This window comes from Streptomyces sp. JLYT201, assembly GCF_059448825.1.
Map to the genome: position 1 here is coordinate 5,356,482 of NZ_CM182551.1, position 54,416 is coordinate 5,410,897.

53 protein-coding genes, 1 tRNA gene and 1 riboswitch (2 of these 55 cut by a window edge) are annotated in these 54,416 nt (G+C 73.5%); of the genes, 27 read left to right on the top strand and 27 right to left on the bottom strand.

Annotated elements, in window-relative coordinates; all coding sequences use genetic code 11:
• From cysS to AC5WAM_RS22425, 3 genes are all read left to right on the top strand, one after another.
• Positions 1-1,069, top strand: partial view of a cysteine--tRNA ligase gene (gene cysS / locus AC5WAM_RS22415; protein WP_495518589.1) — the 3' portion only. Its footprint begins 338 nt before the window's first position; only the last 1,069 of its 1,407 coding nucleotides appear in the window; its start codon lies beyond the left edge, outside the window; the stop codon is at positions 1,067-1,069.
• Between the two features lie 88 nt (positions 1,070-1,157).
• On the top strand, positions 1,158-2,096 hold the full coding sequence (gene rlmB, locus AC5WAM_RS22420) for a 23S rRNA (guanosine(2251)-2'-O)-methyltransferase RlmB (RefSeq protein WP_138960428.1): 939 nt from the start codon (positions 1,158-1,160) through the stop codon (positions 2,094-2,096).
• Positions 2,097-2,226: 130 nt separating this feature from the next.
• Positions 2,227-3,945, top strand: coding sequence for a DoxX family protein (locus AC5WAM_RS22425; protein ID WP_366791223.1), 1,719 nt, complete (start codon positions 2,227-2,229; stop codon positions 3,943-3,945).
• A gap of 82 nt (positions 3,946-4,027) precedes the next feature.
• Here the strand turns inward: AC5WAM_RS22425 and AC5WAM_RS22430 are convergent, their stop codons facing one another.
• The 3 genes from AC5WAM_RS22430 to AC5WAM_RS22440 all read right to left on the bottom strand — a co-directional run bounded on the left by AC5WAM_RS22430 (position 4,028) and on the right by AC5WAM_RS22440 (position 6,689).
• Positions 4,028-4,741: a nucleotidyltransferase family protein gene (locus AC5WAM_RS22430; protein ID WP_495523631.1), complete on the bottom strand. Its 714-nt coding sequence runs from the start codon at positions 4,739-4,741 to the stop codon at positions 4,028-4,030.
• A 109-nt stretch (positions 4,742-4,850) separates the two neighbouring features.
• On the bottom strand, positions 4,851-5,309 hold the full coding sequence (locus AC5WAM_RS22435; protein WP_366791224.1) for a hypothetical protein: 459 nt from the start codon (positions 5,307-5,309) through the stop codon (positions 4,851-4,853).
• Positions 5,310-5,552: 243 nt separating this feature from the next.
• Positions 5,553-6,689 carry an ABC transporter ATP-binding protein gene (locus AC5WAM_RS22440; RefSeq protein WP_366791225.1) on the bottom strand — a complete coding sequence of 379 codons (1,137 nt, stop codon included), beginning with the start codon at positions 6,687-6,689 and terminating at the stop codon, positions 5,553-5,555.
• 210 nt (positions 6,690-6,899) lie between these two features.
• Here AC5WAM_RS22440 and AC5WAM_RS22445 point away from each other — a divergent pair.
• Positions 6,900-6,976, top strand: a tRNA-Thr gene (locus tag AC5WAM_RS22445).
• Positions 6,977-7,029: 53 nt separating this feature from the next.
• On the opposite strand, the gene AC5WAM_RS22450 is transcribed toward AC5WAM_RS22445, so the two are convergent.
• Complete coding sequence (locus AC5WAM_RS22450; protein WP_366791227.1) at positions 7,030-8,451, bottom strand: NAD(P)/FAD-dependent oxidoreductase; 1,422 nt, start codon at positions 8,449-8,451, stop codon at positions 7,030-7,032.
• A gap of 113 nt (positions 8,452-8,564) precedes the next feature.
• On the opposite strand from AC5WAM_RS22450, the gene AC5WAM_RS22455 reads away from it, so the two are divergent.
• Both AC5WAM_RS22455 and AC5WAM_RS22460 read left to right on the top strand, forming a co-directional pair.
• The gene (locus AC5WAM_RS22455; RefSeq protein WP_495518590.1) at positions 8,565-9,353 is read left to right on the top strand and encodes a DsbA family protein; all 789 of its coding nucleotides are present in this window, start codon (positions 8,565-8,567) and stop codon (positions 9,351-9,353) included.
• A gap of 64 nt (positions 9,354-9,417) precedes the next feature.
• The gene (locus AC5WAM_RS22460; protein ID WP_366791229.1) at positions 9,418-10,326 is read left to right on the top strand and encodes an aminoglycoside phosphotransferase family protein; all 909 of its coding nucleotides are present in this window, start codon (positions 9,418-9,420) and stop codon (positions 10,324-10,326) included.
• Between the two features lie 15 nt (positions 10,327-10,341).
• Here the strand turns inward: AC5WAM_RS22460 and AC5WAM_RS22465 are convergent, their stop codons facing one another.
• The gene (locus AC5WAM_RS22465) at positions 10,342-11,925 is read right to left on the bottom strand and encodes a hypothetical protein (protein ID WP_495518591.1); all 1,584 of its coding nucleotides are present in this window, start codon (positions 11,923-11,925) and stop codon (positions 10,342-10,344) included.
• On the opposite strand from AC5WAM_RS22465, the gene AC5WAM_RS22470 reads away from it, so the two are divergent.
• Positions 11,924-12,397 (top strand): GNAT family N-acetyltransferase, encoded by a 474-nt coding sequence (locus tag AC5WAM_RS22470; RefSeq protein WP_366791231.1) that lies wholly within the window; start codon positions 11,924-11,926, stop codon positions 12,395-12,397. The two genes, AC5WAM_RS22465 and AC5WAM_RS22470, sit on opposite strands and share 2 nt — an antisense overlap.
• Before the next feature lie 45 nt (positions 12,398-12,442).
• Here the strand turns inward: AC5WAM_RS22470 and AC5WAM_RS22475 are convergent, their stop codons facing one another.
• From AC5WAM_RS22475 to AC5WAM_RS22485, 3 genes are all read right to left on the bottom strand, one after another.
• A complete protein-coding gene (locus AC5WAM_RS22475) occupies positions 12,443-13,708 on the bottom strand; it encodes a GNAT family N-acetyltransferase (RefSeq protein ID WP_495518592.1) in 1,266 nt (421 codons plus the stop codon).
• A gap of 138 nt (positions 13,709-13,846) precedes the next feature.
• Positions 13,847-14,854 (bottom strand): zinc-binding dehydrogenase, encoded by a 1,008-nt coding sequence (locus AC5WAM_RS22480; RefSeq protein WP_495518593.1) that lies wholly within the window; start codon positions 14,852-14,854, stop codon positions 13,847-13,849.
• A gap of 66 nt (positions 14,855-14,920) precedes the next feature.
• Entirely contained in the window at positions 14,921-16,135 is a 1,215-nt protein-coding gene (locus tag AC5WAM_RS22485) for an NAD(P)-binding protein (protein WP_495518594.1), read from the bottom strand.
• Between the two features lie 947 nt (positions 16,136-17,082).
• Here AC5WAM_RS22485 and AC5WAM_RS22490 point away from each other — a divergent pair.
• Complete coding sequence (locus tag AC5WAM_RS22490) at positions 17,083-17,583, top strand: hypothetical protein (protein WP_399615587.1); 501 nt, start codon at positions 17,083-17,085, stop codon at positions 17,581-17,583.
• Between the two features lie 58 nt (positions 17,584-17,641).
• Here AC5WAM_RS22490 and AC5WAM_RS22495 read toward each other — a convergent pair whose 3' ends face one another.
• Both AC5WAM_RS22495 and AC5WAM_RS22500 read right to left on the bottom strand, forming a co-directional pair.
• The gene (locus tag AC5WAM_RS22495) at positions 17,642-18,409 is read right to left on the bottom strand and encodes a response regulator (RefSeq protein ID WP_495518595.1); all 768 of its coding nucleotides are present in this window, start codon (positions 18,407-18,409) and stop codon (positions 17,642-17,644) included.
• A complete protein-coding gene (locus AC5WAM_RS22500; protein ID WP_495518596.1) occupies positions 18,396-19,676 on the bottom strand; it encodes a sensor histidine kinase in 1,281 nt (426 codons plus the stop codon). The genes AC5WAM_RS22495 and AC5WAM_RS22500 overlap by 14 nt, the downstream gene beginning before the upstream one ends.
• Positions 19,677-19,904: 228 nt before the next feature.
• Between AC5WAM_RS22500 and AC5WAM_RS22505 the strand changes: the two genes are divergently transcribed.
• Both AC5WAM_RS22505 and AC5WAM_RS22510 read left to right on the top strand, forming a co-directional pair.
• Positions 19,905-20,462 (top strand): GlcG/HbpS family heme-binding protein, encoded by a 558-nt coding sequence (locus AC5WAM_RS22505; RefSeq protein WP_366791237.1) that lies wholly within the window; start codon positions 19,905-19,907, stop codon positions 20,460-20,462.
• 102 nt (positions 20,463-20,564) lie between these two features.
• Positions 20,565-22,034, top strand: coding sequence for a M1 family metallopeptidase (locus AC5WAM_RS22510; RefSeq protein WP_495518597.1), 1,470 nt, complete (start codon positions 20,565-20,567; stop codon positions 22,032-22,034).
• 22 nt (positions 22,035-22,056) lie between these two features.
• Here the strand turns inward: AC5WAM_RS22510 and AC5WAM_RS22515 are convergent, their stop codons facing one another.
• Together AC5WAM_RS22515 and AC5WAM_RS22520 are read right to left on the bottom strand one after the other, a co-directional pair.
• Positions 22,057-22,617, bottom strand: a complete 561-nt coding sequence (locus tag AC5WAM_RS22515; RefSeq protein WP_495518598.1) for a tellurite resistance TerB family protein — start codon at positions 22,615-22,617, stop codon at positions 22,057-22,059.
• A 182-nt stretch (positions 22,618-22,799) separates the two neighbouring features.
• Positions 22,800-23,375, bottom strand: coding sequence for a TerD family protein (locus tag AC5WAM_RS22520; protein WP_366791240.1), 576 nt, complete (start codon positions 23,373-23,375; stop codon positions 22,800-22,802).
• 207 nt (positions 23,376-23,582) lie between these two features.
• Between AC5WAM_RS22520 and arfB the strand changes: the two genes are divergently transcribed.
• The gene (gene arfB / locus AC5WAM_RS22525; RefSeq protein WP_242719450.1) at positions 23,583-24,014 is read left to right on the top strand and encodes an alternative ribosome rescue aminoacyl-tRNA hydrolase ArfB; all 432 of its coding nucleotides are present in this window, start codon (positions 23,583-23,585) and stop codon (positions 24,012-24,014) included.
• A 62-nt stretch (positions 24,015-24,076) separates the two neighbouring features.
• Here the strand turns inward: arfB and AC5WAM_RS22530 are convergent, their stop codons facing one another.
• Positions 24,077-24,595, bottom strand: coding sequence for a flavin reductase family protein (locus AC5WAM_RS22530; RefSeq protein ID WP_495518599.1), 519 nt, complete (start codon positions 24,593-24,595; stop codon positions 24,077-24,079).
• 564 nt (positions 24,596-25,159) lie between these two features.
• Here AC5WAM_RS22530 and cdgB point away from each other — a divergent pair.
• A complete protein-coding gene (cdgB, locus tag AC5WAM_RS22535) occupies positions 25,160-26,839 on the top strand; it encodes a diguanylate cyclase CdgB (protein WP_366791241.1) in 1,680 nt (559 codons plus the stop codon).
• A 99-nt stretch (positions 26,840-26,938) separates the two neighbouring features.
• Positions 26,939-27,916, top strand: a complete 978-nt coding sequence (locus AC5WAM_RS22540) for a carbohydrate-binding protein (protein WP_366791242.1) — start codon at positions 26,939-26,941, stop codon at positions 27,914-27,916.
• A gap of 58 nt (positions 27,917-27,974) precedes the next feature.
• Here the strand turns inward: AC5WAM_RS22540 and AC5WAM_RS22545 are convergent, their stop codons facing one another.
• The 5 genes from AC5WAM_RS22545 to AC5WAM_RS22565 all read right to left on the bottom strand — a co-directional run bounded on the left by AC5WAM_RS22545 (position 27,975) and on the right by AC5WAM_RS22565 (position 33,083).
• Positions 27,975-28,823 carry a class II fructose-bisphosphate aldolase gene (locus AC5WAM_RS22545; RefSeq protein WP_495518600.1) on the bottom strand — a complete coding sequence of 283 codons (849 nt, stop codon included), beginning with the start codon at positions 28,821-28,823 and terminating at the stop codon, positions 27,975-27,977.
• A gap of 46 nt (positions 28,824-28,869) precedes the next feature.
• Entirely contained in the window at positions 28,870-29,802 is a 933-nt protein-coding gene (locus tag AC5WAM_RS22550) for a 1-phosphofructokinase family hexose kinase (RefSeq protein WP_495518601.1), read from the bottom strand.
• 190 nt (positions 29,803-29,992) lie between these two features.
• Positions 29,993-31,132, bottom strand: a complete 1,140-nt coding sequence (gene nagA / locus AC5WAM_RS22555) for an N-acetylglucosamine-6-phosphate deacetylase (RefSeq protein WP_366791247.1) — start codon at positions 31,130-31,132, stop codon at positions 29,993-29,995.
• Positions 31,132-32,118, bottom strand: coding sequence for an ROK family protein (locus AC5WAM_RS22560; RefSeq protein ID WP_366791248.1), 987 nt, complete (start codon positions 32,116-32,118; stop codon positions 31,132-31,134). Before AC5WAM_RS22560 ends, nagA begins: the two co-directional genes overlap by 1 nt.
• A gap of 71 nt (positions 32,119-32,189) precedes the next feature.
• On the bottom strand, positions 32,190-33,083 hold the full coding sequence (locus AC5WAM_RS22565; protein WP_495518602.1) for an SIS domain-containing protein: 894 nt from the start codon (positions 33,081-33,083) through the stop codon (positions 32,190-32,192).
• A 200-nt stretch (positions 33,084-33,283) separates the two neighbouring features.
• On the opposite strand from AC5WAM_RS22565, the gene AC5WAM_RS22570 reads away from it, so the two are divergent.
• From AC5WAM_RS22570 to otsB, 3 genes are read left to right on the top strand one after another with little or no spacing between them, the layout of a single operon-like run.
• Positions 33,284-34,552, top strand: a complete 1,269-nt coding sequence (locus tag AC5WAM_RS22570) for an extracellular solute-binding protein (RefSeq protein ID WP_495518603.1) — start codon at positions 33,284-33,286, stop codon at positions 34,550-34,552.
• Between the two features lie 10 nt (positions 34,553-34,562).
• Positions 34,563-34,841 carry a DUF3263 domain-containing protein gene (locus AC5WAM_RS22575; protein WP_366791321.1) on the top strand — a complete coding sequence of 93 codons (279 nt, stop codon included), beginning with the start codon at positions 34,563-34,565 and terminating at the stop codon, positions 34,839-34,841.
• Positions 34,842-34,857: 16 nt separating this feature from the next.
• Entirely contained in the window at positions 34,858-35,709 is an 852-nt protein-coding gene (gene otsB / locus AC5WAM_RS22580) for a trehalose-phosphatase (RefSeq protein ID WP_366791250.1), read from the top strand.
• A gap of 9 nt (positions 35,710-35,718) precedes the next feature.
• Here the strand turns inward: otsB and AC5WAM_RS22585 are convergent, their stop codons facing one another.
• A complete protein-coding gene (locus AC5WAM_RS22585) occupies positions 35,719-37,107 on the bottom strand; it encodes an alpha,alpha-trehalose-phosphate synthase (UDP-forming) (protein ID WP_495518604.1) in 1,389 nt (462 codons plus the stop codon).
• 195 nt (positions 37,108-37,302) lie between these two features.
• Entirely contained in the window at positions 37,303-38,298 is a 996-nt protein-coding gene (locus AC5WAM_RS22590) for a glucosyl-3-phosphoglycerate synthase (protein WP_495518605.1), read from the bottom strand.
• A 170-nt stretch (positions 38,299-38,468) separates the two neighbouring features.
• A riboswitch (SAM riboswitch) is annotated at positions 38,469-38,621 on the top strand.
• On the opposite strand from AC5WAM_RS22590, the gene thrC reads away from it, so the two are divergent.
• From thrC to groL, 4 genes are all read left to right on the top strand, one after another.
• Positions 38,615-39,946 carry a threonine synthase gene (thrC, locus tag AC5WAM_RS22595; RefSeq protein ID WP_495518606.1) on the top strand — a complete coding sequence of 444 codons (1,332 nt, stop codon included), beginning with the start codon at positions 38,615-38,617 and terminating at the stop codon, positions 39,944-39,946. It overlaps the preceding riboswitch by 7 nt.
• A 147-nt stretch (positions 39,947-40,093) precedes the next feature.
• A complete protein-coding gene (locus tag AC5WAM_RS22600) occupies positions 40,094-40,369 on the top strand; it encodes a MoaD/ThiS family protein (protein ID WP_366791254.1) in 276 nt (91 codons plus the stop codon).
• A gap of 481 nt (positions 40,370-40,850) precedes the next feature.
• On the top strand, positions 40,851-41,054 hold the full coding sequence (locus AC5WAM_RS22605; protein ID WP_005315736.1) for a cold-shock protein: 204 nt from the start codon (positions 40,851-40,853) through the stop codon (positions 41,052-41,054).
• A gap of 1,219 nt (positions 41,055-42,273) precedes the next feature.
• A complete protein-coding gene (groL, locus tag AC5WAM_RS22610) occupies positions 42,274-43,896 on the top strand; it encodes a chaperonin GroEL (protein WP_030682188.1) in 1,623 nt (540 codons plus the stop codon).
• A gap of 87 nt (positions 43,897-43,983) precedes the next feature.
• Here the strand turns inward: groL and AC5WAM_RS22615 are convergent, their stop codons facing one another.
• Both AC5WAM_RS22615 and AC5WAM_RS22620 read right to left on the bottom strand, forming a co-directional pair.
• The gene (locus AC5WAM_RS22615) at positions 43,984-44,244 is read right to left on the bottom strand and encodes a DUF397 domain-containing protein (protein WP_495518607.1); all 261 of its coding nucleotides are present in this window, start codon (positions 44,242-44,244) and stop codon (positions 43,984-43,986) included.
• Positions 44,228-45,067 (bottom strand): helix-turn-helix domain-containing protein, encoded by an 840-nt coding sequence (locus tag AC5WAM_RS22620; RefSeq protein WP_138960399.1) that lies wholly within the window; start codon positions 45,065-45,067, stop codon positions 44,228-44,230. The genes AC5WAM_RS22615 and AC5WAM_RS22620 overlap by 17 nt, the downstream gene beginning before the upstream one ends.
• A gap of 115 nt (positions 45,068-45,182) precedes the next feature.
• On the opposite strand from AC5WAM_RS22620, the gene AC5WAM_RS22625 reads away from it, so the two are divergent.
• Genes AC5WAM_RS22625 through AC5WAM_RS22635 form a run of 3 tightly spaced genes read left to right on the top strand, consistent with a single transcriptional unit; the run spans position 45,183 to position 46,210 of the window.
• Entirely contained in the window at positions 45,183-45,398 is a 216-nt protein-coding gene (locus AC5WAM_RS22625) for a hypothetical protein (RefSeq protein WP_172388107.1), read from the top strand.
• The gene (locus AC5WAM_RS22630) at positions 45,395-45,598 is read left to right on the top strand and encodes a hypothetical protein (RefSeq protein WP_172388100.1); all 204 of its coding nucleotides are present in this window, start codon (positions 45,395-45,397) and stop codon (positions 45,596-45,598) included. The genes AC5WAM_RS22625 and AC5WAM_RS22630 overlap by 4 nt, the downstream gene beginning before the upstream one ends.
• A 36-nt stretch (positions 45,599-45,634) precedes the next feature.
• Complete coding sequence (locus tag AC5WAM_RS22635) at positions 45,635-46,210, top strand: hypothetical protein (RefSeq protein WP_495518608.1); 576 nt, start codon at positions 45,635-45,637, stop codon at positions 46,208-46,210.
• On the opposite strand, the gene murQ is transcribed toward AC5WAM_RS22635, so the two are convergent.
• Together murQ and AC5WAM_RS22645 are read right to left on the bottom strand one after the other, a co-directional pair.
• Positions 46,207-47,148 carry an N-acetylmuramic acid 6-phosphate etherase gene (gene murQ, locus AC5WAM_RS22640; RefSeq protein WP_495518609.1) on the bottom strand — a complete coding sequence of 314 codons (942 nt, stop codon included), beginning with the start codon at positions 47,146-47,148 and terminating at the stop codon, positions 46,207-46,209. The genes AC5WAM_RS22635 and murQ overlap by 4 nt on opposite strands.
• Before the next feature lie 98 nt (positions 47,149-47,246).
• Complete coding sequence (locus tag AC5WAM_RS22645; RefSeq protein WP_366791259.1) at positions 47,247-48,158, bottom strand: MurR/RpiR family transcriptional regulator; 912 nt, start codon at positions 48,156-48,158, stop codon at positions 47,247-47,249.
• Between the two features lie 83 nt (positions 48,159-48,241).
• On the opposite strand from AC5WAM_RS22645, the gene AC5WAM_RS22650 reads away from it, so the two are divergent.
• Together AC5WAM_RS22650 and AC5WAM_RS22655 are read left to right on the top strand one after the other, a co-directional pair.
• The gene (locus tag AC5WAM_RS22650) at positions 48,242-48,598 is read left to right on the top strand and encodes a DUF8819 family protein (RefSeq protein ID WP_138960394.1); all 357 of its coding nucleotides are present in this window, start codon (positions 48,242-48,244) and stop codon (positions 48,596-48,598) included.
• Positions 48,595-48,849 carry a DUF4031 domain-containing protein gene (locus AC5WAM_RS22655; protein WP_366791260.1) on the top strand — a complete coding sequence of 85 codons (255 nt, stop codon included), beginning with the start codon at positions 48,595-48,597 and terminating at the stop codon, positions 48,847-48,849. The genes AC5WAM_RS22650 and AC5WAM_RS22655 overlap by 4 nt, the downstream gene beginning before the upstream one ends.
• Positions 48,850-48,940: 91 nt before the next feature.
• Here the strand turns inward: AC5WAM_RS22655 and AC5WAM_RS22660 are convergent, their stop codons facing one another.
• Positions 48,941-50,053: a GNAT family N-acetyltransferase gene (locus AC5WAM_RS22660; RefSeq protein ID WP_495518610.1), complete on the bottom strand. Its 1,113-nt coding sequence runs from the start codon at positions 50,051-50,053 to the stop codon at positions 48,941-48,943.
• Between the two features lie 9 nt (positions 50,054-50,062).
• The gene (locus AC5WAM_RS22665) at positions 50,063-50,707 is read right to left on the bottom strand and encodes an HD domain-containing protein (protein ID WP_495518611.1); all 645 of its coding nucleotides are present in this window, start codon (positions 50,705-50,707) and stop codon (positions 50,063-50,065) included.
• A gap of 680 nt (positions 50,708-51,387) precedes the next feature.
• Here AC5WAM_RS22665 and AC5WAM_RS22670 point away from each other — a divergent pair.
• The gene (locus AC5WAM_RS22670) at positions 51,388-52,065 is read left to right on the top strand and encodes a maleylpyruvate isomerase family mycothiol-dependent enzyme (protein ID WP_366791263.1); all 678 of its coding nucleotides are present in this window, start codon (positions 51,388-51,390) and stop codon (positions 52,063-52,065) included.
• 31 nt (positions 52,066-52,096) lie between these two features.
• On the opposite strand, the gene AC5WAM_RS22675 is transcribed toward AC5WAM_RS22670, so the two are convergent.
• A complete protein-coding gene (locus AC5WAM_RS22675) occupies positions 52,097-53,035 on the bottom strand; it encodes a DUF8832 domain-containing protein (protein ID WP_495518612.1) in 939 nt (312 codons plus the stop codon).
• 175 nt (positions 53,036-53,210) lie between these two features.
• On the opposite strand from AC5WAM_RS22675, the gene AC5WAM_RS22680 reads away from it, so the two are divergent.
• A protein-coding gene (locus AC5WAM_RS22680; protein ID WP_495518613.1) for a heavy metal translocating P-type ATPase crosses the window boundary here: on the top strand, positions 53,211-54,416 show its 5' portion. The gene runs 1,047 nt beyond the window's last position; 1,206 of the gene's 2,253 nt are visible here — the first part of the coding sequence; its start codon is at positions 53,211-53,213; its stop codon lies beyond the right edge, outside the window.

Here is a 54,416-nt window from a genome sequence, read left to right on the forward strand (position 1 = left end):
GCGCGCCACCGGCCACGTCACCGAGATGGTCGAGATGATGCGCGGCCTCATCGAGCGCGGCCACGCCTACGAGGCCGACGGCAGCGTCTACTTCGACGTGCGCTCCTGGCCGCAGTACCTGGAGCTGTCGCGCCAGGACCTGGACAAGATGCAGCAGCCCAGCGAGGAAGGCATCACCGGCAAGCGCGACCCGCGCGACTTCGCCATGTGGAAGGCCGTCAAGCCGGGCGAGCCCGCCTGGGACACGCCCTTCGGCCCCGGCCGCCCCGGCTGGCACCTGGAGTGCTCGGCCATGGCCCACAAGTACCTGGGCAGCGCCTTCGACATCCACGGCGGCGGCATCGACCTGATCTTCCCGCACCACGAGAACGAGATCGCCCAGGCCAAGGCCTTCGGCGACGACTTCGCGACGTACTGGGTGCACAACGCCTGGGTCACCATGAGCGGCGAGAAGATGTCCAAGTCGCTCGGCAACTCGGTGCTCGTCTCCGAGATGGTCAAGCGCTGGCGCCCCATCGTCCTGCGCTACTACCTGGGCACCCCGCACTACCGCTCGATGATCGAGTACAGCGAGGAGGCCCTGCGCGAGGCCGAGGCGGCGTTCGCCCGCATCGAGGGCTTCACGCAGCGCGTCGTGGAGCTGGCCGGGGGCGTCGTGGAGCCCGCGGCCGAGGTGCCGCCCGCGTTCGCCGACGCGATGGACGACGACCTGGGTGTCCCGCAGGCCCTCGCGATCGTCCACACCACGGTCCGCCAGGGCAACTCCGCGCTTGCCGCGGACGACAAGGAGGCCGCCGTCGCACGGCTCGCCGAGGTGCGGGCCATGCTGGGCGTCCTCGGCCTCGACCCGCTCGACCCGCACTGGGCGGCGGCCGACGGCGAGGGCTCGGGCGAGGAGCTGAACGGCGTGGTCGACGCCCTGGTCCGGCTCGTGCTCGACCAGCGCGAGGCCGCGCGCGGCCGCAAGGACTGGGCCACCGCCGACGCCATCCGCGACCAGCTCGCCCAGGCGGGCCTCGCCATCGAGGACAGCCCGTCGGGGCCGCGCTGGACGCTCGGCTCCCGCTAGCGGGACCCCGCGAATGTGCCGCCCGGCGCGCCGGGCGGCACACTGCATTGCAGAGACATACGTACGTAACCCGAGGAACAGGTAGGTCATGGCCGCTAACAACCGCCGCATGTCCGGCAAGAAGGGCGCGCAGGTCGGCAGCGGCGGCAAGCGGCGCCGGGCCCTCGAAGGCAAGGGGCCGACGCCGCCCGCCGAGATGCGCAAGGGGCACGCCAAGCAGCGCATCGCGCAGGCCCAGGCGCGGCGCGCGCAGGGCCGCCCGCAGCGCCGCACCGGCGGCAAGTCCGCGGCCGAGATGGTCGTCGGCCGCAACCCGGTCGCCGAGGCGCTGCGCGAGGGCGTGCCCGCCACGACGCTCTACGTCCAGCAGTTCATCGACAACGACGAGCGCGTCCGCGAGGCCATCCAGCTCGCCGGCGAGCGCGGCGGCATCCACCTGATGGAGGCCCCGCGGCCCGAGCTGGACCGCATGACCAACGGCCTCAACCACCAGGGCCTCGTGCTCCAGGTGCCGCCGTACGAGTACGCGCACCCGGAGGACCTCGCCGCGGCGGCGTACGACCAGGGCGAGGACCCGCTGATCGTCGCGCTCGACGGCGTGACGGACCCGCGGAACCTGGGCGCCGTCGTGCGGTCCGTGTCCGCCTTCGGCGGTCACGGCGTGGTCGTGCCCGAGCGCCGGGCGGCCGGAATGACGGCGGGCGCGTGGAAGACGTCCGCCGGTACGGCCGCGCGCACGCCGGTGGCGCGGGCCACCAACCTCACGCGGGCGCTCGAGGCGTACAAGAAGGCGGGCATCGCGGTCGTCGGCCTGGCCGCCGACGGGGAGCACGAGATCGGCGAGCTGGACGCCCTGGAGGGCCCGGTCGTCATCGTCGTCGGCAGCGAGGGCAAGGGCCTCTCGCGTCTGGTCGGCGAGACCTGCGACTTCCGCGTGCGGATCCCCATGCCGGGCGGGGCCGAGTCCCTGAACGCGGGCGTGGCCGCGGGCGTGGTGCTCTACGAGGCGGCCCGCCGCCGGGCCTGAGCCCTGCGCGCCGACCCCGCACACCGGCCGGGCCGTGGGCCCGCCGGTGGCGGGGAATGGTGGGGTTTGACGGGGTCCGGACAGATCCGGGTGGTCAAGGCAGTGTCCAAACCTCGCGTCACTCGGTTAGATGAGTGTGGACACCAGAACACCCCGCACACCCACGGGGGGACGCTCGTCAGGGTTCGACGACACTCCCGCGCTGAGCATGGTGAAGGTGCCCTGCGACCCCGCGCAGGTCATCGTCAATCACGCGAGCTTCCGCGTCCAGCTGCCCCCGGCAGGGCGGACCCGATCACCGCGCGTCGCCCGCCATGTGAGCGCCGCCGAGGAGACCATGCGCATGCCCGCGGTGGGCGCGGCGGGCGGCGGCGCGCGCCGGCGCGCGCCGGTCGTCTGGAGCGGCAAGTCCGAGCCGGGTGACCCCGGCGCGGGCGGGCTGCTGCAGGCCGTGCGCAGCAGCGGGGTGCGCCGTGCGGCGGACGTCACGGCCGGCGGCGATCCGCAGGCCGCCCGCGTCGGCTACGACGACGGCGGTGCCACCCAGGTCATCCCGCGCGTCGACGTCGACGATCCGTACGGCGACACCGTGCAGACCCCCGCCGTGGGCGCGCGCGGCGGCGACCACGGCCCCACCCGGCTCCTGCCGCAGATGCGCATGCCGGGCAGCGTCGACGACGAGGCGCGCGCCGTCGATCCGTACGACGACGGCTACGGGGACGAGGCCGCCGACTTCGCCGAGGACGCGGCCGAGCGCCGCGCCGGGAAGCCGCCCAACGGCGTGCGCCACGCGTACTACCCGGGGCGCCGCCTCAACCTCGGCGTGGTGCTGCTCCCGCTGCGCGTCTTCCTCGGCTTCATCTCCATCTACGCGGGCATGGGCAAGCTCTGCGACCCCGTCTACTTCGACGGCGGCGAGCGCGGCTCCATGGTCAAGTGGCTGAACTCGCTGCACCCGTGGGCGCTCGCCGAGCCGCTGCGGGACTGGGCGCTCCAGCACCCCGTGGGCGCGGGCCTGGTCATCGCCTTCCTCCAGGTGATCGTCGGCGTCCTGACCGTGCTCGGGCTCTGGCAGCGGGTCGCCGCCGGGGTGGGGATGCTCCTGTCGATCGCGCTGCTCGTGACGGTGAGCTGGAAGACCGTCCCGGCGTACGACGCGCCCGACATCATCTATCTCGCCGCCTGGTCGCCGCTGATCATCGCGGGGGCCCCGGTGTACTCCGTCGACGCCCGGCTCGCCGGGGAGGCCTGGCGCACGCTCGGGCCGCGCGCCGCGCTGTGGGAGCTGCGCCGCCGGGTGCTGCGCAGGGGCGGGCTCGTCGGCACGGTCGTGGTCGGCCTGACGCTGCTCGTCGGCTCGCTGCTCGGCGGGGCGGTGCGGGACGCGGACCGCGTGACCGTGCCGGGGCCCGGCGAGGCGCCGCGCAACGAGCTGCCGGGCTCCCCGCTGCCGGGCGACCCGGAGGGCAAGCGCGAGCGCCGCGGCGACACGCGCAGTCCCTCGGCCTCCGCCGGGACGCCGACGCAGGGCACCACGGCGAGCCCCTCGCAGGAGGGCGCCACCGGCACGCCGGACGCGGCCCGCGAGACGGGCAGCGTCAGCGGTACGGGCAGCCGGCCGAGCGCGACGCAGGGCACCGGCGAGCAGGCTCCGGCCCAGCAGCAGCCCGCGCCGACCCAGGAGCGCCCGCCCGCCGCCACCAGCGGTCCGACCTCCAGCGGTGGCACGACCGGCGGCGCGGGGCCCGGCGGCGGCACCACGGGCGGTTCGGACACCACCGGCGGCGGCAGCGGCTCCGGCGGCAGTAGCGGCGGCCGCCCGGGCCTGCTCGGCGGCGTGCTGGGCTGAGGCCGTTCGTTGGCTGCAGGCCGTCTGTGGCTGGTCGCGCAGTTCCCCGCGCCCCTTCGGGGCGCTGCCGCACTGCTCAGTGCTACTGCGCGGCCAGTTCCTTCGCGGCCTCGGTGAGGTCCTTCGCGGTGTCGATGGCGCGCCAGTAGGCGCCCTGCGGCAGCGGGAAGCCCGCCAGGCGCTTCTCCCGGGCCAGGCGCGGGAACGTGGTGCGCTCGTGGTCGCCGAGGTCCGGGAGCAGGGCGGTGAAGGCCGCAGAGAAGACGTACACGCCCGCGTTGATGAGGTACGGGGACGGCGGGGCCTCGATGAAGTCCGTGATGTGGCCGAACGCGTCGGTCTCGACGGCGCCCCAGGGGATGCGGGGGCGGGCGAGGGCGAGCGTGGCGGTGGCGTCGCGCTCGGCGTGGAAGGCCGCCATGTCGCGCAGCGAGAAGCGGGTCCAGATGTCGCCGTTCGTGGCGTACCACGGCTGGTCGGTCTTGGGCAGGTGGGCGGCCGCGTACTTCAGGCCGCCGCCGCGGCCCAGGGGCTCCGTCTCGACGACGGTGGTGACCTTCAGCGGCAGGTCGGCGCTCTCCAGCCAGTCCTGGAGGACTTCGGCGAGGTGGCCGCAGGAGACGACCGCGTCCGTCACGCCCTCGGCCGCGAGCCAGGCCAGCTGGTGGCCGATGATCGGGGTGCCCGTGCCGGGGATCTCGACCATGGGCTTGGGGCGATCATCGGTGTACGGGCGCAGCCGGGAACCCTGGCCGCCGGCCAGGACCACGGCCTGCGTGGGCTTTGCTGTGTGGATGTCACCGGTGGTCATGTCGGAACCCTACGCGTTGGGGCGCGCAGGGTTCCGACGTGGCCGGCGCTGACAGGGGGCGCTAGGGGTGGGGCCGGGGTCGGCCCGGTGCTCCTCAGCTGTTGTGGTGGGCGGCGACGCCCGCGGCGAAGGACGTGTCGCAGACCGGGCGGGCGTACGACTGGGCGCGGCTCGGGCCGTAGGCGCGGACGGCGGCGCGGCCGAGGGCGCGGGCGATGGACACGCAGTGCTTGGCGAGCGAGGGGTGCCGGTCGACCTCCTGCTGGAGGTGGGTGAGGGCGACGCCCGGGTTCTTCTCCTGGAGTTCCAGGAGGAGGCGGTCGCGCACGATCTCGTGGGGGCCGCGGGACCTGGCCGGCGCGGAGAGGTCGCCCGCGGACGCGGTGAGGACCGAATCCGATGAGCTGCCGGACCAGTTGACCCGGGTGACCGCGAGCGTGCCGGACAGCACCAGGACGACGGGCAGGACGAGGGCGAGCGTGCGCCCGATGCGGCGGCCGGGGCCGCGGTGGCCTCGGCGCGACTTCTGGGTGTAGTTGGCGGAGTGCGTCACGCGAGTGAGGGTAGCGCTAGGTGATGATTTGGCGACATTTAGTCACCCGGTTGGGTGAGGGGGAATGTGGTTTGGCGAAGTGGATGTTGACGAACACCGGGCGAAATGACCGATGTGCCGGGGTATTTGTCGACAACGCGCTGAGATGTCCCGGAGCGCGCGAAGGGCCCCGCGCCTGAGCACGGGGCCCTCCGGACCGGTTGACGTCAGGGAAGCCCGGCGCCGGCCGCGCCCCGGGGGACGTCAGTCGCTGAGGCGCTCGCCGGTGGAGGTGGAGAAGACGTGGGTCTCGCCCGGGCGCGGCACGACGTGGAGCAGGGCGCCCTTCTCGGGGACCTGGCGGCCGTTGACGCGGACCACGAGGTCCTTCTGCTCGCCGCCGACCTCGGCGGTGCCGTACACGTAGCCGTCGGCGCCGAGCTCCTCGACGACGTTCACGGACACGGCGAGGCCGGCCGGGGCGTCCTCGGACTCCTTGGAGAGGGTCTTCGCGGCGCCGCCGTTCTGCTCGACCACGTCGAAGTGCTCCGGGCGGACGCCGACGGTGACGGTGCGGTCGCCCTTGTCGGCGGCAGCGGCCAGGGCCTCGCGGTTGACCGGGACCACCGAGTTGCCGAACTTCACGCCGCCGTCGGTGATCGGGACCTCGACGAGGTTCATGGCGGGCGAGCCGATGAAGCCCGCGACGAAGAGGTTCGCCGGGCGGTCGTACATGTTGCGCGGCGAGTCGACCTGCTGGAGCAGGCCGTCCTTGAGGACGGCGACGCGGTCGCCCATCGTCATGGCCTCGACCTGGTCGTGGGTGACGTACACGGTGGTGATGCCCAGGCGGCGCTGGAGCGAGGCGATCTGCGTACGCGTGGAGACGCGGAGCTTGGCGTCGAGGTTCGACAGCGGCTCGTCCATGAGGAAGACCTGGGGCTCGCGGACGATGGCGCGGCCCATCGCGACGCGCTGGCGCTGACCGCCGGAGAGGGCCTTGGGCTTGCGGTCCAGGTACTCGGTGAGGTCGAGGATCTTCGCGGCCTCTTCGACCTTCTGCCGGATCGTGGCCTTGTCGACGCCCGCGATCTTCAGGGCGAAGCCCATGTTCGCGGCGACCGTCATGTGCGGGTACAGCGCGTAGTTCTGGAACACCATGGCGATGTCCCGGTCCTTGGGCGGCAGGTGCGTGACGTCGCGGTCGCCGATGCGGATCGCGCCGCCGTTCACGTCCTCCAGGCCCGCGAGCATGCGCAGGGAGGTGGACTTGCCGCAGCCGGACGGACCGACCAGGACGAGGAACTCGCCGTCCTCGATCTCGATGTCGAGCCCGTCGACGGCGGGCTTGGTGGAACCCGGGTAGATCCGGGTCGCCTTGTCGAACGTCACAGTGGCCATGGTGAGGGCCCCCTTCACCGGCAGGAACGTGCCGGACGATCCGAGTAAAGGATGGGTCTAGTCCAGTTGTCCGGACTGCCCGTGACGCTACCCCGCTGGTCACCGCTCTGTCAGTAGTCCGGAGGGGATGACCTTCGACGAGATTTTCGACTGCGGCGGGGGTCCCGTTGGTTACACTGCACGGGCACGGCCGCACCGGGGCCCGTGCAGGCCTCCTTAGCTCAGCTGGTCAGAGCGCCGCTCTTGTAAAGCGAAGGTCGTCGGTTCGAATCCGACAGGGGGCTCCACACACCGTCCTCGCGAACCGTTTCCGCTGGGGCCGCCGCGAGGCCGTCCCGGCTCAGCCGCGGCCGGTGAGGCGGTCCGCGAGCCGGGCCAGGCGCGTGGTGCGCGCCGCCGGCCGAGTCAGCTCCTTGCGGTCGGCCGCGCGGTACGCCGCGTACAGGCCGTGCACCCCCAGCCAGCGCAGCGGCTCCGGCTCCCACTTGCGCACCCGGTGGTCCACCCAGGCGAGCCCGGTCAGGTCCGTCGCGCCCGCCTGGCCCGCGTCCCGCCGCACCAGGTCCCGCAGCGTGCGCCCGGCGAGGTTGGCGGTGGCCACGCCGGAGCCGACGTAGCCGCCCGCCCAGCCGAGGCCCGTCGCCCGGTCCAGGGTGACCGTGGCGCACCAGTCGCGCGGCACGCCGAGGACGCCCGACCAGGCGTGGTCGATGCCGACGCCGGTGAGCTGCGGGAAGAAGCGGACCAGGAGCTCGCGCAGGGCCTCGACGGTGGCGGCCCGGGTGCGGCCCGGGTTGGCCGCGGTGTCGGTCTGCGAGCCGTAGCGGTAGGGCACGCCCCGGCCGCCGATGGCGATGCGCCCGTCGGCGGTGCGCTGGGCGTACATGTACGCGTGCGCCATGTCGCCGAGGGTCTCGCGCCCCGCCCAGCCGAGGGCGTCCCACACCTCGTCGGACAGCGGCTCGGTCACGATCATCGAGGAGTTCATCGGCAGCCAGGTGCGGCGCTGGCCCTTGAGGGAGGCCGTGAAGCCCTCCGTGCAGCGCAGCACGTACGGGGCGCGGACCGTGCCGTAGGGCGTGACGGCGTGCCGGGGGCGGATCTCCGTGACCGGCGTCGACTCGTGGATGCGCACGCCGAGCGCCTCGACGGCCGCCGCGAGGCCCTTGACCAGCTTCACCGGGTGCAGCCGTGCGCCGTGCGGCGTCCAGGAGGAGCCGACCGCCCCGGTGACGCGCACCCGCTCGGCGGTCTCGCGGGCGCCGCGCAGCACCCGGTCGCTCTCGCCGTACGCCAGCTCCGCCGCGTGGAAGGCCTTGAGGCGGGCCAGCTGGGCTGGTGTGCACGCGACTTCGAGGACGCCGCCGTGGTGGATGTCGGCGTCGATGCGCTCCTCGGCGGCGACCCGGATGACCTCGCCGACCGTGTCGTTCATGGCCCGCTGGAGGCGGACGGCGGCCTCGTGGCCGTGCAGGGCCGCGTACCGGTCGCGGCCCGCGATGCCGTTGTAGAGCCAGCCGCCGTTGCGCCCCGAGGCGCCGTAGCCGCAGAACCGCTGCTCCAGGACCGTGACGCGCAGGGACGGGGCCGCCTTCTTCAGGTAGTACGCGGTCCACAGGCCGGTGTAGCCGCCGCCCACCACGCAGACGTCGGCGCTCGCGTCGCCGCCGAGGGGCTCGCGGGGCGCGGGCAGACCGTCGTCCGCGTACCAGAAGGAGATGCCGCCGTTCACGGTGTCCGTGCTGCTCAAGGGGCTGCTCATGGGGCGGGAGGTTACTGCGCGCGAGGAGCTCTGGGCAGAGGTCGGATAGATTTCCGGTACTTCGGGTGCCCTCAGCGGTACGTGGCGATTTCAGGAGTTCTGGAGGGCTTTTCATGGCCGTACGCAAGGCCGGGCGCGTGGCCGCCTCGGTGGCCGCCGTGGCGCTGCTCGGTGCCGTGGTCACCGGGTGCGACTCCGACGACGACGGCGACGGCGACTGGATGGGCGGGGGCAAGAAGTCCCCGTCGGCCTCCGCCGGGCCGTCCGACCCGGCAGGGAAGTCGCCGTCCCGGGACACCGGTCCGGTGGCGAAGGTCCCGCCCGCCTCGGTCAATGACCTCGCGAAGGTTCCCACCGCGGTCAAGGGCGGCGTGATCACGGTCGGCGAGCCGTCCGCGAAGCACACGGTGAAGGTGTACGAGGACCCGCGCTGCCCCTTCTGCAAGAAGTTCGAGGAGAACGGCGCGCAGGCGCTCGTCGCGCCGCTGGCCGCGGGCGACGTGAAGGTCGAGTACACGATCGCCTCCTTCCTCGACAACAACTTCGGCGGCGACGGCTCCAAGAACGCCGCCAACGCGCTGCGGGCCGCCGTGGACACGGGGAAGTTCCCACAGTTCCACTCCGCGCTCTTCACCAACCAGCCCGAGGAGAGCGACGACGGCTTCACGCCCGCGTTCCTGCTGAAGGTGGGCGCGGCCGCGGGCATCAAGGACGCCGCGTTCGACAAGGCGGTGACCGGCAACGCGCACAAGGCGTGGGTGGCCACCGCGATGAAGGCCTTCACCGCCGACGGCGTCTCCGGGACGCCCACGGTCGAGATCGACGGCAAGAAGGCACCCGCCGACTCCCTGTACGACGAGGCCGACTTCGGGAAGGCCCTCAAGGACGCCGGGGTCTCCTGAACGAGCCGGGTGGCCGGTTTTAATCGGGCGCGGCCCTCGCGGCGCCCTGCGTAGGGTCGCGCCTGTGATCGAGATCCACGTACCGGACGCCCTGGTCGAATCCCAGCACAAGTACGCGGGGGAGGCCGGCCGCGCCTTCGTCGCGGGGCTGCCGGAGCTGGCCGCGCGGACCCTGGAGCGCTGGGAACTGACGCCCGTGGGCGCCTCCATGCACGGCGTGGCGGCGCTGGTGCTGCCCGTGGAGCGCGCCGACGGCTCACCGGCCGTGGTGAAGTTCCAGGTCCTGGACGAGGAGACCGAGGGCGAGCCGGTCGCGCTGCGCGTGTGGGGCGGCGACGGCGCGGTGCGGCTGCTCGACCACGACGCCACCACCGGCACGATGCTGCTCGAACGGGCCGGTGACGGCCGGGAGCTGACCCGGTTCGCCGAGGCGGGCAAGGACGAGACCCGGGGAGCCGTCCTCCTCGTCGCGGAGCTGCTCGCGCGGCTCACCGCCGGGCCCGCGCCCGCGGGCATGCGCACGCTCGGCGCCATCGCCGGGCAGATGCTCGACGACACCCCGGCCGCGCTCAAGGAGATCGCCGACCCGGCGGACCGGGCGCTCGTCGCGCGGTGCGCGGACGCCGTGCGCGAGGTCGTGGGCGAGCCCGGGGACCGCCTGCTCCACTGGGACCTGCACTTCGGCAACGTCCTCGCGGCCGAGCGCGAGCCGTGGCTCGCCATCGACCCCAAGCCCCTCGCGGGCGACCCCGGCTTCGATCTCTGGCCCGCCCTGAACGACCGCTTCGACCCGGACGACGCGCGCTGGCGCTTCGACGCGATGACGGAGGTCCTGGGCCTGGACCGGGAGCGGGCGCTCGCGTGGACGCTCGGGCGGGTGCTCCAGAACGTGCTGTGGGAGGTGGAGGACGGGCGTCCGGTGCCGGAGGAGGACCTGGAGCTGGCCCGGCGGCTGCTCGGGAGTCCGCTCTAGGCCTCGGGCGGGCCGTCAGCGGGCCTCGCGTACCGCGGCTCGCAGGCCCGCGTCGCCCGGCATCTCCTGGGCGAAGTACCACCAGAAGGTGCCGCCGACGCTCGACGGATAGCCGAGGGCGGCCGCGTAGTAGCGGCGGGCGACCCGCCGCCGGGCCGCGGCCGGGTCGTCCTCGTCGAAGGCCCAGTAGAACCGGGACGTGTCCGCGTTCCAGTAGCCGAGTTCGCCCAGGCCGACGCGCTGGTCGGGGAAGTCGGCCGCGAGCCGCGTCATCACCTGGTCGAAGGCGAGGCCGAGCGGGGCGTCCTCGATCCAGCTGGACAGGAGCACGACGTCGATGTCCTCGCGGACCGTGCGCGGCAGGTTCGCGCGCGGCCAGGTGAACGCCGACCAGCGGGCCGCGTCCGTGCCGAGCTGCCAGTACAGGGTGAGGACGACGTCGGCCCCGGGCCGCTTCTTCCGTACGTACGCCGCCGCGTCCGCGATCTTGTGCCGCATGCGGTCGCGCGGCGGCAGGAGCCGGTCCGTGCAGTCGCCGTCGGCGGTGGTGCGGGAGTCCGTCCAGCAGCCGTTGACCTCGTTGCCGACCTCCCAGGCCTCGATCTCCGGGAACGCGTCGACGTACCGCTTGATCCGGGCCAGATAGCCCGCGCGGGTGCCCAGCTCGGGGTGCTCGGAGCCGTTCGCGTACGCGGAGTCGACCGGCTGGCCGAGGACCTTCAGGCCGGCGGCGTGGGCGGCGGCCACGGCCTCGCGGTAGCGCCGGGGGACGGGCGCGCGGGGGTCGTCGTCCGCGTCGAAGACGATCCGGGCCCAGCCGTGCGGGCGGGTCAGGCGCCCGGCGAGCGGCGCCCACCGCTTCGGGTCCGCGCCGTCGGCGACGGTCACGCCCGTCCACGGCGCGTGCGCGCGCCGGGCGCGCGGCCCGTACTCCTCCAGGAGCAGCCCGTATGCCGCGTCGACCGCGTTCAGGGCGCGCTGGCCGTGCTTGCCGCGGCCCGCGTCGGAGTCCGCGGCGTCGGCGCGGGCCAGCTCGCGCGCGGCCGTGCGGTGGGCGGCGGTGAAGCGGGCCGAGCGGCGGTAGGCGGGGCGCAGGGCGAGGGCCTCGTCCAGGCGGCGCGCGGCGTCCTTGGCGGCGGCGTGGTTGAAGACGACGGTGGTGCCGCGGGTGAAGCCCTTGCCGCCGTTGTCGAGGACGACGGTGGAGAAGCCCTGGTCGGTGGGCCAGTTGAGGGCGAGTGCCGCGGGCCCGCCGCGGCCGGGCAGGTCGAAGCGGAGCCGCCGCCCGTCCTCGTACAGCGGGAAGTCGTCGAGGACGCGCAGGGTGCGCGGGTCGACGAGGGCGTCGCTGTCGGAGCCGCCGCTGCCGTGCGTGACGGCGCGGGCCCGGCCGGGGGAGAGGAGCGTGCCGTGGCCCTGGGGGTCGTAGAACTTCAGCGCCACGGTCCCGCCGGTGCCGCCGGTGTCCGTGCGGGTGGCGGTGGGCGAGCCGGAGCCGGAGTCGCCCGGGGTGCAGCCCGTGGCGAGGCCCAGGGCGAGGAGCGCGGCGAGGGCTTTCCGGTTGACCCGCGGCCGTCGCCCGTGGCTTGCTGCGCTCATGATTCGTACCGCCGCACCGGCCGACGTCCCTCTCATCCACACCCTGATCCGTGAACTCGCAGCGTACGAGAAGGAGCCGCAGGAGGCCCGCGCCACCGAGGAGCAGCTGCACGAGGCGCTGTTCGGCGCCCGGCCCGCCGCGTACGCGCACATCGCCGAGGACGACGCGACGGGCGAGCCGGTCGGCTTCTGCCTGTGGTTCCTCAACTTCTCCACCTGGCGCGGCGTGCACGGGATCTACCTGGAGGACCTGTACGTACGCCCCGGGGCCCGCGGCGGCGGCCACGGCAAGGCGCTCCTCACGGAACTGGCCCGGATCTGCGTCGAGCGCGGCTACGAGCGCCTGGAGTGGTCCGTCCTGAACTGGAACGCCCCGGCGATCGGCTTCTACGAGTCCCTCGGTGCGAAGCCGCAGGACGAGTGGACGGTGTACCGGCTGACCGACGGGGCGCTGGCGGCGCTCGGGTCCTAGGGCGCGGGCCGCGGGCGGCTGGAACGCGTCGACTGGAACGCTCGGCTAGAACGCGTCGACCGTGTGCGGCAGCAGCGCGGTCGTGAGCGCCGCGTCCAGGGCGGCGGCCGCGCCCGGCGTGTGCTCGGTGACGATGCCCGCCCGTACGAAGGACACGAGCGGCGCGCCGCCGAGGTAGGCCGAGCCGAGGTCCCGCACGTCGAGGGTGAGGTCGGCGGGGGCGTCGGTCGGCTCGTACGCCGCCGGGCCGTCCGCGTGGGTGACCGTCAGGCGGAAGCGGCCCTCGTTGGCGGGGAGGTGGGGGTCGCGGACCTCCAGGACCAGGTCGGCGGGGGCCGCCCAGGAGCGGGCGAGCAGCGCGGCGCGCACGTCGACGAGCCGGACCCGGAGGCCCGGGTACTGACCCGTCACGCGGACCTGGTCGCGGTCCCCGGCGAACAGGAGCAGCGGGTCGTCGAGCGGGCGGCCCCACGCCTGGATCAGGCCGGTCAGGTCGATCGACGCCAGATAGCGCCACAGCGCGGCCTCGGCCTCCGGCGTGTCCGCCTCCAGCTCGTCCAGGCGGACCAGGCCGGGGGCGTCGTCGCGGCCCTTGGTGCGGTAGATGGCGTACCCGGTGACGCGGTCGGGGTCGGCCGCGTCACCGAGGACCACGACGCGCGGCGGCGACAGGTCGTCGTCGTCCTCGTCCTCGGTGGCCATCCACTCCTCGCGCCACCAGGCCTCGGTGCGGTCGATGCGGCCCGCGCGGGCGGCGCGCGTACGGTCGTAGTACTCGGCGAGCAGTGCGGGGGCGGCCGCCGGGTCCACCAGGCGCAGGGGGCCTTCGGCCGGGGCGATCCGCAGGGCCAGGGGGCGCTCGGACTTCACCTCGACGGTGTTGTTGTACGTGGCGGGGCCGAAGCCGAAGCGGCCGTAGATCGCGTCTTCCGAGGCCCACAGCGCCGCCAGCGGACGGCCGTCGGCGCCGCATCTCTCGAAGAGCGCCGCGACCATGCCGGAGAGCACGCCGCGGCGGCGGTGCGTGGGCGCGACGGAGACGAACGTGACGCTGGGGCACGGCAGTTCGCCGCCCGGCACGGACATGGTGAAGCGGAAGGCGGCGAGGAGGCCGACCAGGGTCTCCCCGTCGTACGCCCCGACGCGGTCGCAGCCGCGCAGCAGGTCGTGGTGGTGCTTGCGCTTCTCGTCCTCCGGGGTCTCGTGGAAGGCGAGGTAGACCAGGTCGAGGGCGCGGTCCAGATCGGTGTCCGGCAGGTCGCGGAACGTGATGGCGGTGGACGGGGCCGGGCTGGGGGGTGCGGAGTCCATAATCCGGACGGTAGTTCGCGAAAGCCGCACGGGCATCCGATTTTTGCCGGAGTGTGACCGCGCGTTCCGGGCGGGCCCGGCTCGGGGGCTCGGCGGATCGGGCGGGCGGGGGCGGGCGGGGCACGGACAGGTGGGGGCTCAGGGGATCAGGACCACCTTGCCCGTGGTGGCGCGGGTCTCCAGGGCGCGGTGTGCCGCGGCCGCCTCGGCCAGCGGGAAGGTCTGCACGGCGGGGGTGAAGTAGCCGCCCTCCCAGGCGCGCAGGGCGGCCAGCTCCAGGGTGCGGACGGGGTTGTCGCCGCCCGCCCTCTCCAGCATGGCCCCGCCGAGCGGGTTGATCCGCGTGATGCCGCGGGCGGCCAGCTCCTCGTCGGTCAGGTCCACCGGGCCCTTCTTCTCCGACCAGCCGAAGGTGAGGTGGGTGCCGCCGGGCCCGAGCAGGTCCACGGCGGCCCGGCCCGCGTCGCCGCCCACCCCGTCGAGGACCACGGTCGCGGCGCGGCCGCCGTCGCCCAGGCCCTTCAGGAACGCGCGGACCTCGTCGGGCCAGGCCGGGTCGGTGTAGTCGACGGCCAGGTCGGCGCCGTTCGCGGTGACGCGGGCCGTCTTGGCGGGCCCGCCCGCGAGCCCGATCACCGTGGCCCCCGCGTGCTTGGCGTAGCTCACGAGCAGGGTGCCGATGCCGCCCGCGGCGGCGGGGACGATGACGACGGAGTCGGCGTCGAGCTCCGTGAACTGAAGGATGCCCATCGTCGTGCGCCCCGTGCCGATGAGCCCGACGGCCTCGGGGAAGCCGAGCCCTTCGGGGAGCTCGTGCAGCCGGGCGGCCTCGGTCACGGTCAGCTCGGCGTAGCCGCCGGGGGCGAAGCCGATGTGCGCGACGACGCGCCGGCCGGCCCAGGCGGTGTCCACGCCCGCGCCGACGGACTCGACGGTGCCCGCGACCTCGCGGCCCGGGACCGTCGGCAGCTCGGGCAGCCGGGGCAGCGGGCCCTGCTCGCCCTCCCGGACCGAGGTGTCGAGCAGGTGCACCCCGGCCGCCGCGACGGCGATCCGCACCTGGCCCGGGCCGGGCGTCGGGTCCTCGACCGTCTCGTACGTGAGGTTCTCGGCGGGGCCGAAGGCGTGCAGACGTACGGCGTGCATGGCGAACTCCTCAGGGGTGCGGGCTTGCTGGACCGGCGGGGGCCGACCACCACCCACCCTTCAACCTCAAGCGGACTTGAGGTCAACCCAGGGTGTGGTGGCGGTCAGCCGGCCCGTGCCCGTCAGAGCGAGCGACACCGCCTCGACGGCGCTGTTGAAGGAGACCTCACTGAGCAGCCCCGGCGCCGCCACCTGGTCGCCCACCAGGAACACGCCGTCGCCCCGGTCCACCGCGGGCCGGTCGCGCCAGGTCGTGCCCGGCCGGTCGACGGCGCCCGTGCGGCCGTTCGCCACCGAGGCCCGGCGCCAGGTCACGCGCTCGCGCCAGTCGTGGAAACCGAGGTCGAGCAGCTCCTCCGCGCGCCTGACGCCGTCCGCCTTCGACTCGTGCGGCGCGAGCGGGATCTGCCCCTGGATGAGCTGCCGCCCCTCCGGGGCGAGCGTACGGTCCTGGGCGGTAAAACGCTCTATCCAGCCCGTGCCGTCCAGGTCCGACACCGCGAACAGATCGCCCCGGCGCGGGCGCAGCGCCACATCCACGAGGGTGGTGCGCCCGCTCTCCCAGGTCAGCCCGTCGTCCCGCAGGAGCCGCCGCGCGGCGTCGAGCGAGGTGGCGACGATGACCGGGCCGCGCCGCGCGGGCTCCGCGACGTCGTCGACGCGGGCCAGCGTCTCCACCCGGACGCCCAGGTTCCAGGCGCGCGCGGCCATCCGGTCGATGACCGTGCCCCAGCCGCCCACCGGGTAGTGCGCCTCCGGCGGCAGCTTCGCGGCCCGGCGGAACCGGGTGTGCACGAAGCGGGCGGACAGCGCGCCCGGGTCGTGGTGGAACAGCGCCACGGCGGTGTAGTGGGCCGCCGCACGAGCGCCCTCCGGGCCCACCTCGCGCGTGGCCCAGGTCAGGAAGTCCTCGTCGACGGGGGCCTGTTCGGGCGCCCGGCGCAGCAGCCGCAGCATCGCCAGGGGCGGGGTGCGGCGCAGCGCGCCCCGGTGGCGCAGCCGCAGCCGCGCGGCCTCCAGGGGCGGCAGCGGGGCCAGTTCGCCGATCAGGTCCCGCTGCTTGAGCCAGGTCCAGTGCGGGCCGCCGTTGTACAGCGCGTGCGGTCCGTCGTTCGTCCGGTACGTGCCCTCCGAGGTGCGGGCGCGGCCGCCCAGCGTGTGGTGCGCCTCGTGCACGGTGACCCGGGCTCCGCCCTCGGCGGCGGCGATGGCCGCGGTGAGGCCGGCGAAACCGCCGCCGATCACCGTGACGGTGGGGGTGGTGGAAGGGGTGCGGGGCATGGGTGGGGTCCGTTTCTGTCGTGGTCCTGTACGGGTACGACGGGTCTGCCCCTGAGCGGTGTGACATCGCCAGGCCAGGGCCTGTCGAGAGCCCTCGCCACAGCGCCCCTCACGCCGGCCCTGCCGCGGCCCTCGCGCCGGTCCTGCCGCGGCCTTGCCCGGGCCTGCCACCGCCGTGCCACCGCCTCGCCCGGGCCTGACGCGGCCTTGCTCCCGGGCCTTTCCGTTGCGCTGCCGAGGTCTTGCCTCGGTCATGCCGCCGCCTTGCCCTTGGCCCTGCCCTGGTGGGCCTTCTCCGCTGTCCCGGCGCGGCCCTGCCTCTGCGGGCCTTTCCCGGGGCCTGCGGCTCGGCCCCGGCGGTCGTTCCTGTCGGCCCGGTGCCGCCTGGCCCTGGCGGGCCTTCCCGCCCGCCCACCCGTACCGCCCCGGCTTTCGCCCGCGCGGGGCCGACGCGGGGCGCTGCGGCTGGTCGGGCGCCTCCGCCGCTACCGCGGCGGGCTTTCCCACCCACCCACCCGTTGCTCCTGGCTTCGCCGGGTGGGGCCTTGGCCGGGGTTCCCTGCTGCCGCAGGTGGGGGCGGGTGGGTGGGGCTGCCCCGAGCGCGCGCAGCGCGTGGGCTGGTTGTTGGTGGTAGCGGCTGCCGTGGCTGGTCGGGTGGCGCGGCTGCTGCCGCTGGTGAGGGCGGGTGGGCGGGACCAGCTCGGACATGCGCGGCGTGGGCTCGGCGGTGGTGGGGCCGGTGCCGAGGCGGAGGGGGGCTTCCCGGGGCGGCTGGGGGCCGGCGTGGGGCGGAGGGCGACAGCTAGGGCCCGCGCGCGGCGGAGGGAGGCTTCCCTGGAGGGAGGGCCCGCGTGAGGCGGAGGGTGGCTGGGCGTGGCGGTCGGGTGGGAGGTGGCGGCGTAGCGGGGCGTGCGGGGCCGGGGGGCGCGCATGGCACCATCGAGGCGTGCTCGACATCGGCTACGCCCTCTCCCGCCGCTTCCCAGACCCGCCCCAGCTGGACTACCGCACCGCGGACGTCCACGCCCTGCGGCACGACCTGTTCTGCGGGGACGTGTACCTGGCCGACACCAAGGCCGACCGGGAGCTGTCCACAGCCTGGGGATGGGTGCCGGTGCTCGACTTCGCGTGGGCGCTGTGCGACATCGTGGAGCGGCTCGACCAGGACCCGATGGGCAGCAGGGCCGCGCGGCCCCAGCACGCCGAGCTGGACTTCACCGAGTCCACGGACCGGATGCTCTTCGAGCGCCGCTTCGGTTGGGTCGACATCGACGCGGACTGGCTGGACCCGGGCGAGCCGCCGCTCACCTTCTCGCACGCCGAACTGCGCCGCGAGGCACGCGACTTCCTGCACGACGTGGTGGCCGACCTGACCGACCTGCACGAGGGCCTCGGCGAGAACCCGGCCCTGTGGACCCTCCTGGCCCGCTTCCCGCGCGTGTCCTAGGCCCCTGGACCAGGGGAGCCGCTGCTCGTCGGCCTTGGCCCCGGCCCCCGCGTCCCGGCTAGAGAAGCCGCTGTTCCTTGGCCACGGCCACCGCGCCCGCCCGTGTCTCCACGCCGAGCTTGTCGTAGATGCGGCCCAGGTGCGTCTTCACCGTGGCCTCGCTGATGAACAGCGCGCGGGCGATCTCGCGGTTGCCGAGGCCCCGCGCCAGCTGGCCCAGGATGTCGCGTTCGCGCGGGGTGAGGCCGGGCCGGGGCTGCCGCATGCGGGCCATCACGCGGGACGCGACGGGCGGCGAGAGCGCGGTGCGGCCGCACGCGGCTGCGCGGATCGCCGAGAACAGCTCTTCGGGCCGCTCGGCCTTGAGCAGATAGCCGGTGGCGCCCGCCTCGATCGCACGGGTGATGTCGGCGTCGGTGTCGTACGTGGTGAGGACAAGGACGTGCGGCCTTCCGCCCCCGGCCGCCGCCGTGATGCGGCGCGTGGCCTCCACGCCGTCCGTACCTGGGCCCAGCTGGAGGTCCATGAGGACGACGTCCGGCCGCAGCTTCGCGGCCAGCGCCACCGCCTCCTCGCCGGAACCGGCCTCCCCGACCACCTCGACCCCGGGCGCGCTGCCGAGCAGGGCGAGCAGGCCCGCCCGCACGACGGCGTGGTCGTCGCAGACGAGAAGACGCACCGGCACCCCGTCCGGGCTGCCGTCCCCAACGCCGCCCGGGCTGCCGTCCGCAACGCGGCCCGGGCTGCCGTCCGCGGCGCCGCCCAGGCCGCCCCCCGGGCCGCCCCCCGGCCCGCCGCCCAGGTCCGGATCCTCAGCCGCGTTCATCGTTCCTCCCGTGTCGGCCCTCTCGGCCCTCGTCGTCGAGCCCCGCGCACGAACCGTCCCCCAGCGGAATCGCCACCGAGAGCACCGTCCCCTCGCCCGGCGCCGACTCCACCGTCAGCGTCCCGCCCAGCTGCGCCGCCCGCGCGCGGATCGCGGGCAGGCCGTGCCCCCGCGCGCCCCGCGCCCCGCCGGGCGCCCGCGGTGCGAACCCCCGCCCGTCGTCCGCCACGTCGAGGACCACCTGGTCGTCGAGGTACGTCAGGGTCAGCGCGGCCGTGCCCGCGCCCGCGTGTTCGCGTACGTTCGCCAGCGCGCCCTGCGCGATCCGCAGGAGCGCCGAGCGGGCCCGGCCCGCGAGCGGGACCGGTGCGCCCTCGGCGTGGAAGCGGACCGTCAGGCCCGCGCCCGACTCCCGCCCCGCCAGGGTCCGCAGCGCCGCGGGGAGCGCGTACGCCGGGTCGGGGCCCGCCTCGGCCAGGTCGACCGGGGCCAGGTCGTGGACGAGGCGGCGGGCCTCGGCGAGGCCGCGGTCGGCGATGGACCCGGCGGTACGGACGTGGGCGCGGGCCGCCGCCGCGTCCGCGTCCCACACCCGGTCCGCCGCCTGGAGCAGCATCCGCTGGCTGGACAGGCCCTGGGCCAGCGTGTCGTGGATCTCCATGGACAGGCGCTGCCGCTCGGCGAGCGTGCCCTCGCGCCGTTCGGTGGCGGCGAGTTCGCGCCGGGTGCGCAGCAGGTCGTCGATGAGGGCGCGCTGCCGCGCCGTCTGCCGCTGCATGTGGACGAACACCGCCGTCGCCACGGCCGCCACGGCGGGCGGCGCGAACGCCAGGTTCGGGTCGAAGCCGTCCGCGAGCCGCAGCTGGGCCGCGACCACGAGGGCCGTGAGGACGGCGACGAGGGCGAGGGCCGCGCGCGTGGGCAGCGTCCGCAGGCCGGTGTAGAAGAGCGGCACCGCGCACCACGCGTAGCTCGGCGCGAGGACCACGAGGACCACCCAGACGCCGACGACCGCGCCGAGCCACAGCAGACGGCGGGGGTTGGGCGTGGCGCCGAGGGCCGGGCCGAGCACGTACAGGAGGGCGAGTACGGCCGAGAGCGCGACGATCCAGGGCGTACGGGGTTCGCCGGGGTGGCGCAGCAGGAAGCGGGAGAGCGAGGCGGCGAGCAGCAGGAAGAACGCGGTGTGCATGACGGCCGCGAGCCACCGGCCCTCCGGGCCGACGACTCCGGGACGGTCCGCTCCCGCGCCGTCACCTCCGTGCATCCCCGACCTCCTGTCACGCGCCTGAACTGGGCAAACACCCTCATTGTGGCCCGCTGGGCGCAGGCCCGGGTCAACCGATCGGCTGACCCGGACGTCGTCCGGACCGCGCGCGACCCGCAGCCGGTGTGCCGACGGGGCGGACCGGCACCCGCCCGGAGGATCGAAGCACAGGGCCCGCCTCCGGACCCGTACCGCCGCACAGACCGTGCCGCCCCAAGGAGTCACACCATGAAGCAGCTCTCGCCGCGTGCCCGCGTCCTCACCGCCGCCGCCGTCCTCGGCGTCGTCGGCGCCGGGACGGTCGGTGCCGTGTCCGCCAGCGCCGACGCCCCGGCGGCGGCCGCCGAGGCCGCCGTCAGCGCCGACGCGGGCAGCCGCAGCCTGACGCAGAGCACGCACCTCACCGTGGCCGCCGCGACGAAGGCCGCGCAGGCGACGCTGGACGCGGCGAAGAAGGAGAACCAGCGCGTCACGGTCGCCGTGGTCGACCGCAACGGCAACACGATCGTCACCCTGCGGGGCGACGGCGCGGGCCCGCAGTCGTACGAGTCCGCCGAGCGCAAGGCCTACACCGCCGTCTCCTGGAACGCGCCCACCTCCGAGCTGGCCAAGCGCCTGGCGCAGACGCCGAACCTCAAGGACATCCCGGGCACGCTGTTCCTCGCGGGCGGCGCCCCGGTCACCGCGAAGGGCGCCCCCGTGGCGGGCATCGGCGTCGCGGGCGCGCCCAGCGGCGACCTGGACGAGAAGTTCGCGAAGGCGGGCGTGGCCGCGCTGGGCCGCTGACCCGCGCACGCGGGGGCTCCGTGCACGCGGGCCCCGGCATGCGAGGCCCCGGCACGCGGGGGCCCCGGCACGGCAGGGAGCGGTGGCCATAGGATCACCGGGGTGATCTACCGAGCCACCGCCCCCCTGACCAAGGGGCCCCGCCGCACCCCCCTCGCCCTGCTCTGCGCCACCGCCCTCGCGACCGCGCTCACCGCGTGCACGAGCAGTGGCGTCGGCGGCACCCCGGGGGCCGCGGGCGTCCGCGACCCGTACTTCCCGAAGCTCGGCAACGGCGGCTACGACGTGGCTCATTACGGACTGAAGATCGGCTACGACCCCGAGTCCCGGCAGCTGACCGGCACCGCCGACATCACGGCCCGCGCCACCAAGACGCTCAGCGCCTTCAACCTCGACCTCAAGGGCCTGGACGTGCGGTCCGTGACCGTCGAGGGCAAGGAGGCCCGGTTCCAGCGCGCGGGCAGCGAGCTGACCGTCCGCCCCCGCGACGACCTCGACCGGGGCGAGACCTTCCGCACCACCGTCCGCTACTCCGGCACCCCGCAGACCATCACGGACGTGGACGGCGCCAAGGAGGGCTGGCTCAAGGGGGAGGACAGCGCGCTCGCGACGGGCCAGCCCGCGGGGTCGATGGCGTGGTTCCCCGGCAACCACCACCCGATCGACAAGGCCTCGTACGACATAGAGGTCACCGTCCCCAAGGGCCTGAAGGCCATCTCCAACGGCGAGTTGACGAAGGAGACCACCGCCAACGGCCGGACCACCTTCGGCTGGCACAACGCCGAGCCGATGGCCAGCTATCTGGCGACGGTCGTCGTCGGCAAGTACGACATCAAGACGTCGATGACCGAGAGCGGCATTCCCGTCCTCACCGCGATCGACCCGACGATCCCCAAGGCCAAGGGGAAGAAGGCCGAGAAGGTCCTCGCCGAGATCCCTGACATCGTGGACTGGGCGGAGTACAACTTCGGCGACTACCCGTTCTCGTCCACCGGCGCCGTCGTCGACGGCCGCGCGGGCCTCGGCTACGCCCTGGAGACCCAGACCAAGCCGCTGTTCCCCGTCGAGGACGCCGACACCACGACCCTCGTCCACGAGCTGGCCCACCAGTGGTTCGGCGACTCGGTGACGCCGAAGAGCTGGCAGGACATGTGGCTCAACGAGGGCTTCGCGACGTTCGCCGAGTGGCTGTACGAGGAGGACAACGACGGCGACACGGTCGAGGAGACCGTCGACGCGCTCTACGAGGACGAGTACTGGGACACCAAGGAGGACCACGAGTCCCTCTGGGAGTTCCCGCCCGCCAAGCAGCCGGACGCCGCGAGCATCTCCGGCGATCCCGTCTACTACCGGGGCGCCATGGTCATCCAGAAGATCCGCGAGACCGTCGGCGACGACACCTTCTACGACATCGTCCAGGGCTGGGCGAAGAAGTACCGCCACGCCAACGCGGACACCGAGGACTTCACCACGTACGTCGAGAAACACGCGGGCGACGACGAGGCCCGCGGCGAGCTGAAGAGGGTGTGGTCGGACTGGCTGTACGGGGACGGCAAGCCGGACGAGCGCTAGCGTCACCGCCCCCGCCGGGGTCTCAGAGGCCGAACTCCTGGGGGGACAGGCCGAGGGTCGCGCAGGCCTCGCGCAGGACCTGCTCCTCCGCCGGGGCCACATAGCCGTCCGCCCCGGCGATGACGAAGCCGGTCTGGACGACCGCCCGGGCCTCCGCGGGCTTCTTCGCGGCCTTGGCGATCTCCTGCAGCACCGCGGCCTTGCCCTGTTGGAAGTTGAAGGACAGCTGGTCCGCGTGCTTGTTGAAGCGCTGGCGGAGCTGGTCCGGGGGGAAGTTCTGCAACACGTCGTTCTGCAGGATCAGGGATTCGACGTGTTGGCGCTCGGCCGGGTCGACGGTGCCGTCGGCGGCGGCCACCAGGGCGCACATGGCCATGCTCGCGTCGCGGTAGGCGCCGCTCTTCAGCTCCGACTTCAGCGAGGTCAGCTGGGTCTTGAGCAGGCCGATCAGCTGGGCCTTGGACCCCTTGGAGCCGCTGCCGTGCGGGCCGTGCCCCGGGACGCCGTGCCCGGCGGAGGCGCGCCCGCCCTGCGTCTGCTGCAGGTTCTTGGCCTGGTCTTTGATCCGGTCCCACATAGCCATTCCGCGCCACCTCGGCTTCTGCCCGTGTCGTACCCGTCGGCCGCGCGCGCTGTGCGCACGTCGTCCTGGCAACGCCGCCCCGCACCGCGAAGTTCCCCGCGCGGCCCGCGTCTTGGGGCGGACACGGGACGGGCCCCGGCCGGAAGCGCTCCGGCCGGGGCCCGTGGTCAGTCGGTGTGGACTCAGACGTTGACGCCGAAGTCCTGGGCGATGCCGACCAGGCCCGAGGCGTAGCCCTGGCCGACGGCGCGGAACTTCCACTCGGCGCCGTTGCGGTAGAGCTCGCCGAAGACCATGGCGGTCTCGGTGGCGGCGTCCTCCGACAGGTCGTAGCGGGCGATCTCGGCGCCGCCGGCCTGGTTCACGATGCGGATGAACGCGTTGCGGACCTGGCCGAAGTTCTGCGAGCGGTTCTCGGCGTCGTAGATCGAGACCGGGAAGACGATCTTCTCGATGTCGGCGGGCAGGCCCGCGAGGTTGACGTTGATCTGCTCGTCGTCGCCCTCGCCCTGGCCCGTGACGTTGTCACCGGTGTGGACGATCGTCTGGTCCGGCGTCGACTTGTTGTTGAAGAAGACGAAGTGGGCGTCCGAATAGACCTTGCCCTGGGTGTTCACCGCGATCGCGGAGGCGTCCAGGTCGAAGTCGGTGCCCGTGGTGGTGCGGACGTCCCAGCCGAGGCCGACCGTGACGGCGGTCAGGCCCGGTGCCTCCTTGGTGAGCGAGACGTTGCCGCCCTTGGACAGGCTTACAGCCATTGTTGGGAGTCCCTTCCCTAGTCGCCTATGTGCGGGCTTCACTCTGAGGGCGAAGCTACCGGCACCCTTATGAACGCCGAGGGGGGTATCCAAGGTTCCATATGCGGACGCGCTTCTTTACTTTCTTTACCGAAGGTGCCCCGCGAGGCGGCCGCGGCGGCGGAAAACAGGTGTCGTACGGCCGTCCGGCGCGGGATCATAGGAGACATGTCTGGTCGCGAACACGTCATCCGTGGCTCGGTCGTCCTGCCGGAGGCCGAGCTCCTGTGGCGTTTCTCGCGCTCCTCGGGGCCCGGCGGCCAGCACGTCAACACCAGTGACTCGCAGGTCGAGCTCCGCTTCGACCTGGCGCGCACCGAGGCGCTGCCCGAGGTCTGGAAGCGGCGGGCCCTGGAGCGGCTCGCACCCCGGCTCGTCGACGGCGTCGTGAGCGTGCGGTCGAGCGAGCACCGCTCCCAGTGGCGCAACCGGGAGGCGGCGGCCGTCCGGCTCGCCGCGCTGCTCGCGGAGGCCACCGCGCCGCCGCCCAAGCCCCGGCGCCCCACCCGCGTCCCGCGCGGGATCAACGAACGGCGGCTGCGGGAGAAGAAGCAGCGCGCGCAGACCAAGCAGGGCCGCTCGGGCAAGGGCTGGCAGTAGCCCCCGGCCCCGCCCCGGCTGCCGCTGGCGACCCTGCCCCGGCTCCCGGTGGCCGCCCCGCCTCAGCCCAGCTGCCGGTAGCGGCCCCGGAAGTACAGCAGCGGGCCGCCGTCCGCGCCGGGCAGCTCCGCCGTGAGGACGCGGCCGATCACCAGGGTGTGGTCGCCCGCCGCCACCGTCTGCTCGGTGCGGCACTCCAGGGCGGCCAGCGCGCCGCCGATCAGGGGCGCGCCGCTCTCCCGGCCGCGCGACCAGGGGATGTCCTCGAACAGCAGCCGGTCGCTGATGCGGCCCTTCATGGCGAAGCGGCCCGCGATGTGCCGCTGGCTCTCGGTGAGGACCGACACGGCCCACAGGGGCTGCTCGGCGAGCAGGTCGTCCATGCGGGAGCCCGTGCGCAGGCTGACCATGACCAGGGGCGGTTCCAGGGAGACCGAGAGGAAGGCGGTGGCCGTCATGCCCGCGTCCTCGCCGGCCGGCGCCATCGGGTCGTCCGGGTCCAGCGGGGGCTCCTGCGCGGTCACCAGGACCACGCCCGCGGCCAGGCGGGACATGGCGGCGCGGAACTCGTCGTTGCTCACCCCCACAGGATGAGGGGTGGACGGGACGGGAGGGGGCTGTGTGTTCAAGGTCAGATCGGCAACCACACGACTGACGCTAGTGCCGGACCGGGCCGCGGCGCATCGGCCCCGGGGCCGAGACCGGTCCTAGGCCGAGACCTAGGACTCAGCCGACTCAGCCGACTCTGCGGACTCAGCCGACTCTGCGGATTCCGCGGACTCTGCGGACCCCGCGGAGTCCGCGGGCTCCGTTTGTGTCCCGGTCCGTCACCCACCCCTTCCTCCTGCGTCCCACCAGCGCAACGGAGCCTCATGTTCCGGTCTTAACCATGCGCCCTCACCTGTGACTTGAGTCACAGGGCCCATATTTTGTTGACCCTGTGTACCGGGTGGGCAGCTCGCTGTGATTCAGTGACCGTGGCAATCAGACAGACGCTGAGGGCACGGAAGCACAGCACCGTACGTAGAAGTACGAAGGCGTACAGCACCGTACGAAGCCAGAAGAGTCACGAAGAGTCAGAGATTACGGACACTGAGGACGCTGCGGATCCTGGAGTTGCTGTCGAGGTCTCGGGGAGAGCGAGCATGGAGACCGAGTCGGAGCCGTACGTCCGTCTTGCGACCCTGCGGCAGCTGCACCAAGTGGTGGCGGACCTCAACACGGCCCGCAGCCTCGCGGACACGCTGCAGACCGTCGCCGACGGCGTGGTGAACGGCCTGGGCTATGAGCTGGCGTGCGTCAACCTCGTGCGCCCGGACGGCGACCTCGTCGTCGCCGCCTTCGCGGGCAACCCCGCCGCCGAGGCGCTCATCACCGGCCGGGTCGGCTCCCGCGAGTCCTGGGACCGCCGCCTCGCCATGGGCGAGCCCTGGGGCGCCCTGCGCTTCATCCCGCACACCGAGGGCTGGGTCCTCGACGAGGACGACGTACCGCAGTGGTACACCGAGGGCCCCGAGCCCCGCTTCGAGGACGAGTGGCACCCCTCCGACCGGCTCTTCGCCCCCATGTACGCGACCGGCGGCTCCGGCGGCGAACTGCTCGGCGTGATCTCCGTCGACCGCCCGCGCAACGGCCGCAGGCCCGGCGCCTGGGGCCGCGAAGCCCTCCAGATGTACGCCTTCCAGGCCGCGATCGCCATCAGCAACGCCCGGCTGCGGGCCAACATGCAGCGCGCCCTCGTCCGCCTGGAGCGCGAGCAGCAGGCGCTGCGGGCCAGCGAGGAGTCCTTCCGGCAGGCCTTCGAGTACGCGCCGAGCGGCATGGCCATCGCCGAGATGGGCGGCGACCAGCACGGCCGCATCCTGCGCACCAACGACGCGCTGTGCCGGCTGCTCGGCCGCCCCGCCTCCGCGATGCGGCGCTACTCGTTCTCCGACCTGGTCCACCCCGAGGACATCGGCACGCTCCTGCGCACCTCCGCCGAGGGCGGCCGCGCCGAGCTGCGCTTCGGGCGCCGCGACGGCACCTACGTCTGGGTGTCGCTGCGCAACTCCGTCGTCGCGGACGCCGCGGACGGGCCCCGGTTTCTGCTCACGCACGTCGAGGACATCGAGGAGCGCAAGCGGCGCGAGCTCCAGCTCGCGCACCGCGCCTCGCACGACTCGCTCACCGGCCTGCCGAACTCCGCCGAGCTGCGCGCCCGGCTGAGCGCCCGTCTCTGTCGCCGGCCGCACGCGGGCCGGCCGAGCACGGTGGACTCGCTCGATGCGGCGTACGACAACAGCGGCCTGTACGGCGGCGCCGCCGGTCACCCGGCCGGGCACGGGCACGCCGCCCCGCCCGGCGCGCACCACGGCGCCCAGGGCGACTTCGACCACCACGTGCACACCGTCGCCCCGCCCGACGAGACCGAGGCGGACGACGGCACGAAGGGGCTCGCCGTCCTCTTCTGCGACCTCGACGGCTTCAAGTCGATCAACGACCGCTTCGGGCACCACACGGGCGACGCCGTCCTCATCGAGGTCGCACGGCGTCTGACCAGCGGCGTTCGCGACGGTGACACGGTGGCGCGGCTCGGCGGCGACGAGTTCGTGGTCCTCGCCGACGGGCTCGGCCGGGCCGACGCGCAGGACCTCGCGGTGCGGCTGCGGAACGCCATCATCCCGCCGATCAGGGTCGAGGGCCGGGCCGTGCGCGTGGGCGCCAGCTTCGGCATCGGCTGGGCCCACTGCGGGATGTCGGCTGATGAGGTGTTGCACTCCGCCGACCAGCGGATGTACGTCGAGAAACGTTCCCGTGCCAAGCAGCACCGGCGGGCCGGATAGGTCCCGTACGGGGAACTTGTTGATGTCGACGGCACCTTGGGCGGTCACCTGGAGCGGGTAGGCTCGCCCGCATCCGCGATGCGAGGGAGTGACCTGCGAATGACGCCCGGCAACAACGGCGAGCAGACGCCGAACGCGCCACAGGGCGACGACGACCCGTTCGGCTATCTGTACGCCGACGGCCAGGCGGCCGGTGCCACCCCGCCCCCTGGAGGCGGCGGCTACGGCTACCCCGGGCCCCGGTCCTCGTACCACCAGGTGCGCCCGGTGGGCGAGCGGCAGTACGGGCAGCAGCCGCAGCAGCCCCCGGCCCAGGGCGGCTACGGCTACCCCCCGCAGCAGCACTACGGCCAGCCCAGCGCGCACTACACGGCCCCCGAGGCCCAGCCCGGCGCCACCGCCCCCGTCCGGCAGGTGCCGCCCCCGGCCCCCGCGGGGCGCGGCCGCGGGCCCAACACCAAGGGACTGCTGATCGGCGCGATCGCCGTCGTCGCCGTGGTGTCGCTCGGCATCGGCGCGGCCATGCTCACCGGCGGCGACGACAAGGGCGACGACAACAAGGCCGGGCCCTCGCAGCGGCAGAGCGAGTCCGCCGACCCCAGCCCCAGCGCGTCCAAGGGCAAGGACAAGCCGGACAAGAAGACCGAACTGCCCGAAACGGATGCCAAGGCCCTCAAGCTGGAGGGCGGCACCACCACCGCGTCCGACATCGACGGCGCCAAGTCCGCCGACGGCGTGTACGTGGCCGGGCTCAACAAGGTCGGCGCGCAGGTCACCTGGACCGTCAACGGCATCCCCAAGGACGGCGCGTACACGGTCTTCGTCGGCTACGGCGTGCCCGGCAAGGCGGCCGAGACGACCCTCGTGATCAACGGCACGCCGTCCCCGCGCAAGCTCAACATGGACAACTTCGCGCACGCGGAGGACGGGGCCTGGGACAAGGGCTGGACGAAGACGTTCGCCTTCGTGGAGCTGAACAAGGGCACGAACACGATCTCCGTGTCCTGTCAGCAGGGCGACAAGTGCGACGTGAACCTGGACCAGATGTGGCTGAAGGCGGGCCACGTCAAGGGCTGACCCTTTGCGGCGCTTCGCGCCTCGTCCTCAAACGCCGGACCGGCTGAGTGGCTTGCTGTCAGCCGGTCAGGTGGAGGAAGTGGCTGACTACCTCCACCATCGCTTCCCGCGCGGGGGTGAGGTACTTGCGGGGGTCCACCGTCCCTGTGTCTTCGGCCAGGAAGTGGCGTACCGCGCCGGTGAAGCCGGTGTTCAGGGCCGTGCCCACGTTCACCTTCACCACACCGGCGGCGATCGCCGCGCGGATCTCCGCGTCGGGGACGCCGCTCGACCCGTGCAGGACCAGCGGCACGGGAACCCGCGCGCGCAGGGCGCGGATCAACTCGTGGTCCAGGGACGCCGAGCGCTCCGTCATGGCGTGGCTGGAGCCCACCGCGACGGCGAGCGCGTCGACCCCGGTCTCGGCGACGTAGGCGACGGCCTCGTCGGGATCCGTGCGCACGCCGGGCGCGTGCGCGTCGAGGGGTGCCTCGCCCTCCTTGCCGCCCACGCGGCCCAGCTCCGCCTCGATCCAGATGTCCCGCTCGTGGCCCCAACGCACCGCGTCCGCCGTGGCCTTCACGTTCTGTGCGTACGACAGCTTCGAGGCGTCGAACATCACGGAGCTGAAGCCCGCGGGGTGCGCGGCCCGCAGCAGGTCCACGTCCGTGACGTGGTCCAGGTGCAGCGACAGGGGGGCCGAGGAGGCGCGGGCGACGGCCGCGGCGGCCTGCGCGAGCGGGGTGAGGTCACCGCCGTGGAACCGCACCGCGTTCTCGGATATCTGGAGCACGGCCGCGCGGCCCGCGCGCTCCGCGCCGAGCGCGATGGCCTCCGCGTGCTCCAGGGTGATGACGTTGAAGGCGGCGAGGCCGCGCCCCTCGGCACGGGCCCGGCCGACGAGCTCGCCGGTGCTGATCAGTGGCATGGTGCCCTCATTCCCGGGCACGCGCGGCCCGTGTCGCCCAACCCCGTTACGCGGCCGACGCCTTGCCGCTCACCGTCACCTTCGACAGGACGTCCTCGTACACCGTCCGGTCGAACTCGCCCGCGGCGGGCGTCGCGACGGTCGCCGACGCCAGGGCCGCCGCCCGGGCGAGCCGCTCCGGCCAGGCCAGGCCCTCCACGAGCCCGGAGAGCAGGCCCGCGACCGCCGAGTCGCCCGCGCCCGTCGGATTGCCCCGCACGGCGGCGGGCGGCGTCGCCCGCCAGGTGCCCTCGGGGGTGACGGCCAGGAGGCCGTCGGCGCCGAGGGAGGCGACGACGGCGTGCGCGCCCCTGCGGCGGGCGTCGCGGGTGGCCCGCGACGGCTCGTGGGCGCCGGTGAGTTCGGCGAGCTCCTCGGCGTTCGGCTTGACGAGGTCGGGGCGGGCGGCGACACCGCGGCGCAGCGGTTCGCCGCTGGTGTCGAGCAGCACGGGGACGCGCGCGGCGCGTGCCGCGCGCACGAGGAGGGCGTACGCGCCGACCGGGACGCCCGGCGGCAGGCTGCCGCACAGGGCCACCGCGGTGACGCCGCCGCGCACCAACTCCTCGTAGGCGGTGAGGAATCCGGACCACTCGGCGGGCGACACGGCCGGGCCCGGCTCGTTGAGCTGGGTGGTGTCGCCGGTGCGGGCGTCCACGACGGCCAGGGTGCGGCGGGTCGGGCCCTGGACGGGGCGCAGCGCGTCCACGAGGCCGGGGGTGCGCGTGAGGTGCTCGCGCAGGGTGCGCCCGGTGGGGCCGCCCGCGAAGCCGGTGACCGTCACCGTGTGGCCGAGCGCGGCGAGCACCCGTGCCACGTTCACGCCCTTGCCGCCCGCGCGTTCGGTCACCTCGGTGACGCGGTGGGTGGTGTGGGGCGTGAGGGCGGGGACGCGATAGGTGAGGTCGAGGGCGGCGTTGAGCGTGACCGTGACGATCACTGCTTCACCCCCCGAAACCCCTGACCCAGGACGCCGGATGGCCCAGGACGTCCCATGCGCCCGCCGCGTACGGCTGCGCGCTCACTGCTTGCGGTGTTCGGGGCCTGATCATGCCAAAAAGAAGGCGGTTGGCCCAGACCTCGGGGCCAACCGCCTCACTGCGACCGGTTCGCGCGGCACCGCGCGCGCCTCACCGCGGGTCGACGACCCACTCGCCCTTGCGCAGCACGCCCTTGAGCGCGAAGTCCGCGTCCAGGACGACGAGGTCGGCGTCCTTGCCGGGCTCCAGGGAGCCGACCCGGTCGTAGATGCCGAGCACCTTCGCCGGGGTCGCGGAGATCGCGGTGACGACGTCCTCGACGGGCAGCCCGTCGATGGTCACGGCGCGCTGGAACGCGCGGTCCTGGGTGAGGGTGGAACCCGCGATGGCGCCGCCCTCGGCGAGCCGCGCGACGCCGTCGGACACCACGACCTCCAGCGGGCCGAGGTGGTACGTGCCGTCGCCGAAGCCCGCCGCGTCCATCGCGTCCGTGATGAGCGCGACGCGGTCGGCGCCCGCGCGGTGGAAGGCCAGCTGGAAGGCGGCCGGGTGCAGATGCGTGCCGTCGTCGATCAGCTCGACGGTGACCCGCTCGTCCTCCAGGAGGGCGGCGATGGGCCCCGGCGCGCGGTGGCCGAGCCCCGGCATCGCGTTGTACAGGTGCGTGGCCACGGTGGCGCCCGCGTCGACGGCCGCCGCCGTCTGCTCGTACGTGGCGTCGGTGTGGCCGATCGCGGCGACCACGCCGTGCTCGGCGAGCAGGCGCACGGAGTCGATGCCGCCGGGCAGTTCGGTGGCGAGGGTGACCATCTTGGCCTGGCCGCGGGCCGCGTCGATCAGCTTGCGGACCTCGGCCGGGTCCGGGTGGCGCAGCAGGGACTCGCTGTGCGCGCCCTTGCGGCACGGCGAGATGAACGGGCCCTCGAAGTGGACGCCCGCGATCTCGCCCTGCTCGGCCAGCTCGCTGAGCAGGCCCGCGCGCTGCGCCAGGGCGTCCATCTCGCCGGTGACCGTGGAGGCGACGAGGGTGGTCGTGCCGTGCAGGCGGTGCGTGTGGACGCCGTGCAGGATGTCCTCGACCGTGCCGTTGGTGAAGGACGCGCCGCCGCCGCCGTGGTTGTGCATGTCCACGAAGCCGGGGACCAGCCAGTGGCCGGTCAGGTCGAGCGTCTCGGCATCCGCGGGAGCGCTCCCCACGATGCGTGTGCCGTCCACGATGACGCGGCCGCCGGACACGGTCCCGGTGGGCAGGACCACCCGGGCACCGGCGAGAACCTTGCTAGTGGCCATCAGGTGGATACCTCCGGGGATGCGTCGGTGGGGGTGGTGGTGGATGTATCGGTACGGGAGCCCTCCGGCGTGAGCAGGTCCCAGGCGAGCAGGCCCGCGCCCAGGCAGCCGGCGGCGTCGCCGAGCGCCGCGGGGACGATCCCGGGCAGCGTCTGGAACTGCACCACGCGGTCCGCCACCGCCTGGCGCAGCGGCGTGAACAGCGTGTCCCCGGCCTCCGCGAGGCCGCCGCCGACGATCAGCGTGTCGGGGTCCAGGAGGGTGAGGGCCGTCAACAGGCCGTCGGCGAGGGCGTCCACGGCGTGCTGCCAGACCTCGGCCGCGCGCGGGTCGCCGGAGCGCACCGCCTTGGCGCAGTCCGCGGCGTCCGCCGCCGGGTCGCCGCTCGCCTCGGCCCACGCCTTGCTCACGGCGGACGCCGAGGCGAGCCGCTCCAGGCAGCCGCGCTGGCCGCAGCCGCAGGGCGGGCCGCCGGGCCGGACGACGATGTGGCCGATCTCGCCCGCCGAGCCGTGCGCGCCGGGCTCGATGACGCCGTCGATGCCGATGGCGCCCGCGATGCCGGTGCCGAGCGGCACGAACAGGAAGCGCGCCGTGCCCCGGCCCGCGCCGAGGCGGCCCTCGGCGAGGCCGCCGGTGCGCACGTCGTGGCCGAGCGCCACGGGGACGCCGCCGAGGCGGGCGCTGATCAGATCGCGCAGCGGTACGTCGGTCCAGCCGAGGTTCGCCGCGTACACGGCGAGGCCGCGCTCGGCGTCGACGATGCCGGGGACCGCGACGCCCACCGCGGCGGCGGGCTCGCCGAGGTGGGCCACGCCGTGGGCGCGCAGCTCCCCGGCGAAGTCCAGGATCGACTCGACCACGGCGTTCGCGCCGCGCTCACGGCCGGTGGGGCGGCGCGCCTCGTGCAGCAGCGTGCCGTCCGCCCCGACCAGGGCGGCCTTCATTCCGGTGCCGCCCACGTCCAGGGCGATGACATGTCTCACGGGGACAGTGTCGCGTGTGACCCCACAAGAGGTCTAGTCCAGTGTGCGCACCGTCCCCGTCCCGGGTCCGGCTAGCCGAGGACGACGCTCCGGGTCAGGTTGCGCGGCCGGTCGGGGTCCTGGCCCCGGTCCTCGGCGAGCCGCACGGCCAGGCGCTGGGCGCGGACCAGCTCCGCCAGGGGGTCGACGTCGGTGCGCGCCACCAGCTCGCCGCCGACGCGCGCGACGTCCTCCGCGAGCCCCTCGGGCAGCGCCCCGAACATCCACGCCACGCGGCCCGGCGCGGTGATGGAGATCGGCCCGTGCCGGTACTCCATGGCCGGGTACGCCTCCGTCCACGCGCCCGCGGCCTCCCGCATCTTCAGGGCCGCCTCCAGGGCCAGCCCGTACGTCCAGCCGCGGCCGAGGAACGTCCACTGCTCCGCCGCGACCACCGCGTCCGGCAGCGGCTCGGCGACGGTGCGCTCGGCGTCCGCCGCGGCCTCGGCGACCGGCTTGACGCCCGGGACCGCGCCGAGCCCGGCCCGCAGGAAGGCCAGGGCCGTGGTCGCGAACCGGGTCTGCACGACGGACTCCTCGTCCGCCCAGTCCAGGACGGCCACCGCGTCGGCGGCGGCCATGACCGGCGTCTTCGGGTCGGCGGTCAGGGCCAGCGTCGGCACGGTGCCCCGCACTCGCCCGAGCAGGTCGAGCACCTCCGTCGTCGTACCGGAGCGGGTGATCGCCACGACCCGGTCGTAGCGCCGCCCGGTGGGGAACTCCGACGCCGCGAACGCGTCCGTCTCGCCCTGCCCGGCGGCCTCCCGCAGGGCCGCGTACGCGAGGGCCATGAACCACGAGGTGCCGCAGCCCGTCACGGCGATCCGCTCGCCCGGCTCCGGCAGCCCGGCGAAGGCCGCGGCGCTCTCGGCGGCCCGCCGCCAGCAGTCGGGCTGGGTGGCTATCTCATTTGCGGTACGCGACATGTGCCAAGGCTCCTTGCCGGTGCGGGAGTTGTGCCGGGCGCCGCGGGGGCGGCGCCCGGAGCAGTGCTTAGCAGCAGGACGACCGGGCGGGCAATGGGTGACCACCGTTGCAGAAGCGATACTGGGGTGGTGTAGACCTGGTGTGTCGACGCGGGGGAGACTCGCGTTCCGGTAAGTCTCGGCAAGGGTGGGAAAAAGCGGTGCAGCGGCGCGTGACAGGCCTTACGGCGGCGGTGGCCGCACTGAGCATGGCGGCGCTGCTCGCCGGATGCGGCGAATCGGGCGGATCGGGCGATGTGACCCTCAAGCTCGTGGCGGCCGACTACGGCGACTCGGCGGCGAACAGCTCCAAGAAGTACTGGGGCGAGCTGGCCGAGAAGTTCGAGGACGAGCACCCGGGCATCAAGGTCGACGTGACCGTGTACTCCTGGACTGACGTCGACCGCAAGGTCAAGGAGATGGTCGCGGACGGCGAGGCACCCGACCTCGCGCAGATCGGCGCCTACGCGGACTACGCGGCACAGGACAAGCTGTACAGCGCCGACGACGTGCTCTCCATCCCGACCCAGGCCGACTTCCTCGCGCCGCTGGCGAAGGCGGGCGTCTTCAACCGCGTCCAGTACGGCATGCCGTTCGCCGCGTCCACGCGCCTGCTGTTCTTCAACGAGAAGCTCTTCAAGAGCGCCGGGGTCACCCCGCCGGAGAGCTGGAGCGAGCTCCAGGCCGCCGCGAAGAAGCTCAAGGCGCGCGGCGTGAAGATCCCGTACGCGCTGCCGCTCGGCCCCGAGGAGGCGCAGGCCGAGACGTACCAGTGGCTGCTCAGCGGGGGCGGCGGCTACACCGACAACGTCGGCTCGTACGACTTCGACTCCAAGCAGAACGTCAACACGTTCAACTGGCTGAAGAACGAGCTGGTCGGCAAGGGCCTGACCGGGCCGACGCCGCCCGGCAAGCTCAACCGCGCCGAGGCCTTCGCCGCCTTCACACGCGGCGAGGTCGGCATGCTCAACGGCCACCCGACGCTGATGCAGATGGCCGCCAAGAAGCACCTGAAGTACGGCATGGTCCCCATGCCCGGCGTCAACGGCAAGGCCCAGTCCACGATGGGCGTCGCCGACTGGATGATGGCCTTCAAGGAGAACGGCCACCGCAAGGAGATCCGCGAGTTCCTCGACTTCGCGTACTCCAAGGACAACGTCCTGGACTTCTCGCGCGAGTACGACCTCCTTCCGGTGACCACGTCGGCGTCCCAGGAGATGGCCGACGACAAGGCCGACGCGAAGAAGCTCGGCGGCTTCCTGGAGGAGCTGCCCGCCTCCCAGCTGTACCCCGTCGGCAAGACGTCCTGGGCGCAGGTGTCCGTGCAGATCAAGAAGTACATCGGCAAGACCGTCGACCCGAACGGCGACCCGCAGGCGATCCTGAGCCAGCTCGACGCGAAGGCGGCGGCGGAGGAGAACGCGAGCTAGCGTGGACCGGGTGAACGGCGTGCCCGATGCGGAGCCCCCCGCGCCCGAGCCCTCCGGGGCCGGGGGCGGCCTGTCCGCGCGGGCCAGGGCCGTGCTCGCCCTGGAGCGGCGCAACTGGAGCGGCCCCGGCGCCAAGGAGCGCGCCATCCGCGAAGAGCTCGGCCTGGCCCCGGTGCGCTACTACCAGCTCCTCAACGCCCTCCTTGACGACGAGCGCGCCCTGGCCCACGACCCGGTCACCGTGAACCGCCTGCGACGGGTACGCGCCGCACGCCGCGCGGAGCGCTGACGCTAGGGTCGGTCCCATGGGCGACGACCGCACGCACTCCCCGTACGAGCCACTGACCCCCGCGGGCCGCGACGGCCTCGCCGCGATCCTGGCCCGCCCCGAACGCGCCGTGATCGCCCTGGACTTCGACGGCACGCTCGCGGCGATCGTGCCGGACCCCGAACGGGCCAGGGCCCACCCGGACGCCGTCCCCGCGCTCGCCGCCCTCGCCCCGAGGGTCCGCTCCGTCGCGGTCGTCACCGGCCGCCCCGCGGGCGTGGCCGTCCGCCACGGCGGCTTCGCGGGCGTCCCCGGCCTGGAGCACCTCGTCGTGCTCGGGCACTACGGCGCGGAGCGCTGGGACGCCGTCACCGGCACCGTGCGCGCGGCCGAGCCGCACCCCGGCGTCGCCGCCGTACGGGCCGAGCTGCCCGGCTTCCTCGACGCGATCGGGGCCTGGCGGGGCACCTGGATCGAGGAGAAGGGCCGGGCCGTCGCGGTGCACACGCGCCGGGCCGAGGACCCCCAGGCCGCCTTCGACGCCCTGCGCGGGCCCCTCGGCGAGCTCGCCGCCCGCCACGGGCTGATCGTGGAGCCCGGCCGGATGGTCCTGGAGCTGCGGCCGCCCGGCGTGGACAAGGGCGTGGCCCTCACCGAGTACGTACGCGAAGTGGGCGCCGAGTCGGTCCTCTACGCGGGGGACGACCTCGGGGACCTGCCCGCGTTCGCCGCCGTGGACAAGCTGCGGGCGGACGGCGGGGTGCGGGGGCTCCTGGTGTGCAGCGGCAGCGCGGAGGTCGCGGAGCTCGCGTCCCGCGCCGACCTGGTGGTCGAAGGGCCCGCCGGCGTGGTCGGGCTCCTGACCCGGCTGACCGCCGACCTCGCCTGAACGGCGCGGCTAGGACTCCAGCGCCGCGAGCTGGTCCAGGAACCAGCGGGCGGGCGGCAGGGCCGTGGCCGCGACGGCCAGGCGCTTGGTGCGTTCGGCGCGCTCCGCTGCGGGCAGCAGCAGGGCCTCGTGGAGCGCGTGGGCCGTCCCCGTCACGTCGTACGGATTCACCGCGAACGCGTCCTCGCCGAGCTCCTCATAGGCCCCGGCCTCGCGCGACAGCACCAGCGCGCAGCCCTCGTCGGAGACGACGGGGACCTCCTTGGCGACCAGGTTCATGCCGTCCCGGATGGGGTTGACCAGGGCCACGTCGGCGATCCGGTACGCGGCGAGGGAGCGCGCGAAGTCGTCCTTGACGTGCAGCACCACCGGCGTCCAACCGGCCGTGCCGAAGCGGGCGTTGATGCCCTCGGCGACGCGGGAGACCTCCGCCGTGTAGGAGCGGTAGACCGCGAGGTCCTGCCGCGAGGGGTAGGCGAACGCGACGTGCACCACCCGCTCGTGCCACTCGGGGTGCTCGTCGAGCAGCAGCTCGTACGCCCGCAGGCCCCGGACGATGTTCTTCGACAGCTCGGTGCGGTCCACCCGGACGATGACCTTCCGCCCCGCGCCCACCTGCTCGCGCAGGCTCACGAGCCGCTCCTCGACGTCCGCGCGCCGCGACCGCTCCCGCAGGAAGTCCGCGTCCGCGCCGAGCCCGTGCACCCCGATCCGCGTCCCCGACGTGCCGCCGAGCAGCCGCACGCAGCAGTCCGTGAACGCGTCCGCCCACCGCCCGGTGAGGAAGCCGAGCCGGTCCGCGCCCAGCATGCCGCGGAGCAGCCGCTCGGCGATGTCGTCGGGCAGCATGCGGAAGTAGTCGACGGGCGCCCACGGGGTGTGCGAGAAGTGCCCGATCCGCAGGTCGGAGCGGAGCTCGCGGAGCATCCCCGGCACGAGCGCGAGGTGGTAGTCCTGCACCAGGACCGCCGCGCCGGGCGCCGCGCTGTCGGCGAGCACCTCCGCGAAGGCCTGGTTGTACTGCTCGTAGGCGGCCCACTGGGCGCGGAACTCGGGGCCGAACTCCGGCTCCAGAGGCGTCTGGTACAGCATGTGGTGCACGAACCACAGCACCGAGTTCGCGATGCCGTTGTACGCCGCCGCGTGGGTCTTCGCGTCGATGTCGAGCATGCGCACGCCGGGCTCGGAGACCCCGCGCCGCACCGCCTCGCGGTCGCCGTCGCCGAGCGCGGAGCACACCCACAGCGCGTCCGCCTCGTCGCCGATGGCGCTGAGCCCCGACACGAGCCCCCCGCCGCCGCGGCTCGCGGTCAGCTCGCCGTCGTCCCCGACGGCGTACGAGACGGGGCCGCGGTTGGACGCGACGAGGACTCGGGCGGCGGCGTGAACGGAGACCATGTTGGCGAACCTAGCCCGAGCCGGGTCCACGTAAACGCGCACCCGTGCGAGTGGCTCCTCACTTGGCCGACTCGACGGGAAGCCGTCCTGCCGGGAAGCCGCCCTGTGGGGCAGCGCCCCAAAGGGGCGCGGGGAACTGCGCGACCAGCCCCCGACAGCCCGCAGACAAAATCCAGCCTCGCCCCGCAGGACCGTTCAAGCCACGCGCCGCGCTTCGTACTCCTCGATCTCCGTCATCGGCGGCCGCTCCTCCGTGTCCACCGGATACGTCCGCGGCTCGAAGCCCGACGCGCCCCGGACGAACTGCGTCAGCTCGGGGCGCACGAGATGGGCGCGGGCGAGCCGCAGCTGCGCCGTGCGGTAGATCGACGCGGCCATCCGGCCGAGCGCCTGCCCGTCCTGGTGGCGGTGCTTGCGCACCCCGACGTCGACCTGCGCGAGCGCGTCCAGGCCGACGGTGTGCAGCGCGTCCACGAGCAGCCCGAGCTCCACGCCGTACCCGACGGGGAAGGGCAGGCGCTCCAGGAGCGACCTGCGGGCCGCGTACTCGCCGCCGAGGGGCTGGACGAAGCCCGCGAGCTGGGGCCAGTGCATGTTGAGCAGGGGGCGCGCCATCAGCTCGGTGACGCGGCCGCCCTGGCCCGCCGTGGCGCCGGGGCCCTCGCCGTCGGGGTCGCCGGGGGCGCCGGGGCCGTCGAGCATCGTCAGCGGGCGGTCGTACATGGCCTTCACGAAGTGCACGTCCGGCTCGGTGAGCAGCGGGCCCACGATGCCGGTCACGAAGTCGGCCGAGAACTCCTTCAGATCGGCGTCCACGAACGCGATCACATCACCGTGCGTGACCAGGAGCGACCGCCACAGGACCTCGCCCTTGCCGGGCACCGCCGGGACGCGCGGCAGGACGTCGTCCCGGCGCACGACCCGGGCGCCCGCGGCGCGCGCCACCTCGGCGGTGCGATCCCGCGAGCCGGAGTCCACCACCACGAGCTCGTCGACCAGGGGGATCTTCTCGACCAGCTCGCGACGGATCTCCGCGACGATCTCCCCGACCGTCCGTTCCTCGTCGAGCGCGGGCAGCACGACGCTCACCGTGGTGCCCGAGGCCCGCTTCGCGGCGGTGAGACGGTCCAGCGGGCGGTCGGTCACGGACCAGGAACGCCTGCTCAGCCAGCGCTCGACCTCTTCCAGCACGCGGGTTCCTCCCGTTGGTGGCCGTATGTGATCCATCTCGCGGTTCGGACGACTATCTCAACTGTCCTGGCCGTCGGTTACAGTCTTGAACAAGGCCGGTGACCATCGCATGTCGGGGGTCGCCGTCCGTCACGGGTGCCACTGGCGCCCCGCGTACAACAACCGAATACCGCTCATCCAGAGGGGCAGAGGGATACGGCCCGTTGAAGCCCCGGCAACCCTCCAGCCGGTCTCGTAGCCGCCACAGGCGCACCGCGAGGCTCCCGGCTCGGGAAGGTGCCAATTCCGTCTCGTGGCGAGATGCGCCGCGAGGAAGATGAGGAGAAAGGGCCTCGCCTCCATGGCTGTGCAGACCGTCGACACCACGTCCCCCGAGGGCACCGCGGACGCCACCGTCGACCTGGGACCCGCCTCGGGTCTCTCCTGCCGCGAGTGCGGCACCGTCTTCCCGCTCGGACCGATCTTCGCCTGCGCCGAGTGTTTCGGCCCGCTCGAAGTCGCCTACGACCTCCCCGTCGGCGACCCCGAGGCGCTCCGGGCCAAGATCGAGTCCGGCCCCGCGAACATCTGGCGGTACGCCCCGCTGCTGCCCGTCCCCGCCGACGTGGCGGACAAGCCGAACCTCAACCCCGGCTGGACCCAGCTCGTCAAGGCCGACAACCTCGCCCGCGAACTGGGCGTCGAGCAGGGCAAGTTGTTCGTCAAGGACGACTCCGGCAACCCCACGCACTCCTTCAAGGACCGCGTCGTCGCGCAGGCCCTGGAGGCCGCGCGCGCCTTCGGCTTCACCACGCTGTCCTGCTCCTCCACGGGCAACCTCGCCGGGGCCGTCGGCGCCGCCGCCGCCCGCGCGGGCTTCCGCTCCTGCGTGTTCATCCCGCACGACCTGGAGCAGGGCAAGGTCGTCATGGCCGCGGTCTACGGCGGCGAGCTCGTCGGCATCGAGGGCAACTACGACGACGTGAACCGCTTCTGCTCCGAGCTCATCGGCGACCCGCTCGGCGAGGGCTGGGGCTTCGTCAACGTGAACCTGCGGCCGTACTACGGCGAGGGCTCCAAGACCCTCGCGTACGAGATCTGCGAGCAGCTCGGCTGGGAGCTGCCGGACCAGCTCGTGATCCCGATCGCCTCCGGCTCGCAGCTCACGAAGATCGACAAGGGCCTGAAGGAGCTGATCAAGCTCGGTCTGGTCGCGGACAAGCCGTACAAGATCTTCGGCGCCCAGGCGGAGGGCTGCTCGCCGGTCTCCGCCGCCTTCAAGGCGGGCCACGACGTCGTCCGCCCGCAGAAGCCGAACACCATCGCCAAGTCCCTCGCCATCGGCAACCCGGCCGACGGGCCGTACGTGCTCGACATCGCCCGGCGCACCGGCGGCGCGGTGGAGGACGTCACCGACGAGCAGGTCGTCGACGCGATCAAGCTCCTCGCCCGCACGGAGGGCATCTTCGCGGAGACCGCGGGCGGCGTGACCGTCGGGGTCACGCGCAAGCTGATCGAGGCCGGTCTCCTCGATCCCTCGCTGACCACGGTGGTCCTCAACACCGGTGACGGCCTGAAGACCCTCGACGCGGTCGCCGCCACCTCGCAGGCGACCGCGACCATCCGGCCGAGCCTGGATGCGTTCCGCTCCGCGGGGCTTGCGGGCTAGCGCCGTAGAGTCGCAGGTCCTCATTTCGTCAGCGGGTTCGCTGTGGCTGGTCGCGCCCCCGCGGCGGAGCCGCACATCGACATAGCCCCGCGCCCCCTGGGGCGCTCCCGTACCGGGTGCCCTGTCTGAACTACCGAGGTGAAGAGTATGAGCGTCAACGTTCGCATCCCGACCATCCTTCGTACGTACACCGGCGGTCGGGCGGAGGTCTCCGCCGAGGGCGCCACCCTCGCCGAGGTCATCGCCGACCTGGAGAAGAACCACGCCGGGATCGGCGCCCGCGTCCTGGACGACCAGGGCAAGCTGCGCCGCTTCGTGAACGTGTACGTCAATGACGACGACGTGCGTTTCGAGCAGGGCCTCCAGACCGCGACGCCCGACGGCGCGGGCATCTCGATCATTCCGGCGGTCGCCGGCGGCTGAGCCGTTCCGGAACCGCCACGGGGAACTCGCGGGGCCGTTTCGTATACAACGGCTCTTGTTCCTACGCAGAGTTACCTCGATTGCCCCCTCCGCGAGAGAAGCGGAGGGGGCAATTCTGCATGGTTGAGCGCGGTACAGTTGGGAATGGAGCTTCGTTTTTGATGTCGGGCGGCATGAGTCGCCTCGGTGAAGTCGGCCGCGGAGCCGACAAGAAGCAGCCAAAGTGTCCTGCCTATTTGAGCCGAACGTGGCTTTTGTCTGGCCCGACTTGCCCTGAACGCCGGTGAATTCTCCGCATATCGACGACCGGCCGTGCCCAGAATTCTCGTCCGATTGACCTGTTGCAGACGGCAGTTGGACAGATACATTCAGCCGCGGTCGACGCGTTCCGGCGCACATCCCCCAACCCATGGGGGGTGAGGTCTGACCCGGGTCCGTGAAGTGCGGTCCTGCGCAAGGGCCAGTAATAGGGGAGTTAGGCATGGCTCAGGGCACCGTCAAGTGGTTCAACGCGGAGAAGGGATACGGCTTCATCGCGGTCGACGGTGGTGCGGATGTATTCGTCCACTACAGCGCGATTCAGATGGACGGCTACCGCACCCTGGAAGAAGGTCAGCGAGTCGAGTTCGAGATCTCGCAGGGCCAGAAGGGTCCGCAGGCGGACATGGTCAAGCTCGCCGTCTGATCGGCTTGGCGCGATCGGCCACCAGCGACGCGTGGGCCCGCCTCCCGGTTCGGGAGGCGGGCCCTCCTCTGTTGGGCCCCGCTCCAGCCGGGGCCCGGGGCCCCCGCCGACGCCACCGCTCCGCGGCGGATCCTCCCCGCCCACCCACCCGTGACCAGGCGGCTGCGCCGCGCGGGCGGCCCGTCCGCCCTGTCGTCCGTCGCTCGGGTGCGGGCTGTCGCCCCCGAGGCCGCCGCTGCCGCGGCGGGTGCCCTCCCACCCACCCATGGCCAGGCGGCTTCGTCGTGCGGTGGGTCGTCCGTCCTGTCGTCCCTCGTGTGCGGGCTGTCGCCCCCGCTGGCGCGGCGGGTGCCTCCCACCCGCCCACCCATGGCCAGGCGGCTGTGCCGTGCGGCGGGGCGTTCGCCCTGTCGTCCGTCGCTCGTGTGCGGGCTGTCGTCCCCGCTGGCGCGGCGGGTGCCTCCCTCCCTCCCGCCCGCCCGTGGCCAGGCGGCTGTGCCGTGCGGCGGGGCGTTCGCCCTGCCGTCCCGTCGTCTCTCGGGCGCGGGTTGTCGCCCCCGGCGCCGCCGCTCCGCGGCGGATGTCTCCCACCCACCCGCCCGTTTGCTCGGCGGTGCACTGTGCGGGCGGGGAGGTGGCCTCTCGCTCGTGCTGTGAAGCTGCCTGGTCATGGGTGGGCGGGTGGGAGGGCATCCGCCGCGCCAGCGGCGGCCTTGTGGGTTCCGGCTCGCACCCGAAGGAAGCCGGTTTGCTCGGCCGTGCGCGGAGCGGCGGTGTTGTGGGCGGCGGCCCGCGCCTGGCGGGCGGTGGGGGCTGAAGGGTGCCGGTTTGCCCGGCAGGGCACTATGCGGGCAGGGAGGTGCCCTCGTGCTCACGCTGCGGGCTGGCTGGTCATGGGCGGGCGGGTGGGGAAGATCCGCGGCGGCGGCAGCGGCAGCAGCAGCAGTGGTAGCGGCGGCGTCGGCGGCCGGGGTCCGCGCCCGGCGGGCGGTGGGCGCCGGGGGAAGCCGGACCCCAGACCGTGGGGGCGACCTTGCACTCGGAGGGGGCGAGTGCTAATCATTGGCGTTAGCACTCTACGAGTGAGAGTGACAGAAGGACCGGGTGGGTGAGGTCCGCAGGCCGGGTGGGGCAAGGAACCACAAGGCAGGCAGACCGTCCGTCGCGGGCGCCGGCGCGGTCCGAGTTTTTCCACCCCTGTCCGGGAGGACCACTTCACATGGCCAAGATCATCGCGTTCGACGAGGAGGCACGGCGCGGCCTCGAGCGCGGCATGAACCAGCTCGCCGACGCCGTCAAGGTGACCCTGGGCCCCAAGGGTCGCAACGTCGTCCTCGAGAAGAAGTGGGGCGCCCCCACGATCACCAACGATGGTGTGTCCATCGCCAAGGAGATCGAGCTCGAGGACCCGTACGAGAAGATCGGCGCCGAGCTGGTCAAGGAGGTCGCGAAGAAGACGGACGACGTCGCCGGTGACGGCACGACGACCGCGACCGTCCTGGCCCAGGCGCTGGTCCGCGAGGGCCTGCGCAACGTGGCCGCGGGTGCCAACCCCATGGCCCTGAAGCGCGGCATCGAGAAGGCCGTCGAGGCCGTCTCGGGCGCCCTGCTCGACCAGGCCAAGGAGGTCGAGACCAAGGAGCAGATCGCCTCCACGGCCTCCATCTCCGCCGCCGACACCCAGATCGGCGAGCTCATCGCCGAGGCCATGGACAAGGTCGGCAAGGAAGGCGTCATCACGGTCGAGGAGTCGCAGACCTTCGGTCTGGAGCTCGAGCTCACCGAGGGCATGCGCTTCGACAAGGGCTACATCTCGGCGTACTTCGCGACCGACATGGAGCGCATGGAGGCCGCGCTCGAGGACCCGTACATCCTCATCGTCAACTCCAAGATCTCCAACGTGAAGGACCTCCTTCCGCTCCTGGAGAAGGTCATGCAGTCGGGCAAGCCGCTGCTGATCATCGCCGAGGACGTCGAGGGCGAGGCCCTGTCCACGCTGGTCGTCAACAAGATCCGTGGCACCTTCAAGTCCGTCGCCGTCAAGGCCCCGGGCTTCGGCGACCGCCGCAAGGCCATGCTCGGTGACATCGCCATCCTCACGGGCGGCACGGTCATCTCCGAGGAGGTCGGCCTCAAGCTGGAGAACGCCGGTCTCGACCTGCTCGGCCGCGCCCGCAAGGTCGTCATCACCAAGGACGAGACCACGATCGTCGACGGTGCCGGTGACTCCGAGGCCGTCCAGGGCCGCGTGAACCAGATCCGCGCCGAGATCGAGAACAGCGACTCGGACTACGACCGCGAGAAGCTCCAGGAGCGCCTGGCGAAGCTCGCGGGCGGCGTGGCCGTCATCAAGGCCGGTGCCGCGACCGAGGTCGAGCTCAAGGAGCGCAAGCACCGCATCGAGGACGCCGTTCGCAACGCGAAGGCGGCTGTCGAGGAGGGCATCGTCGCCGGTGGTGGCGTGGCCCTGCTGCAGGCCTCCTCGGTGTTCGAGAAGCTGGAGCTCGAGGGCGACGAGGCCACCGGTGCCGCCGCCGTCAAGCTGGCTCTCGAGGCCCCGCTGAAGCAGATCTCCGTGAACGCCGGCCTCGAGGGTGGCGTCATCGTGGAGAAGGTCCGCAACCTCACCCCCGGTCACGGCCTGAACGCCGCGAACGGCGAGTACGTGGACATGATCGCCGAGGGCATCATCGACCCGGCGAAGGTCACGCGCTCCGCGCTGCAGAACGCCGCGTCGATCGCCGCGCTGTTCCTCACCACCGAGGCCGTCATCGCCGACAAGCCGGAGAAGGCCGCGCCGGCCGCTCCGGGCGGCATGCCCGGCGGTGACATGGACTTCTGAGCCGGTTCGTTCGGCTCGGGCTCGTCCTTCCCGAGGGCGGCACCTCCTGCTTCCAGCAGGGGGTGCCGCCCTCGGGCGTTTCCCGCCCTACGCCTCCAGGGAGTTGATGAAGGCGGACCAGGCCGGGGGCCGGAAGAGGAGGTGGGGGCCAAGGGGGTCCTTGGAGTCCCGGACGGGGATGACGTCCGGGGGGCCGTCTGCCACCTCCAGGCAGTTGCCGCCATCCCCTGCGCTGTACGTGGACTTGCGCCAGCGGGCGACCTCCAGGCACTCGTTGCCGCCCCCGCCGCTGTAGCTCGATTTGTGCCAGACGGCTGTGCTCAGGTCGTAGTCAGGGTTGCTCCTCATGGCTGTAATCCTGCGCCACTGACTCGAGTAGAGCTAGGGACTTCTCAGGCGGGAGAGCGGCGGCAACGAGGAGTTCGAAGGTGAACCGCAACTGCGCGACTGTTGCTGGGTCGTCCTCCAGCCGTCCGGTTCCGGGCCCTTCGAAGTAGACCAACGGGGCGGCGTCCTCGAAGTCCATCAACCTCATCGGCCCCGACATGGCCTTGTGCGCCCCTCCGTCGAACGGGAGTACCTGCGCGATGATTCGGCCCCGGCGCGTCAGACCCGCCACGTGACGCAAGGCTTCTGCCATCACTGCTCGGCCGCCGGTCTCTCGACGTAGCACTGCCTCGTCAAGTACCACCCACAACAACGGCTTTGTCGGGTGGTTGAGCAGCCGCGTCCGCACCATCCTGCCGTCCACCCACTCGTCGATGGTCTCCTCGGGGGCTGTTGGGTCGTGCGCCCGGTTCACGGCTCGTGCGTACGCGGGCGTCTGGATCAACCCGGGGATCAGCATCGGTGCGTACTGGCGGATCGCCGTAGCGATCTCTTCTGCATCCGCCGCTTCTGCGAAGTGCTCCGGGTACCGGGACTTCGCCGCAGCCTTGCAATTGCGGGTGAAGAAGTCCTCCGTCCCCAGCGCCTCATCCAGCATGCGCGCATGGTCCGGCTGCATCCGGCGCGTACCGGCCTCCAACTGGCCGATGAACGAGCCGCTGACGAAGATGCGGCAGCCAAGCTCCTCCTGGCTGAAGCCGGACTTCTCGCGAGCGTGGCGCAGCTCCGCGCCCAGTAACGCGCGGGGGTTGGACGACGGGTCGAGGTCTTTGGGGCGGGTCATCGGCAGGTAGCTCCTCGGACACCGGGGACTGTTGGGTGGCCTGCGCTTTTCAGGGTAGGCGCGGGTGAACACCCTGGGTGAGGAACGTTGAACACTCAGTAGAAAGGCGTAGGTCATGGCAATGACGGCGGAGGAGAGGGGCCGCGCGGCCGAGGACACGGTGGCCGCGCTGCGCGCGGAGCTGGCCCGGCTCGGGCTGACGCTGCCCTCGCTGCGCGTGGACCCCCTGACGATGGCGGCCGAGGCCCCGTACCCGCTCGTGGAGTTGGGGAGGTGCAACCTCGACACGGCGATGCGCCTCGTGGCCGTGCTGCGCGGGGCGGCGAAGTGAACCCGGGCGAGTACGCCGTGGACGTACGGGACGGCAGCGTCGGCCAGGTGATGGGCCACGAGGGCGGCTACGTACAGCTGCGGCCGGTGGGCGGCGGCCGGGAGTGGGACTGCCCGCCGGAGTCGACGGCCCCGGCGTCGACGGGGGAGGTGCTGCGGGCCCGGGTCCGCCAGGTGAACCGGGAGGGGCGGTTGCCGTGAGGCGTCGTTGTCAGTGACGGGTGACACGGTGGGCCCATGGGACTGTCGATCAGGTTGCACCGGGATCAGTTGACCGGCCTGTGGACCGCCACGGGTGAGGACGGGGAGCGCCCGTCGGTGACGGTGACAGCGGGGACGGCGGATGAGGCGGGCGCGCTGGTTCAGGAGGCATTCGGCGTGGCGGCGTATCGCCCTCCGCCGCCGATGCCGCCCGGGTGGCACCGCTTCAACCTGGTCCACTGCCCGGTAGGGCGGCTTCCCGGGTTCGAGGATCCGCTGTACGACGCGATCAAGGCGAGGCCGCCGCAGGGCTGCACGGTGGAGGCGTTCGGTGAGTACTTCGGTTTGAGGTGCGAGCGGCGGGGCGCGACCTTGCTGGACTCGGTGGGCGAGCTGTGTGCCGAGATCCGGACCGGTCACGGCCTCCTGATGACGGACCTCGGCATCGAGAAGCTGTGGGAGTGGAGCTCGGACGGCGGGACCGACGGATGGGGCGCCGAGATCGTGGGGCAACTGCTCCTCATGGCCGCCGAGCGCGGCCTGGCGCTCGGCTACCGCCCGGCGGAGCTGGTGGGGTTCCTGCGCCGGGCGGTGGGAGCCGCCGGGCCCTAGGCCCGGTCCGTCGCCGCGAGGGCCGTGCGCAGGTGGCCGCCTGACTGGGCGAGGAGGCGCGCCGCCGTGGGGGCGTCGACGGCGCCGAGGATCGTGAGGATCGCGGGCTTGACCTCGCCGTCCGTGGCGGCCAGGGCGCGCTCGATCTCCTCGTCGGAGGCGCCCGTCGCCAGGGCGACGATGCGGCGGGAGCGGGCGCGCAGCTTCTCGTTGGAGGCGCGGACGTCGACCATCAGGTTCCCGTACGTCTTGCCCAGGCGGATCATCGTGATCGTCGAGATCATGTTGAGGACCAGCTTCTGCGCCGTGCCCGCCTTCAAACGGGTGGAGCCGGTGAGGAGTTCGGGGCCGACGACGACCTCGATGCCGTGCTCGGCGGCCGCCGCGAGCGCGCTGCCCGCGTTGCAGGACAGGCCGATCGTCAGGGCCCCGACGGTACGGGCGTGCTCCACCGCGCCGATCGCGTACGGGGTGCGGCCGGACGCGGAGATGCCGACGACCGTGTCGTCGGGGGTGAGCGCGAGCGCCGTGAGGTCCTCGGCGGCCAGGGTTTTGCTGTCCTCCGCGCCCTCGACCGCCGTGACCATCGCGGGCGGCCCGCCCGCGATCAGGCCGACGACGTCACCGGGGTCGGTGTTGAAGGTCGGCGGGCACTCGGACGCGTCCAGGACGCCGAGGCGCCCGGCCGTGCCCGCGCCCGCGTAGACCAGCCTGCCCCCGCGCGCCATGCGCTCCGCCGTGGCGTCGATGGCGGCGGCGATCCGGGGGAGCTGCGCGGCGACGGCGGTGGGGACGGTCGCGTCCTCGCCGTTCATGATCCGGGCGATGTCCTCGGTGGGCAGCCGGTCGATCTCGGCGAGCTCGGGCCGGAAGGCCTCGGTGGTGAGGGACGCGAGCTCGGCACGTAGTTCGCCGTAGCCGTCGGGGGTGGAGGTCATGGGGCAGCGGCTCTTTCAGGGAAAGGGCGGGTGGGGAGGAGCCCGTCCGGCGTTCGAGGACGAGCGCGAAGCGCGATACGCGGTGTGCCGAGGCGGCCTCAGCCGTTGCGGTGCCGATGGGCCAGGGCTTCGTACGAGGCCGCGAGGGCGGGCGCGGCCGTCTCGTACGTGCGCTGGGCCACGCCCACGAACAGGCAGTCCACGACGAGGAGTTGGCTCGTGCGGGACGACATGGCCGCCGGGCGCAGCTCGCTCTCGCGGGCGGTGGAGGTGGTCAGTATGTGGTCGGCGTACTGCGAGACGAGGCCCTCGGGGCGGCCGGTGATGGCGATCGTCGTGGCGCCGTGCTCGAAGGCGACGCGCAGCGGTTCGATGACGTCGCCCGTCGAACCGGAGTGGGTGATCGCGACGGCCACGTCCTTCGCGCGCAGCGTCACCGCGTTGGTGACGGCCAGGTGCGGATCCGAGTGTGCGTGCGCGACCTGGCCGATGCGCAGGAGCTTCTGCGCGAGGTCCTGGGCGACGAGCCCGGACGCGGCCACGCCGTAGATCTCCGTGCGGCGGGCCGTGGCGAGCGCGGCGACGGCCGCCCCGAGCTGCGCGGTGTCGAGCCCGGCGGCCGTGTCGGCGAGGGTCTGCTGCTCGTCGTACGCCAGCTTGGCGACGACGTCGGCGAGCGGGTCGTCCACGGCGATGTCCGCCGTGACGGCCGGGGCGCGGCCCGACTGCTGCTGGGCGGCGAGTCCGGCGAGGGCGAGCCTGAGGTCGCGGTAGCCGGGGTAGCCGAGGAGGCGGGCGGTGCGGACGACCGTGGCCTCGCTGGTGCCGGTGAGCTCGGCGAGGCCGGTGACCGTGAGGGCGGCGCAGCCCGCCGGGTCGCCCGCGACGGCCTCGGCGACGCGCTGCATGGAGCGGGTCATCGACGGCGCGAGCGTGCGCACCTTCGCCGCGAGGGCGGCCGGGGCGGGCGGAGCCCCGCCCGCGAAAATTTCCTTCACGTCAGAGGTCACTCCTGAAAGATATTTTCACCATCGTGACCGGGTCAAGGCTCCTGCCGACCGCACCGCGGGGCACGGGGGGCGACAATGGCTGCATGGACACGATTGACCCGCTGGAGCAGGCGTTGCACGCGGCCCGCGCGCTGGTCCTCGCCGACCTCGCCGCGCGCGAGGTGGCGCAGGCCGACGTGGTCTCCTTCGTCGAGGAGTCCGTGGCGCACCGCCGCTGGTGGGTCGAGCAGTGGCCCGAGGGCGCGGCGTACGTCGCCGGGCTCGTCGCCCAGGACGTGCAGGACCGGATCCTGGAGCGGTACGGCCGCTGGCCGCTGTGCCCGGTGTGCGGCACCGGGGAGCCGCACGCCCTGGACGTGGAGCCGGAGCTCGGGCCCGATCCGCACTGGGTGTGCGCCAAGGCCGGAGTCGTCGTGGCGCCGGTGGGCAGGCTGTCGTGACGCTGTACATCGACCCGCCGGTGTGGCCCGGGCACGGGCGGCTCTGGTCCCATCTGGTGAGCGACGTCTCCTACGAGGAGCTGCACGCCTTCGCCGCGCGGATCGGGGCGCCCCGGCGGGCCTTCGAGCGCGACCACTACGACGTGCCCGCGGAGCGGTACGCGTCCGCTGTGGCCGCGGGGGCCGTGGAGGTCGGGTCCAAGGAGCTGGTGCGGAGGCTCACTGCGGCGGGGCTGCGGCGGCGGAAGTAGCCCACGCGGGGCGCCCCGGGCCCGCCCCTTCCCGAAACCGGGGGCTGCCGCCCCCGGGCCCCTGCCCTTTTCGGCGCTGCGCGCCTCGTCCTCAAGCGCCGGACGGGCTGAAACCGTCGCTGGGGCGGGCTGACATCGTGTAGGTCCGCTGGATCTCGCGGTCGGCGGACCGTTCGAAGCCCGCCCTGCGCAGGACCGCCTCCGACGCCGTGTTGCCCTCGTCCACCACCGCGCGCAGGCCGGTGACGTCGGGCAGGCGGAGAGCCCAGGTGGCCAGCGCGCGCAGGGCTTCCGTGGCGTAGCCGTTGCCCCGGGCCGCGGGGGCCAGGTCGTAGCCGACCTCCGCCCAGCCCTCGTGGTCGGGGACGCCGTGGAAGCCCATGGCGCCGACCGCGACCTGGTCGGCGGTCCGCACGATCGCGTACGAGCCCCACTCGGGGCGGTGCGTGCCCGCCGCGTACGCCTTCGCGATCAGCCCGGCGCCGATCCGCGTGCCCTCGCACGGGCCGCCCGCGATCCAGTCGACGCCGCCGGTGCCGCCCGCGGCGAGGTCGGCGAGGGCCGGGGGCAGGAGCTCCTGGAGCGCCACGCGCTCCGCGGGCAGGTGGATCTGGTTGTGCCAGCGCCAGCGCTCCAGGCGGGACCGGCCCGGCAGGGTGCCCCGGCCGGTCGCCCACAGCAGCGTCCGCCAGTGCGACGCGCCGTCCCTGGCGGGCGGCACGTGCGGGAACTGCCAGGCGAGCAGGGCCTCGCAGAGCCGCGCCGGGGGCTCGTACGCCACGTCGAAGGCGCTCAGTACGTCGTACGTGTGCAGCAGCAGCTCCACGATGCCCATGGCGGCGAAGCCGTGCGCGTCCGCGCTGCCGTGGGGGAACGGGTGGTAGCCGCGCGCGCCCCTCGGCGTCGTGCGCACCACCGCCGCGAGCAGGCCTGCCGACGCCTCCACGGCGTGCACCGCGGCGGCCGGGCCCGTGCCCTCGTCGAGGCGGATGTCGATCGGGACGTACGCGTCCGTCGTCCGTCCCGTGAGCTGGGCCGCGTACGCCGTGAAGTCGCTCACGAGGTGCTCCGCCGTCGCCAGGCAGCTCCACTGGAGGCCGCCCGCGGGCCGCGTCCAGTCGTGCTCCGCCGTCGCCGCCGCGCGCAGCGCGCCGCAGGCGTGCGCCACCGCCTCGTCGATCTCGTCCGCGCCCATCGTCAGCATGGTGCGAGGCTACGTGAGCAGCGCCAGCTCGGCCGAGAGGTTTTCGCGCGCGGGGGCCTCCCAGTGCGCGGCCCCGTGCGGGGTGCGGAACAGCCTCGGCAGGGCCAGGAGTTGGCGCAGGACGTCCGCCCGGCCCCGGCGGAACGCCTCGTCCGGGACGAAGGCGTACTCCTCGCGGACCGCCGCCGCGTAGGCCGCGTAGGCGTCCGGGGGCGCGGCGAGGACCGCCAGGTCCGCGTCGCACAGGACCTCGCCGTCGCGGTCGCCCTCGGCGGGGTCGTGGGTGACGGTGAGGCGGACCAGGCGGGCCACCTCCGCTGTGTCCTCGTCCGTCAGGCCCGCCTCCGGCAGGGCCCGCTCGGCCAGGCGGGCGCTGCGCTCCTCGTTCTCCGAGCGGTCCGGGGCGTAGACGGCGTCGTGGAACCAGGCGGCCAGCCGCACCAAGTGCGGGGCGTCCGCGTGCTGTTCCAGGGTGTCGATGTGGTCCAGGACGGCGGTGAGGTGCGTGGTCGTGTGGTAGCGGCGGTGCGGTTCGGCCCAGCGGGCCAGGAGGTTGTCCGCGTACGGGGCCGGGTCCGGGGCCGCCGCGGGGGTGCGGGCCGCGGTGAGGGTGGTGTGCCAGCGGGTGCGGAGCTCTTCGTACGGGTCGGCCATACCTCCGACCCTACGCGGCCCTCTGGGCAGGCCCCGCCCTGCCGAGGCCTGCCCCCGGGGGGCTTCCCCGGCGGGGGCCTCTCCCACCCACCCGCCCACCCGTTCCGGCGCGGCTTCCCTGCCCGGCCCGGCCTGGCGGCTCCCGGCCGTCGTTCGGCTGCCCGCCGCTACCGCGGCGGATTTCCCACCCGCCCACCCGTTCCTGCCCCAGTGACCTGGCTCGGCCCCGGCCTGGCGGCTTGCACGTTGTCGTTCGGCTGTCCGCTGCTGGCGTGGTGGGGGGTGGGTGGGATTGCCTGTTCCTGCCCCAGTGACCTGGCTCGGCCCCGGCCTGGCGGCTTGCACGTTGTCGTTCGGCTGTCCGCTGCTGGCGTGGTGGGGGGTGGGTGGGATTGCCTGTTCCTGCCCCAGTGACCTGGCTCGGCCCCGGCCTGGCGGCTTGCACGTTGTCGTTCGGCTGTCCGCTGCCGGCGTGGTGGAGGGGTGGGTGGGATGCCTGTTCCTGGCTCAGTGGCCCCGGGTCCGTCCCGGCCCGGCGGCTTGCGTGTTGTCGGGCTGTCCGCAGCTGGCGCGGCCCCCGGGGGGCTGCCCGTTCTTGGGCCGTTGGGCTGGGGCTTGGTGGGGAAGAGGCTGGGGTGGGGGCGTTGCCAAGTGGCGTTCGGGGCGGTTGGGTGGCCGGCATGACGAGCGAGCCCTCGACGCCCGGCGCGGCGTTGGAATCCGACCGCCCCGGCCGACTCCTGCGTACCGAACGCGACGCCTTGATGCCCCTCTTGCGCGCCGCGGACGACGCCGCGTTCGCGGCGCCCACCTGCTGCCCGGGCTGGACGGTCCGGGACCTGCTCGCGCACTGCGCGGCCGCCCTCACCCGGGTGACCGAGAGCCGGTTCGAGGAGGGCGTGTTCACCGCCGAGGGCAACGACCGGGACATCGCCGAGCGCGCCGACTGGCCCGTCGCGCGCGTCCTGGACGAGCTGGAGCACGGCATGACGAACGCGGGCGCCGCCATCGCCGCGGGCAAGGGCCTGTTCGACGGGGTCGCGCTCGGCGAGTGGGTGCACGCCGGTGACGTACGGGACGCGTGGGGGCTGCCCGGCGCCTACGGCGGCGCGGGGCTCGATGACGCCCTTCCGCTGCTCGCGGCCTTCAGCAGGCAGCGCGCGGCGCTGCCGCTGCACGCCGACGTCGACGGCCTGGACGAGCCGCTGGTCCTCGGCGTGAGCGACGGCCGCCGGCCGCCCGCGCGGTACATCGGGGACGCGCCGACGCTGGTCCGGCTGTACGCGGGGCGGCCGCTGGGGGACGCCCGGTTCGAGCTCGCGGGCGCGACGGAGGGTGAGCTGACGATCTTCGGCTGAGGCCGGACCGGGGCGGCGGGGGCGGCGGGGCTCAGTGGCCGTGGCCGCCGGTGGTGGCGCCCGCGTGCCGGGTCTCGCCCCCGCCCGCCCGTACGGTGAACGCCGCGGTCCGCACCTTCCCCTCGTGCCGGAAGTCCAGGAACAGGCGGTACGTGCCCGCGCTCGGCGCCGTCGCCGTGAAGGAGACCTCCGGGCCCGGCTTCGTCGTGGCGTCGCCGGGCTCGCCGTTGGGGTGGACGTGGAGGTAGGCGAGGTCGCCGGAGCGCAGCGCGACCAGGTGGCCGTACGCGCCCAGATACGGCTGGAGGTCGGTGACGGGCTTGCCCCGACGGGTGACGCGCAGGGTCAGTTCGCCCGGCTCGCCGGGGGTCAGGGCGCCGTCCAGGCGCACTGCGTAGCCGCCCGCGGTCTTCGCCGTGGCCGACGGCTCCGGCGCGGGCGCGGGGGCGTACGCGCCCGTCACCGCCAGGTCCGCGCCGAGCGTCACCTTCTCCTTCGCCCGCTCGGGCCTGAAGTCCGCGAAGACGCGGTAGTCCCCGGCCGCGGGCAGCGTCGCCGGGGTCGACCAGGTGCCGTCGGCGGCCCGGGTGGGGTGCAGATGCCGGTACGTCGTCAGGTCGCGTGAGGCGACGATCAGGTGCAGCTCCTTGCCGTGGTCCTCGGCGTACCGGGTCACGGGGCGGCCCGAGTCCGACGCCAGGATCCTGAAGCGCAGGTCGGTGCGGTCGCCCGCCCGGGCGCGCGGGGTCCTCAGGTCCAGGGCGTAGCCGTCGGCCGCGATCTGGAGGCCGCCCGGGGTGTGGTCCCCGTCCGCGCGGCCCTTCTTCCCCTGCGCGGTCTTCTCGCCGTGCTCCTCGGTGTGGGCGACCGGCTTGCCCACCGTGTCGACGCTCGCGCCCACCGCGTACGTGGTGCCGAACGTCGCGGCGACGGCCGCGGCGAAGGCCGTGATCTTCAGTCCGGTGTTCATGGCGTCGGCTCCTTGTGAGTGGGTCGCTGGGAATGCCGTCGACAATACCCCTGGGGGGTATTAAGTCAAGTCGGGATCTCCCTTGCGCTCGATACCCCCCAGGGGTATAAATGATCCTCGTCAGGCATACCGGCCCCGGGTACCCGGGCAGAGCGCGTCACGAGGAGCAGAGGACATGTCCACTACCCAGGTAGAACTCTCCATCGGCGGCATGACCTGCGCCTCCTGCGCGGCGCGCATCGAGAAGAAGCTGAACCGCATGGACGGCGTCGAGGCGACCGTCAACTACGCCACGGAGAAGGCGAAGGTGAGCTTCGAGGGCGACGGCCTCGCCGTGGCCGATCTGATCGCCACCGTCGAGGCCACCGGGTACACCGCGCAGGAACCCGCGCCGCCCCGCGCGGAGAAGGGGGGCGGGGGAGAGCCGGACGCCGAGGACGAGGACGCCGCGCTGCGGCCGCTGCGGCAGCGCCTTGTCGCCGCCGTCCTGCTGTCCGTGCCCGTCATTGCCATGGTGATGGTCCCCGCCCTCCAGTTCACGTACTGGCAGTGGCTGTCCCTCACGCTCGCCGCGCCCGTGGTGACGTACGCCGCCTGGCCCTTCCACAAGGCGGCCTACACCAACGCCCGGCACGGCGCGGCCACGATGGACACGCTGATCTCGGTCGGCACCTCGGCGGCGTTCCTCTGGTCGCTGTGGGCGCTGTTCTTCGGCTCGGCCGGGGAGCCCGGCATGACGCACGCCTTCGAGCTGACCATCGAGCGCACCGACGGCGCCGGGAACATCTATCTGGAGGCCGCGGCGGGCGTCACCGCGTTCATCCTCGCCGGGCGGTACTTCGAGGCCCGCTCGAAGCGGAAGGCGGGCGCCGCCCTGAAGGCGCTGCTCGAACTGGGCGCCAAGGACGTGACCGTCCTTCGTGACGGGACTGAAAAGAACGTTCTAGTCAGTGAGTTGAAGGTCGGGGACCGGTTCCTGGTGCGGCCCGGCGAGAAGATCGCCACCGACGGGCGCGTCGTGGAGGGCGTCTCCGCCGTGGACGCCTCCATGCTCACCGGCGAGTCCGTGCCCGTGGAGGTCGGCGAGGGCGACGCCGTCACCGGCGCGACCCTGAACGTCGGCGGGCGGCTGGTCGTCGAGGCGAGCCGCGTCGGCGCGGACACGCAGCTGGCCCGGATGGCCAAGCTCGTCGAGGACGCGCAGAACGGCAAGGCCGCCGCGCAGCGCCTGGCCGACCGCATCTCCGGGGTCTTCGTACCCGTCGTCATCGCGCTCGCCGTGGCCACCCTGGGCTTCTGGCTCGGCAACGGCGTGGGTCTGACCGCCGCGTTCACGGCCGCCGTTGCCGTACTGATCATCGCCTGCCCGTGCGCCCTGGGC

What these genes read in the sequence shown, in the direction of transcription:
- rlmB (WP_138960428.1), top strand. Translation starts at nt 1,158, where the DNA reads ATGGCCGCTAACAACCGCCGCATGTCCGGCAAGAAGGGCGCGCAGGTC.
- AC5WAM_RS22425 (WP_366791223.1), top strand. Translation starts at nt 2,227, where the DNA reads ATGAGTGTGGACACCAGAACACCCCGCACACCCACGGGGGGACGCTCG.
- AC5WAM_RS22440 (WP_366791225.1), bottom strand. Translation starts at nt 6,689, where the DNA reads ATGGCCACTGTGACGTTCGACAAGGCGACCCGGATCTACCCGGGTTCC.
- AC5WAM_RS22450 (WP_366791227.1), bottom strand. Translation starts at nt 8,451, where the DNA reads ATGAGCAGCCCCTTGAGCAGCACGGACACCGTGAACGGCGGCATCTCC.
- AC5WAM_RS22455 (WP_495518590.1), top strand. Translation starts at nt 8,565, where the DNA reads ATGGCCGTACGCAAGGCCGGGCGCGTGGCCGCCTCGGTGGCCGCCGTG.
- AC5WAM_RS22470 (WP_366791231.1), top strand. Translation starts at nt 11,924, where the DNA reads ATGATTCGTACCGCCGCACCGGCCGACGTCCCTCTCATCCACACCCTG.
- AC5WAM_RS22465 (WP_495518591.1), bottom strand. Translation starts at nt 11,925, where the DNA reads ATGAGCGCAGCAAGCCACGGGCGACGGCCGCGGGTCAACCGGAAAGCC.
- AC5WAM_RS22475 (WP_495518592.1), bottom strand. Translation starts at nt 13,708, where the DNA reads ATGGACTCCGCACCCCCCAGCCCGGCCCCGTCCACCGCCATCACGTTC.
- AC5WAM_RS22480 (WP_495518593.1), bottom strand. Translation starts at nt 14,854, where the DNA reads ATGCACGCCGTACGTCTGCACGCCTTCGGCCCCGCCGAGAACCTCACG.
- AC5WAM_RS22485 (WP_495518594.1), bottom strand. Translation starts at nt 16,135, where the DNA reads ATGCCCCGCACCCCTTCCACCACCCCCACCGTCACGGTGATCGGCGGC.
- AC5WAM_RS22495 (WP_495518595.1), bottom strand. Translation starts at nt 18,409, where the DNA reads ATGAACGCGGCTGAGGATCCGGACCTGGGCGGCGGGCCGGGGGGCGGC.
- AC5WAM_RS22500 (WP_495518596.1), bottom strand. Translation starts at nt 19,676, where the DNA reads ATGCACGGAGGTGACGGCGCGGGAGCGGACCGTCCCGGAGTCGTCGGC.
- AC5WAM_RS22505 (WP_366791237.1), top strand. Translation starts at nt 19,905, where the DNA reads ATGAAGCAGCTCTCGCCGCGTGCCCGCGTCCTCACCGCCGCCGCCGTC.
- AC5WAM_RS22515 (WP_495518598.1), bottom strand. Translation starts at nt 22,617, where the DNA reads ATGGCTATGTGGGACCGGATCAAAGACCAGGCCAAGAACCTGCAGCAG.
- AC5WAM_RS22520 (WP_366791240.1), bottom strand. Translation starts at nt 23,375, where the DNA reads ATGGCTGTAAGCCTGTCCAAGGGCGGCAACGTCTCGCTCACCAAGGAG.
- arfB (WP_242719450.1), top strand. Translation starts at nt 23,583, where the DNA reads ATGTCTGGTCGCGAACACGTCATCCGTGGCTCGGTCGTCCTGCCGGAG.
- cdgB (WP_366791241.1), top strand. Translation starts at nt 25,160, where the DNA reads ATGGAGACCGAGTCGGAGCCGTACGTCCGTCTTGCGACCCTGCGGCAG.
- AC5WAM_RS22540 (WP_366791242.1), top strand. Translation starts at nt 26,939, where the DNA reads ATGACGCCCGGCAACAACGGCGAGCAGACGCCGAACGCGCCACAGGGC.
- AC5WAM_RS22545 (WP_495518600.1), bottom strand. Translation starts at nt 28,823, where the DNA reads ATGCCACTGATCAGCACCGGCGAGCTCGTCGGCCGGGCCCGTGCCGAG.
- nagA (WP_366791247.1), bottom strand. Translation starts at nt 31,132, where the DNA reads ATGGCCACTAGCAAGGTTCTCGCCGGTGCCCGGGTGGTCCTGCCCACC.
- AC5WAM_RS22565 (WP_495518602.1), bottom strand. Translation starts at nt 33,083, where the DNA reads ATGTCGCGTACCGCAAATGAGATAGCCACCCAGCCCGACTGCTGGCGG.
- otsB (WP_366791250.1), top strand. Translation starts at nt 34,858, where the DNA reads ATGGGCGACGACCGCACGCACTCCCCGTACGAGCCACTGACCCCCGCG.
- AC5WAM_RS22585 (WP_495518604.1), bottom strand. Translation starts at nt 37,107, where the DNA reads ATGGTCTCCGTTCACGCCGCCGCCCGAGTCCTCGTCGCGTCCAACCGC.
- thrC (WP_495518606.1), top strand. Translation starts at nt 38,615, where the DNA reads ATGAGGAGAAAGGGCCTCGCCTCCATGGCTGTGCAGACCGTCGACACC.
- AC5WAM_RS22600 (WP_366791254.1), top strand. Translation starts at nt 40,094, where the DNA reads ATGAGCGTCAACGTTCGCATCCCGACCATCCTTCGTACGTACACCGGC.
- AC5WAM_RS22605 (WP_005315736.1), top strand. Translation starts at nt 40,851, where the DNA reads ATGGCTCAGGGCACCGTCAAGTGGTTCAACGCGGAGAAGGGATACGGC.
- groL (WP_030682188.1), top strand. Translation starts at nt 42,274, where the DNA reads ATGGCCAAGATCATCGCGTTCGACGAGGAGGCACGGCGCGGCCTCGAG.
- AC5WAM_RS22615 (WP_495518607.1), bottom strand. Translation starts at nt 44,244, where the DNA reads ATGAGGAGCAACCCTGACTACGACCTGAGCACAGCCGTCTGGCACAAA.
- AC5WAM_RS22620 (WP_138960399.1), bottom strand. Translation starts at nt 45,067, where the DNA reads ATGACCCGCCCCAAAGACCTCGACCCGTCGTCCAACCCCCGCGCGTTA.
- AC5WAM_RS22625 (WP_172388107.1), top strand. Translation starts at nt 45,183, where the DNA reads ATGGCAATGACGGCGGAGGAGAGGGGCCGCGCGGCCGAGGACACGGTG.
- AC5WAM_RS22635 (WP_495518608.1), top strand. Translation starts at nt 45,635, where the DNA reads ATGGGACTGTCGATCAGGTTGCACCGGGATCAGTTGACCGGCCTGTGG.
- murQ (WP_495518609.1), bottom strand. Translation starts at nt 47,148, where the DNA reads ATGACCTCCACCCCCGACGGCTACGGCGAACTACGTGCCGAGCTCGCG.
- AC5WAM_RS22650 (WP_138960394.1), top strand. Translation starts at nt 48,242, where the DNA reads ATGGACACGATTGACCCGCTGGAGCAGGCGTTGCACGCGGCCCGCGCG.
- AC5WAM_RS22660 (WP_495518610.1), bottom strand. Translation starts at nt 50,053, where the DNA reads ATGCTGACGATGGGCGCGGACGAGATCGACGAGGCGGTGGCGCACGCC.
- AC5WAM_RS22665 (WP_495518611.1), bottom strand. Translation starts at nt 50,707, where the DNA reads ATGGCCGACCCGTACGAAGAGCTCCGCACCCGCTGGCACACCACCCTC.
- AC5WAM_RS22670 (WP_366791263.1), top strand. Translation starts at nt 51,388, where the DNA reads ATGACGAGCGAGCCCTCGACGCCCGGCGCGGCGTTGGAATCCGACCGC.
- AC5WAM_RS22675 (WP_495518612.1), bottom strand. Translation starts at nt 53,035, where the DNA reads ATGAACACCGGACTGAAGATCACGGCCTTCGCCGCGGCCGTCGCCGCG.